Genomic DNA, 57,671 nt, shown 5'->3' on the forward strand with positions numbered 1-57,671 from the left:
GAGACCGTTCGACTTGCATGTGTTAAGCATACCGCCAGCGTTCATCCTGAGCCAGGATCAAACTCTCCATAGTATATAGAGTAAGCTTGTAGCTCAATTCAGTAATTTATCCGGTTACCTTTCCGGTCTCTAACAAAAGAGACATTTTCTTGACGAAGGCTTTCCTTTCTCTGGCTTCTAAACTATTCTGTTTTATAGGTTCAGTTTCTCGCAAATGAAGCTGAGTCCGCTTTCGCTCGCTCTTCCCTCACCCGCGCTTTGATAATATAGCGGGATAACCTACAGGGTGTCAACTCCTTTTTTTGAGTTTCGTCTAGTTCGTTCTCAAATCGCCTCGGTAAAAGCTTTTGAGCGACATCAATTCTTGAAATCCACGCTGTTTAGGACTGGGTGAATGGGAATTCTCATCTTAAGCACTGTGGAGAGAACATTTGTGGGTGAGAGAAAACTTAGAGACGATCGCTTAGCCGTTTTAATTGATGCTGATAACGCAACGGCAAGTTTAATCGAGCCTTTGATGGAAGAAATTGCTAAATACGGCACTGCAAATGTCAAAAGAATTTATGGCGACTGGACAAAGCCAAATCTTGGAGGTTGGAAAGAAAAGCTGCACATATACGCAATCCAACCGATTCAACAGTACAGTTACACGTCGGGAAAGAATGCAACGGACAGCGCACTAATTATTGATGCGATGGATTTGCTGTATACAGGCCATTTTGATGGTTTCTGTTTGGTGTCAAGCGACAGTGACTTTACAAGATTGGCTTGCAGGTTGAGGGAATCAGGATTGTTTGTCTATGGGTTTGGACGGAAACAAACTCCAATACCATTTCAGAAAGCCTGTGATAAGTTCACTTACACCGAGATTTTAGTAGGGCATGAAGTTTCGGAAGCGATCGCTGAATCCAAAAATGGGCAGGTTCAATCAAGCAAAAATGAACATTTCAAGAAGGCTGCGGACTTAGAGAAAGAAAATCCTTCTTCGCGCACTGCTAAACTTCAACAAGATAAAAAGTTAATCAATCTATTGCAACGTGCTTATGAGGCGGCAGCAGGAGAAGATGGATTAGCAAATTTGGGAGCCTTTGGATCACAAATCAATAAGATCTCTCCCTCTTTTGACTCTAGAAACTATGAATATAGCAAGTTGGGTGCATTGATCAGGGATGTAGGATTATTTGAAATTCAGGAAGTGCCGAGTGAGCATAATCCTGTTGTTAAAGTGGTATACGTCAAGCTGAAAGGTTAAAACACTTTGAACAGAACTGCTACTCTGCCATCACAATTCATCTTAGATAAGCTGCTTCAAGAATGGCTTCTTGAAGATATTGGGCGGGGCGATCGCACAACTCAATCTCTCATCTCTGGAACTCGTCAAGCGGTTTGGATCGCCAAAGAGAATGGAGTGATTGCTGGATTGCCGATCGCTGAACGGGTTTTTCAACTTCTTAACGCCTCTACTGTATTCACTCCAATCGTTCAAGAGGGGGAGGCCGTTCAGAAAGGGCAAACAATCGCTGAAATTCAAGGTGCTTATGATGCGCTTCTGACTGGAGAAAGGGTTGCACTCAATTTGGCGATGCGGTTGAGTGGAATTGCAACTTTGACTCGTCGATATGTCGAGAAGATTGAAGATTTACCAACTCGATTAACGGATACACGCAAGACGACTCCGGGATTGCGGGTGTTGGAGAAGTATGCGACACGAGTGGGGGGAGCGGTCAATCATCGAATGGGATTAGATGATGCAGCGATGATCAAAGACAATCATATTGTTGCAGCCGGAGGAATTGGAGCGGCGATCGCGCAAGTTTGCGCCAATATTCCTTATCCTTTGACAATCGAGGTCGAAACTGAAAATTTGGACATGGTTGAACAGGCACTGGAGCATGGAGCAGACATTATCATGCTGGACAATATGCCTCTGGAAATGATGCGTCAAGCCGTAGAGATGATTCGCCGGAAGAATGACCGAATTCGGGTTGAGGCTTCTGGGAATGTGACTCTCGAAACGTTGAGATCGATCGCGGAAACCGGAGTAGATTTCATTTCGAGTAGCGCTCCGATTACGCGATCGACTTGGTTGGATCTGAGTATGCGGTTTAAGGCTTAGAAATGAAATGAACCCAGAAATGACCATCTGGAATGCAGAGCCGCTCGATCATAGTGTAGGAGTAATGGATATATTCGCCTTTGCGATTGTTTCTGCCAGGCTCATTTAGATCGTAGCCCCACCAGAACCATTCTCCATAGGGATCGTGGACAAAAAAGCCGCGCTCGTCGTAGCCTGCAACCGCAACAATGTGACCGAAATCGGTGAAATAGCCGTGGATAACAATCGGGTTGCCATCAGCGAGCCAAGCGCGGACTTGTTCGATCGTGGCATTGGTTCTGAAATCGTCACGGAAGCCGTAGTCCTGAACAATTTTGGCAAGATCGTAGGGGCTATGGCGGCTGTAGCCTTTCTGAATGGCGTAGTTATAGAGTTCGTCTTCAAATTGAACATCAGAGCGTCGGGGAGTTGCACCGAGATAGCGGAGACACATTGCGATCGAAGTGACATTGCACGCGCCATCAGGATTGAGAACATTGTCGCGCTGAGATTTATAAGGAATATTGAGCTTGATTGTGGCTGGAAGAGTACGGGGATAGACTTGTGACTCGCGGAAGATTTTGACGTGTTTCCCGAAGGCGTACCAAACATTTGTGTCTTTAATCGTTTCTTCGCTGAGAAAACAGCGAACGTGGTCTCGTTCGATCGTATAAGAATCAATCTTAAATACCCTGCCTGCTTGAACTGCGTGTTTTTGTTCTTCAGGCAGTTCAGCCGACTGAATCGGTTTTCTCTTTAGAACTGTATTGGTGTCAATTTTGAGGGTCAGTGACATCAGGCTTGCCCCTTAAGTGGTAAGTGAACACATATCAATTGCTTCTATAGCGTTCCCGATTTTTCGGATGAGCAACTTCGCAATTTTGCAGGGGCAAGCCTTGGAAAAACCAATGGATTCTGATGTTCGCGATGAATTCGGCTCAATTATTCAACTTCCGCAAGTCTTTCAGCTTTGCTAGAAGTTGAGGAGGGGAGTTCACGCGGGAGCAACGCGCTGAGAAGGATTGCTGTCAAGCCTCCGGTCGAAATAGCAGAGCCGAACAAGTTGCTAAACAAAGGAGGTTTATTCGCAAAGATTTGCGGCATGAAGACAACGCCTAGTCCTAGCCCTAAAGAAACTGCAACAATAATCATTGAGCGTCGATCAAGTTCTACCGAAGTCACAATATTCAATCCTGCAACTGCGATCGAGCCAAACATCACTAAAGTCGCACCCCCTAAAACAGGTTGAGGAATTGCTTGGAATACACCTCCTACAATCGGCACTAATCCAAGAAGCGAGAAAATTGCGGCAACATAAAAGCCAACATAGCGGCTGCCAACGCCAGTCATTTGGATTACGCCATTGTTTTGGCTGAAGGTTGTGTTGGGGAACGTGTTGAGCACCGCAGCGATTAGAGAGTTGACTCCATCTCCCAAAACACCACCTTTGATGCGACGAATGTAGAGCGATCCTTTCACGGGTTCCCCTGAAACTGCAGAAGTCGCAGTCAAGTCGCCGACTGTTTCGATAGCAGTGAGGACATAGAGCAAAATAAACGGCAAAAAAGCTCCCCAATCGAAGCTCATTCCATATCGAAAAGGAATCGGCAGGCTAAAGAGTGGAAGCGCACTAAGCCCGCTGAAATTCACAATTCCCATAAATAGCGAAGCGATATAGCCGACAGCTAGTCCGATTGCGATCGCACCCATTCGTAAGAAGCGATTTTTAGACAGGGTAAGCAGCACTACAATCAACAATACAGTGCCGCCTAAAGCTAGATTCTGCCAACTGCCAAATGAACCGTCATTTTTAGCCAGTGCTGCGGCTCCTCCTGCCAAACTGGTTACTCCAGTCTTGATTAAACCTAACCCGATGATCATGACAACCGTTCCAGATACGACGGGGGTAATGATCTTGTTCATTAGGTGCAAAAATCGGCTCAGAATGATTTCGACAAAAGAGCCAAAGAAGCAAACTCCAAAAATTAGAGCGAGTGCCTGTTCTGGGGTTTTTCCACCTTGTAATGCGATCGACCCTACTCCTAAAATGGGTCCAAGGAATGCAAAACTCGTTCCCTGCAAGCTCAAGAGTCCTGAACCAACTGGTCCTATCTTCTTGCACTGAATGAAGGTACAAAGCCCGGAAGCAAACAGCGACATGCTAATGAGATAGCTAGTATTTGCAGCATCTAATCCTAAGCTACTGCAAATGATGATTGGGGGGGTGATAATTCCAACAAAAGCAGCAAGAACATGCTGAAACGCGACAAAGATTGCTTCCACAACGGGAGGCCTATCCGTCAGACCGTAGAGTAATTGCGATCGATTAACTAACTCTTCTTCCTCTTCTTGAACATCCAAGGCGGCGAGTTCTGCATTTGCCTCTGTCATAAGATGATGTGTCAGGGTGGTGTAGATTACATACTGTATACAACCAGATAAAAATCTAAGAAGTTGTTAGTGCTACTACAGAATTCAGAAATCTTCAGAGGTCAAGCCAGCTAATTTTCATAATGCATTTTGGAAGTATTATGTCTTCTGCCTACAGATATGTTTTCTAGATAATTTTCTAGATTTTCAGTTGGAGCATTTTCTTGAAGATTCATCGCCGTTAAACGAGTAGAGTCTGTATCCTAGGATAGGTTTGCGCTATTTTCGGACTAGGAATTTATATGAATGCGACGATCGCTGAATTAAAAAATCGCTTGGAAGCCGCGTTGGTATCAGCGTTTGGAGCGGATTTGGCTGGGACTGATCCGATGCTGGTTCCGACGAGTAATCCAAAGTTTGGGGATTATCAAGCGAATGTAGCGATGTCATTGGCAAAGCGCTTGGGGAAAGCGCCGAGAGCGATCGCGCAAGAAATTTCTCAGCAGTTGCAGATTGATGACCTTTGTGAACCGCCTGAGATTGCAGGGCCGGGATTCATCAACTTGACGCTGAAACCTGCTTACCTTCAAACGCAATTAACGGCAATGGCAGGGGATTCACGCTTGGGAATTGCAGCGGTGAAAGAGCCGAAAAAAGTTGTTGTCGATTTTTCGAGTCCGAACATTGCGAAGGAGATGCACGTTGGACATTTACGATCGACAATTATTGGAGATTCGATCGCACGAATTTTAGAGTTTCAAGGTCATGATGTCTTGCGGCTCAATCATGTGGGCGATTGGGGAACACAGTTTGGCATGTTGATCACTTATCTAAGAGAGGTTGCGCCGGAAGCTTTGACCACGGCGGATGCTTTAGATTTAGGTGATTTGGTTGCGTTTTACAAGAAAGCAAAACAGCGATTTGATGAAGATTCTGAGTTTCAAGAGCGATCGCGTCAAGAAGTGGTGAGATTACAATCCGGTGCAGAAGATACGTTGAGAGCTTGGAGATTGTTGTGTGATCAGTCTCGTCGAGAGTTTCAAGTCATCTATGATTTGCTGGATATTCAATTGACTGAGCGGGGAGAGTCTTTTTACAATTCGCGATTGGGGCAAGTTGTCGAAGATTTAGATCAGTTGGGTTTGCTCGTTGAAGATCAAGGTGCGAAGTGTGTGTTCCTAGAAGGGTTTACGAATCGTGAAGGCAATCCATTACCTCTGATTATTCAAAAGTCAGATGGGGGTTATAACTATGCAACAACGGATTTAGCAGCTATTCGATATCGAGTGCAGCAGGATCAGAGCGATCGCTTAATTTACGTGACAGATGCAGGTCAAGCGAATCATTTTGCTCAAGTGTTTCAGGTTGCACGGCGAGCGGGTTGGATTCCTGAATCCGTTGAGATTGTGCATGTTCCATTTGGATTAGTACAAGGCGAAGATGGCAAGAAACTGAAAACGCGATCGGGTGATACAGTTCGGTTGAGAGATTTACTGGATGAGGCAGTTGAACGAGCGCGTGCTGATATCGAAGCTCGGCTTGTGGCTGAAGAACGCCAAGAATCTGAGGACTTTATTGATCAAGTTGCTAAAACTGTAGGACTGAGTGCGGTCAAGTATGCTGACCTGAGCCAAAATCGCACCAGCAACTATATTTTCAGTTACGACAAGATGCTAGATCTGAAGGGCAATACTGCACCGTATATGTTGTATGCCTATGCTCGAATTCAAGGCATTAGCCGGAAAGGGGACATTGATTTCACTCAACTTGGTTCTGATGTACAAATGGTACTAGAGCATGAAACTGAATTAGCTCTCGCTAAGTATTTACTTCAGTTTAGTACTGCTTTATCCGAAGTCGAGCAAGATCTATTTCCGAATCGATTGTGTGATTATCTGTTCCAACTGAGTCAGAAGTTTAATGTGTTCTACGATCGCGAACAAGGGGTTCCAGTTCTGAATGCACCAGAACCCGCACGGACTTCTCGATTGGTGCTTTGTGATTTGACAGCGAGAACGTTGAAGCTTGGGTTATCGCTGTTAGGAATTCAAGTTTTAGAGCGAATGTAACAATACAGATCAGCTATCGACGATAGCTGATCTTCGGTTCATTTGAGGGCAATACAGTTTTTGTGATGCTAATTCGTCGCGCGATCAAGTCCGATTTTCACTCGATTTGGAACATCTTCAAAGTAGTTATTGAGCCAGGAGATACATACGTTTTTGACTCAAATACAAGTCGTGACGATGCGTTTTTATACTGGTTTGGAGCAGGAGTCCTCTCTTACGTTGCAGAAGAAGAGGGTCAAATTATCGGAATGTATAAGCTCGTTGCAAATCAACGCGATCGCGGTTCTCATGTTGCAAATGCTAGCTTCATGGTCGATCCAACTTGTCATGGTCGAGGAATTGGTCGAGCCATGGGATTACATTGTCTGCAAGAAGCTAAGAATTTGGGCTACTTGGCGATACAGTTCAATTTTGTGGTGAGTACGAATTACGCCGCGATCGCACTTTGGCAAAAGCTCGGATTCTCGATCGTTGGAACACTCCCAAAAGCCTTCAATCACAAAACACTTGGATATGTTGATGCTTATGTGATGTATCGCCTTTTGGATGGTGAATGTAAGCCTGAAGACAGATTTGAACAAATCAGATGAGCGTATCCTGTACTATCCAGACAGGTTATCGAGGACTTCAGATTATGTCGATCGTATGGGTTCAGCTTTTGCTGATTGGCTTAGCTGCGGGGGTTGCTGGCGGAATGTTCGGAATCGGAGGCGGGGCAATTATGGTTCCGGCGATGGTTCTACTGATGGGAATGGAGCAGAAATTCGCAACCGGGACATCCGTTGCTGCACAAATTTTACCGATCGGGATTCTAGCGGCTTATGTCTATTACCAAAAGGGCAACGTTAATATTAAATATTCAATTTTGATTGCAGTTGGCTTAGTCATTGGCAATTACTTTGGGGCTTTGTTTGCCAATCAGCCTTTTATTAGTGGAGAAACAATGAAAAAGTTGTACGGAGTGTTTCTCCTCGCGATCGGATTTCGGTATCTCTTATTTCGTTAAGAGCTTCTGATATTCCTTCTCGGTGATCAGATCTGCGGTGCTTTCAACACGATCGACAAACACAATCCCGTTAAAGTGATCGAATTCATGTTGAAAAATCCGGGCAACGAAGTCGGTCATTTCCATTTTTTGAGTCTTGCCAAAGCGATCGAGAAATTCGATCTCGATCGCTTGATATCTCGGAACATTGCCTCGAATCCCTGGAACACTCAAACATCCTTCCCACCCTTTCACCATCTCAGTCGAATGTGAGAGAATGCGCGGGTTAATGATTGGGGTCGGCTCCATTGATGGCGCAGTCGGATATCGCAAATTTGGGCGCGAGGCGATGATCATGAGTTGATAAGACTCCGCAACTTGAGGCGCAGCAATGCCAACCCCATTTGCATGTTTAACCGTGACGAGTAAGTTATCAATGAGCGTTTGAATGCGATCGTCTTGAATATTGTCGATGTCTTGGGCTTTCTGTCTCAGGATCGGATGACCCAATTCAATAATACCTAAGAGTTCAGCCATAGAAAATTCCTTCCTAAAACCAGCTTTCAAGTTCAAAGTTCCTCTCGCTTCGTTGCTCACCCGCCCCGGAATGAATTCGGGGCTAACGCTGCGAAGTCCACTAAACTGGACTGACAAGCCAATCGTAACGTCTTCTTCAGTGGGTTTCAACCCACTTCGCACAGTTAGACCCGTATTTTCAATGCGGGGCGAGACGCAAACGCAGCAACTATCTTCAAGTTAATTGCGCCTATCCACATTAATCAAGAACACAGATTACAGAATCTTCAATGTCCTGAAATAGTAATGAGGGCGAGATTCTTGCCCTCATTCAATCTATGCTACTAAGCTAGCAATTCACCCGTCTCCTGAAGTGAGTGCAAACGTTGATACAATCCGCCTTGCTGAAGCAGTTCCTCATGGCTACCAACCTCGACAATATTACCTTGGTCGAGCACCACAATTTTGTCTGCTTCCCGTACCGTACTCAGTCGGTGAGCAATGATAATCAACGTTCTCGTACCGAGAATCGATCGCATGGCTAGCTGAATCGATCGCTCAGATTCATAGTCCAAACTCGATGTTGCTTCGTCAAAGATCAGCACATCTGGATCAACAATCAGCGCCCGTGCAATCCCAATGCGCTGTCGTTGTCCCCCTGAAAGTCGAACGCCTCGTTCTCCCACGATCGTAGAATATCCCGCAGGCATCTGTTTGATAAAGTCCTCAGCCTGAGCAATTCTACAGGCTTCGCGGACTTGCTCGATCGTGGCATTGGGATTGCCATACATTAGGTTATCGAGCAACGTGCCATTGAAAATATCGACTTCTTGGTGAACGATCGCTAATCGTTTCCGGTAACCGCTCACATCTAACCGTCGGATATCTTGACCATCAATCAGAATCTTGCCCTGATTCGGTTCAAAGTAACGGAACAAGAGTTTTACTAGCGTTGATTTCCCTGAACCTGATCGACCGACTAATGCCACCGTCTGATACGGTTCAATGAGTAGATTGATATCTTTGAGTACAGGGCGATCGGCACTGTACCCGAACTTCAGATGAGAGAATTCAACTTTTCCAGTAAATTGATACTGCGGAACGGCTTCTGGAGTCTCAGCAAGACTACTCGCATCCACACCGACCGGGAGCTTCATAAACTCATGGAAGCGAATCATGGAGCCATATCGACGAGCAAAGAACTCAGCAAATTGGCTAATCGGTTCAACCTCAGCATACGCCATACTCGCGACTGTAAAGGTCGTAATGAAATGACCGAGCGAGATTGTACCTTGAGCCGTTGCAAATACAGTCAGTGCAAAGACCAAGAAAACACAGGATTGTACGATCGTGCGTTCATAGGTTCCAAGAATCACATACCCTTTGTGAATCCGGTAATCGAGGACTTTGAATTCTCGATCGAGTCTTTGTTGCTGCCGTTTGAGTTCTGATGTTTCAGTCGCAAACGCTTTAACGGTCTTAATGTTGGTAATAATCTCAGAAGTCCGGCTTTCGGTATCTTCCATATATTTATCTAAGCGTTCTTCTTGTTGGGATAATCGCTTTAATCCCGATAAGTTAAACGCTAAGATGCCGATGAAAGAGACTAATAAGAGAAGCGCAATTCGCCACTCAATAAACCAGATAACTGCGAAAATCCCAATGACTCGGAAAAACTTCGGTAATAGATGAGATGTGAGATCAGGAAAAGTCCAGGTGTGGTTTGATAAACCTTTAGCAACACGAGCCGCAATTCTACCCGCATTATTTTCGTCGTAAAATTCTAACGGCAACGTCAATACTTTTCTCAACGCTGCTTCAGCATTATCTCGGCGTGCTCGAAATGCTGTATCCCAGGCAAACCAAGGTCCTAACCAAGGTTGAATCGGGGCACGTCCAACCGAAATTAGCCCGACCAAAATTAACAGCGAGGTCAGTGTAAACGTTTGCGTCATCTCGAAATTGCCAAGTTGAGCGATCGCATTTACGCCACCTTGTACAAATCGATCTAACGGTTGTCCAGATAACACGTTCAAAATTTGCCCGATCGCATACGGCACAGATAAGTCAATAATCTCGAACAAACTCATCATCGCAATACTAAAAAGCGAAATCTTCCAGTAGTTGCGAAAATATTTGAGAATGTCTAAAAATTTAGCCATACATCCTCCGGCGATGGTCGATCGTCCCTAATCGAAATTTGGCTGAAATGATGAACCTTCCAGCCCGTAAGATCGACTAGCATACTACATGTAATACAGATATTACAAGATCTATTTTTGTGCGAGTACGCAAACGGCATCGACAACCGTTGTGCCTGAAATGGTAGTTATCGCACATCTGGGTATGACTCGATAGAGCGCCGGAACCTTTCCAGAAGTTAGAACTGCGATCGCTTGTTTCTTCTCTTGCTGAAATACGTTAAACCAACGATAGCTATCCAAATAGCCTGGTGTAAACGCATTCGCATCAATTAACCAATGCGTGACTTGATACTGCCGAATCATTTTTTTTGCAGGCTCTAATGATTCACTATACTGTGCATTGATCAGATCGACTGCTTTCTGCCGCATCGGCAAATAATAGCCTAGATGAAATGGCACAGCATATTCTTGAGCAACTAAAGTCGATCGCTGAGACAGTAAAGGTAGATTATTCGCATCTTCGCCAAGATAAGCGGTTAATGTCGTCTTTGGCAGTACTTTCAAGAATTCATACAGTTCTGGATTTTTACCCCCTGCATACCCGGTATACGGGAAATCTTTCCAAACAAAATGCGGAAATACAACAATCCCGATGACGAGCATTGCACAGAGCCAACGCTGTGGTTTTAACTTTTCAAGTGCGATCGCAATGACAATTCCCGCACTGACTGCCATTGCAATCCGCCAACTATGAGTGATGTATCGGCTAGGAAAGTGTAATTTCACAAACAAAGCATGAGCGAGAAAAAAGCCAACAATTCCGGCTCCAGCTAATTGTGGCAATACAACCCATTCAGGCTTCAACTGTTCAGGCATCCGAAACTTAGCAAGCCCTGGTAACAACAATCCCAAGCCAATCACAGCCGGATTGAATGAAACTTGAAACCCGCTATCTGTTCCCTCAAACCAAAACCGCATTGGATTGGGAAAGAAAAATGGCAAGCGTCCCCCTGGCTGAAATTCCGGCATCAACCGGGCTTGAGCCGCATTCACCGTTGGCGCAAACTCCGATTGACTGAAGACATAAGGCAGTAACATGGCGATCGTAATTCCCAAAATGATCCATTCTGCTCGTTGAATCGATCGGCGCTTTAGTCCCCAAAGTCCTCGCAATCCTAACCAGATGCAAATCAGCACAGCAGCTAACGGACACAATAACGCCATCGCAATCACAACTAGCGCGATCGCAATCCAAGCCCGTTTTACAAAATAGTAAAGGAATGCAGCTAACAACAATGCCCAAAATGCTCGCGGAGATCCTGAAGCCAGATCATCCCGCTGCCAGCAACTTTGCAGCAGAATGACGCTGCTCAGAAATCCAGCCATTGGCACAGGAAACAAGACCAAAGTCAAGCGATAGCCATACCAGCCTAGAAGCAGTGTGACCAGTATAGGTAGAATTTTGCTGAATACGATCGGCGTAATTCCAAGCTGTGATGCGAGCCAATACAGCGTGCCCAACCCCCAAGGGGTAACCGAATGAAAATATTGCGCCATTGGATCATTGAGAAACAGCGACGGATCGAGAAATCGCTGCATCCAGATCAAATACACTCGCGCATCATCCTGAATTACGGTTGCGTCTGAGAACGCATCTTTCAGTGCCAACCCGGCGTAGACCGTTGCGATCGCCAGAGTCAGAATTAACCAGACCGAAATTTTGGGAATTGAACGAGTATTCATCTCACACAATGGTATGGATTGCCTAATCACAATACTGGTTCTTGGCGACCCCGTTTGATCGAAGACATTCACGCGCAAAATTTAAACATCGCGCAGGGATACAAGGATTCAATGAAGATATCCGTAGAATTGCTAGACAGAAGACCAATAATTGACGATAAGAGTGAGTGGAGACTCTGAATCCTTAATTACTTTTTGACCTCCACTTTATCCTATTCACTTTCACATCTAAAGCTCATGGTTTCACCCCCTCCTTCTGTTACTCAACTGCAAAAACCGAAATATGTTTACTTTGGCGGCAAGATTTGCCTTTGGGAAGAAGCCAATTTTCATATTTCGAGTGAAGCTATACTTCGAGGACTTAACGTTTTTGAAGGTCTCAAAGGATACTGGCAACCGGACGGAAGTTTCGGTATTGTGGCAATGCGAAGACACTACGATCGCTTAATTCGCTCTGCCAAAGTGCTCTATATCCCTTTCGAGATGAGTTACGAGGAATTCGAGCAGGCGCATCATGATTTGGTCAAACTGCTGTGGCGACCCGATCGCAATATGTGGGTCAGAGCCACTCTATACGGCGATGAAGGCTTCTGGGGCGAAGGCAGTACGAGCAATCTCGTTCTCACCGCATATCAAACTCCCATGACCCGCCCTGCTCCTATGAATTTGGGGGTTACGCCTTGGAAGCGCGGGTCAGATTTAGCGCTGCCTGCACGCGTGAAAACCAGCACAAATTATCAGATCGCTCGCTTCGTCAAGATCGAAGGACGCGATCGCGGATATTCCGACATGATTATCCTCAACGAAGCAGGACGGGTCGCCGAAACCCTACAAACTTGTGTTCTGGTCGTGCGAGATGGCAAAGTTTTCACGCCTCCAGCGTGGGAAGGTGCGCTAGAGAGCATCACTGTTGATATCATTGAAAGCCTATGTCAATCGATGGGCATCCCGTTTGAGCGTCGCCCAATCGAGCGTACCGAGTTGATCATCGCTGATGAAGTCGGAATCGTTGGAACCTTGAGCGAGGTTACACCTGTGAAATCGGTTGAGAAAACCGTGTATGGGGATTCTCCGATTATCAATGCGATCGCGGAACGGTATCACAATGCTGTGACTGGACTTGATCCGCATCCGGCTGTTGATTTCTCTCTGATTCCGGCTCCTAGTAAGGTTGCATCAGCTCCCGAGCTAACTACAGTTGGCTAATTGATCAAACAAAATCCAACCCTTGCCATTGCTGAAGAGATTCCAGCAATGGCTTTTTTCTTTTCTAGACACCATTTTTTCACAGCGCATCAGAAGAGAGTTGTTTGCTTTGCCTGAGCGAATCCATCCATCAGACCGGATCTGAAGGCGAATGAGATAGAACTTCGGGCGATTGTGATTTTCATTCCTCCAATCCCCTTTTTGATTTCTGTAAACTGAAGGAATGGGACAGCAGATTCAACCGCTACCGATCGACGTAATTCACCTCATCGCCGCTGGAGAAGTGATCGACTCTCTTGCCGCAGTTGTTCGTGAACTCGTGGAAAATGCTATTGATGCTGGAGCGACTCGCATTACTGTTTCCATTTGGGCAGACCAGTGGCGAGTACGAGTTGCAGACAATGGGGCAGGCATGACTTTGGAGAACTTGCGCCAAGCTGCACAGCCGCATAGCACCAGTAAAATTCGCGATCGCGCCGATCTCTGGCAAATTCATAGTCTAGGATTTCGAGGCGAAGCATTACACAGTCTGGCTCAACTCTCTAATCTAGAAATCCTCAGCCGCACTGCTTCAGAACCGGGATGGCGTGTGATCTATAGCGCTGAGGGAGAAGCGAATCAAATCGAATCGGTTGCGATCGCACCCGGAACGATTGTCATAGTCGATCGCTTATTTGAAATCTGGGAAGCGAGACGGGAAGGACTGCCATCTATTTCACAGCAGTTAAAAGCAATTCAACAAACGATTTATCAAATTGCTTTAGCTCATCCGCTTATCACTTGGCAGGTTTATCAAAACGATCGCGTATGGTTTAATCTCTGGGGCGGTCACTCTGCGAAAGATCTACTTCCGCAATTGTTGAAAGATGTGCGAATCGAGGATTTAACAGAACTGCAATCGCCTGGAATTTCTGTAGTCTTGGGATTGCCCGACCGCGCTCATCGACATCGCCCAGACTGGGTAAGAGTTGCGATCAATGGGCGATTTGTAAAATTTTCAGATCTGGAACAAACGATTTTAGGCGCATTTCGGCGAACGTTACCTCGCGATCGGCATCCGATTTGCTTAGTTCATCTGCACCTTAATCCTGAACATATCGATTGGAATCGCCACCCTGCGAAAGCTGAAGTATATGTACACAACCTGGATGAGTGGAAGGAGCGGGTAAAAAACGCGATCGCTCAAGCGCTCCGCATTCATCCTGATACGGTTCCCGATAGTCTTTATACGGCTCAAGCGAGCCAGTTGATCAAAGCGGCTGAATCTGAGGCGGGCTATCATGTATCACGTGAAATCCGTCCCGAACCCGCTCCCCTTTCTCCGCTGAAAGCACTGACTCAAGTTCACAATCGATATATTTTGGCAGAACATGCTTCAGGCATGTGGTTGATTGAGCAGCATATTGCCCATGAGCGGGTGTTGTTTGAAGAAATTAGCGATCGCTGGCAACTCATTCCACTCGACCCTGCAATTGTTCTAAATCAGCTTTCTAGCTCTCAAATCGAACAGCTTGAGCGGATTGGGATTGAAGTTGATCCGTTTGGAGAACAATTGTGGGCAGTCCGATCGGCTCCTGAGTTACTCGCTCAACGCGAGGATTGTGCCGATGCATTGATTGAATTGAGTTTGGGAGGAGATTTGCAGGCGGCACAGGTGGCAGTTGCTTGTCGAAGTGCGATTCGGAATGGAGTGCCATTGTCGCTTGAGGAAATGCAGAGTTTAATCGATCGCTGGCAGCGCACTCGAAATCCACGGACTTGCCCACATGGTCGTCCGATTTATCTATCGTTGGAAGAGTCGAGTTTGGCGCGATTTTTCCGCCGCAGTTGGGTGATTGGCAAAAGTCATGGACTTGAGTAATTGTCCAACTTGCTCAAATCCAATGCTTCTGAATGCATTAACTGGCTATTCAATAAATCCAATCACACGGACTTTTGCATTAGGAATCTGAGCATACTGTTTTGATTTTTCCTCAATTTCTTGCAGTTGCCCAAGCGCAAGCCCACAGGGTCTTCCGTATTTTGCTTTGACGCGATCGCTGGCAATATTCAAGGCAGTGCGCGATCGCTCAACAAAATCGTCTAGCGCGTAATCTGTGTTGGGACTAAAGTACTCTTTAACAATCAGCGAGGGAGAATAGCAAGAATCTTGTGTTCCGTCAGACCAACGGATTTGAAACCGGATTTCAGGCATAAAGTAAAGTTTGGTAGTGGTGAATATGTTGCTGAGCGGAAATTTCCCAAGTGTATTGGGAGAGAACCGATTGGCTCTGAGCGACTAGAGAATCGGCAGAATCAAACACGGAACACATTGCTGAGGCAATCGCATCAACTGAGTAAGGATCAACGAGTAGCGCTTGCGTTTCGTTGAGAAATTCAGTAAACGGCGGCTGTTTGGAAGTAATTACAGGAATTTTACTAGCGATCGCTTCTAAAATGACTAAGCCCCAACCTTCTTTTACAGATGGAAATACAAAAACATCGGCGCTCTGGTAGAGCTTGGGTAGGTCAGAATCAGCAACTACGCCAAGTAGTACCAGTGAGTCTTTTAGATTGAGAGATTCGGCGATCGCAAAGAATTCATCTCGATACTCTTGATAGTCAAATAAAGTCGCTCCCCCTGCAATCACCAATTGCGCTTGAGGAAATTGAATCAGAACTTTCTGAAAAGCTTGCAAGAGACGGATAGAGTTTTTTCGAGGTTCAATGCCGCCAACGGTCAGATAGATGGGATGACCTGAAAAATCAAAGAAATGATTTTGAGCCGAAAATCGTTTGAGGTTTACGCCATTGATCACACGTGGAGCATCGATTTGATACTGTTCTTGAAGTTCAGACTTCCAGCGATCGCTGACACAAAAGCACAGAGAAGCTTCTCGAATCGATCGATCCTGACAGTGTTGCAAATAAATACTTTGATAGTCTTCAATATGATGCACTGTGCGAACAAAATGCAGGATATGTCCTTGTTCTCGCAAAATTGCTAGCGCATTTGCACTCAAACAATCTTGAGCATGGTAGCAGTCAAACTGCTGCGGAAACTGATTGAAGTAATTGACAAATTCTTGAATCCGTTGAGCAATCAGTTGGTCAATTTCCGATGGAGCAGGATGGGCTGGAATCAATTTCACCTGGCAAGAGAGCGGATAATCAAATCCCTTGCCATCTTTATCCAGCGCAAACACACAAACAGAATGTCCTAAATCATGCAAAGCTTCTGCAAGCTCTAAGGTATGAATGACACTTCCTCGCGGTTTGGTTGAGTAAGTCAGGAGTGCGATTTTCATGGTGCAAACCCTGTCAGTCCCTGCTTAGAGAGATCCCAGAATTCGATCGATTCACCATACGATCGTAGAATCAACTGCGGATTCGCCTGAATCTCTCCAACAACTTCACAGACTAAATCCTGTTCTCGAAATAAAGCTTGCACCTGCTGAACGAGAGGAGGCGCAATACTCAATAAAAAGCCATAGCTTGGGAAATGCACTAACCACTCGTGCAATGCAAGCTCATTCGGGCAGGGAACTTGTTCAAGATTGAGAATCGCTCCACAGTTAGAAGTCTCTAACAACATAATCAGCGTTCCAATAATGCCGCCCATACTGATATCTTTGCCTGCCTTGCAAAGCCCAGTTTCAGCTAGTTTTGGCAAAATCGACAAGTTCTTTCGCAGTTGAGCTGGATCAGCATTAGTTGCAGCATTCCAGAAGGGATAGTTGGGATAAGGTTGACCCCGAAGATCAGTAGCAACTAATAATAAATCTCCAGGTTGAGCATCAAAGCTAGTAATCACACGATTTGCGCGTCCCAGAATTGCGACAGATAATGCTGTATAAGAACTATGGCAGTTTGTGTGTCCGCCAACAATGGGGACATTGTAAGCCGCAGATGCAGCTCTCATTCCTTCCCAGATTGCATCCGTATTCTGCCCAGTTTTGCTCCAAATCGTATCGACAACCGCGATCGGGGTTCCTCCCATGGCATAGATATCACTCACATTCACCATGACTGCCGACCAGCCCGCAAACCAAGGCTCCTGCTCGACAAATTGCGGCAACATTCCCTCAGCTGCAAAGAGAAGATAGCCATCGCCATCGCGAATTGCTGCGCAATCATCCCCTAATCGAATTTTTGCATTGCTCCAGTCAGATTTCAACGCATTCGCCGCAGTTTGAATATCTTGCTTTTGCAGCAACCCCAAAGAGCGATGAAGTTGGTCAGCCAGAGATGACAGCATCAAGATGCCTCCCGAACCTCAAGAATTGGGCGCGGTTCAGTTCCGGGCGGATAGAAATCGAGGTCAGCTTCCATCAAATGGTGAGGTCGATCGCAGATCATCAGTTCTTTTTGCGATCGCCAATGTAATCTTTGAAAGAATCGCACATTTTGAAGCTGAACGGTGGCTAAGAATTGCTGACAGCCCCAAGTATTTGCAGTGGTAACTGCTTTGTAGATGAGACCTTTGCCAATCTGCCAGCCTTTTCGATAGTCTGGATGCGTGCCTAATCTGCCACCGTACCAGATGCCAGGTTCGATTTCGTAGATTCTCACAACACCGACAACTTGAGCCTGATCAACGGCAATAATCGGATAGGAAATTCGATCAAGTTCGTCTACATCATCTTCAAATAGCTGTTGTTCTTCTGTAAAAATTAATCGACGCAGATCGAAGTAAGCTTGAACTTCTCTCGCTGATTGAGCAAGTTTAAACTGATAGGACATAGGTTAGGATTCAAAATTCGACAGCTAAGACTCAAAATTTGATAGCTAGGAACTTGCGATTAATAAAGTCCTAAGCTCCGATTCTGCCTCGCCCTCGATTAAAATCGGGGCTAATAGAGAAAAGTCCACTGAAGGGACTGGAACACTCTCAGGCTGGCTGTTTTAGTCCCTTTAGTGGACTTCGTTTTGTTAGCCCCGATTTTAATCGAGGGCGGAATCGCAACGCAGCGAAAAAATGTTTTCTGGTACACGATTAACAAACTATTCCCCTAAGACTCAAAATTGGATAAAGCAGAGCAAGCTCCACATTTTGCACAGCCTGCTTTCATCTCAGTTGCAGAGAAGTCTGATTGCTGGATCATTGCTCCAACTTGCTGATACAAAGCCAGCATAAAGTCACGATCTGGAGCAGCATGTCCTTCTAAAGGCGTGCCTGTAATCGGAACAAACGGCACAACAAACGGATAAACACCGAGACGAATTAAGCGATCGCACATTTCAATCAAAGTCTCTAAGCTATCACCGAGTCCTGCAAGCAAGTAAGTGCTAACTTGACCCCGACCAAACACTTTGACGGATGCCTCAAAAGCTTTGTAATAGTAATCTAGTGGCACAGAAGCTTTGCCCGGCATGATTTTTGCTCGCACTTCTGGATCAGCCGCTTCTAAGTGCATTCCTAAGCTATCCACTCCAGCCGTTTTCATCCGATCGAACCAAGCAAAATCATCCGGTGGCTCACATTGAGCTTGAATGGGAAGATTTACTTTTGCTTTGATGGCGGCTGCACATTCTGTCAGGTAAGCTGAACCGCGATCGCTCGTATTTGGTGTTCCGGTCGTCATCACCATGTGTTTCACGTGATCGAGCCGAACTGCCGCTTCTGCAACTTCTGCAAGTTGCGCTGGCGTTTTACGAGCAATAGTTTTCCCTGCCGCTAAAGATTGCCCGATCGCGCAAAACTGACAAGCTGTAGCCGCATCGCTGTATCGCATACAGGTCTGCAAAACTGTGGTTGCAAGGACATCGTGACTATGAAGTAACGCAATCTTCCAGTAAGGAATCCCGTCTTCTGTGGTGAGGTTGTAGAACTTGGGTTGCTTAGGAAAACTAATCGGGGCGATCGCTTCTCCATTTAGTTCTAAAACTTGAGCCGTTTGATTAGTGCTATAGGGAGAACTTGCAGCAGGTGTATTGTAAATCGGAACCATAATGGTTGTTCCTTCGATCGTCACTGCTTTGTGATCTGAAGGTCCTGCTCCACCTTGTCGCCCTGATGCACCGATTTGAGAGTCAATCAGCTTCAATCCATGTGATTGTAAGTCCGTAATGAGTTGTTGCTTATTCATTGAGGTTAGGGATTAAAAACTGTTCTGCTGGCTGCACTTCGAGCGACTCCTTTAGCACCGTTTGAGTATCAAAATTTGCCTGCAACTGAAGGAGATCAGGACGAGCATAATGCCCCACAGAATCCATCATGCGCTTGCGCTTCGTAATCAGCGAGAAATCGAGATCCGCGATCGCAATTCCTTCTCCTTCTAAAATCGGTGGACAAAGATGACTACCTTCGGGACTAATAATTGCGGTATTACAACCACCTGTTAGAACCTTCTGAAGCTTCTCATCGCTCGTAATTTGTGCAACTTGCTCAGGCGAGAGCCAACCTGTCGCATTCACAACAAAGCAGCCTGCTTCTAAAGCATGATGGCGAATGGTAACTTCGATTTGATCCGTAAAAATTTGCCCAACCATTGAGCCTGGAAACTGTGAACAGTGAATTTGCTCATGCTGTGCCATCAGGGCATAGCGCGCGAGTGGATTGTAATGCTCCCAACAGGCAAGCACTCCAAGCTTCCCGATCGCAGTGTCGATCGCTTTTAGTCCCGCACCGTCTCCCTGTCCCCAAACCATGCGCTCATGGTAAGTTGGCGTAATTTTGCGGCGTTTCAAAACCAAGGTTCCATTCGCATCAAAAACAAGCTGAGTGTTATAGAGCGATCCGTTGTCTCGCTCGTTCACTCCCACAACGACAACGACACCATAGGATCGAGCAGCACGAGCGATCGCATCTGTAACTGGACTAGGAACAATCACAGCTTCTTCGTACAACCGCATGTGTTCTTTGCCCATTAGCACTGGAGGCTGAATGAACGAGAAGTAAGGATAGTACGGAATAAAGGTTTCTGGAAAGACAACGAGCTGCGCGCCTGATTTGGCAGCGGACGCGATCGCGTCTAAAACCTTCTCGGTTGTCCCATCACGGCTAAACAGGACTGGACTAATTTGTACGGCTGCCGCTCGAACAATGTGAGCATCTGTCATTGTGGGAGAGGTAAGTGAAAATTAGACTTGCAATCGGAGATTTTCGGAGCTTTTAAAGTGTCCAGGTATCGAGGATAAATGCACCATCTTTGCGATGCATCAGAACGAGATCCAAGACATCCAATGGATTAATTGGTCGAATTCCAGGAATTAAAGAAGGTTCACCATGACCATAGAGCGCTTGCAATGCAAAGCGACATGCATAAACTTTGCCACCTTCTGCCATGAATTTGCTCAGTTGATCATTGAAGTTCTGGTGTCCCGGAAAAGCAGAATCTCCGAGTTTCGGGAAGCCGCGTTGTACCCCCAAAGTTACACCAGGCCCATAGAGCAAAATCGAAGTTTCAAAGCCTTTTCTGAGTAATCGAGTAGCTTGAAGCAAGTTCACAAACCCGATCGAGCCTTCAAAAGCAACGGTGTGAAACGTGACTAAAGCTTTCTCGCCAGGTTCCGCTTTGACATCTGGAAAAACTTTTTCTTCGTAGTCTACAAAGAAATCGCCAGTTTGATGTGCGGGAGCTGTAACCTCTGGCATAGCGATCTCCTTAAATTTGATAGATGAGCTTGCTGCAAGATTAGTGGGGATTGGTTACTAACTTTTGTAGTGCTGGCTACTAGAACTAGAACACTGATCATAAAACTAGGGAGCTTGATCGAAGGGTTACACAGCTAGCAAAACCCAAAAACTGACCTATCTAAATCAACAGGTCATGATCCGAGTAAAAACTCATTCACAACACTCCAAGCACTATCTTGTGAGACTTTCTTTCTTGCAGCAATATAATCTGCAAGATACTGAGCATCTCTTGCAATGCCTGAAAATCGTCCAGAACCCCAGGTATAGAGCCAAGGTAAGCCGAGGAAGTACAAGCCCCAAATCTGCGTTACGCCGCGCTCATGTCCTGGATAGCCTTTGCCATCAAACACTGGAACTTCCACCCAGCGAAAATCAGATTGATATCCGGTACACCACACGATCGCTTCAATGTCAGCAGCATTCAGCGTTAACTCTTCTGAGTCTGGCTCCCATACAGGTTGGTAAGGTGGCTCGATTGGAGCATCAATCTGGTTCTTTTCAATGAATTGATCGACGGTTCGCTTAATACTTTCGGCAACTGCATCGGCATGATCTAGGTTCTGTTTGAGATTGTTCTCAAACTCGATCGTGCTGCCATTGACATCTTTCAATCTGCCATAGAGCTTCATTCCTTCTCGCGCAAAGTGCCGCAAGTCAATTTCTCGTCCGCCATCGCGACCTGTAACATAGTGATTTGCTTTACTTCTGACCGATTCTTTTTGAGGATGATCGTCGATCGAGAGATCGTAGTACCCCATCTGATCTAACCAATCCACGATATCTTTACCGCGATACAGCCGAGGCGATCGCGGAGCACTTCCGACAGCAAGATGGACTTTTTTACCTGCAAGATGCAAATCTTCAGCAATTTGACAGCCGGATTGTCCAGTTCCTACGACTAGAATTCGATCAGGCAAAAAGTCTGGACTTTTGTATTCAGATGCATGGATCTGGACGATCTCTGATGGAAATCGTTCAGAGAGACGTGGAATTTTAGGTCGATGGTAGCTTCCCGCGGCGATGACAACTTGATCGGCTGTGTAATCGCCAATTGAAGTTGTTAGCTCAAATCGATCGTCATTTTTGATAATCTTCAAGACTTCAACGCCTTCTCGAATCGGTGGATCGAATGAAGCAGCATAGCTCTTGATGTAATCGACGATCGCATCTTTTTGCATAAATCCGCGCGGATCGTCGCCTGCATAAGGAAAGCCTGGGAGCCGACATTGCCAGTTTGGAGTCACTAAGCAGAAAGTATCCCAGCGTTTGGCTTGCCACGCATGAGCGATCTTATGTTTCTCGAAAATCAGATGCTCAATATTCTTCTGCTTCAGGCAATAGCTCATCGATAAGCCTGATTGCCCTCCGCCAACAATAATGACTGGATAATGGCTTTGCATTGAAAACTCCACGAGCGCATTTTTAGGCAGCGTAAAGCGCGATGTAGAGGAGCGTTGTAGTTTTCACTACCGGAAGGATGAGTCTAGCTGTAAAGAGAGTCAGCGCGATCGCACATCACGTCTCCCTCTCACTATCGATAGCTCATCAGATTTTACGCATCGGATTCATGAACTTGAGCATCAACGATTCTCGATTCACCGCTAAACCGCGTAGTCAAAATCATCGGCTAAAGTCGCCGCTTCTAAAAATTCAACTAGCCACTCTTTCACCTGATAGGTCGCTCGACAGTCGTCTTCGTTGTACATCACGATCGAGTCTAAATAACTGCGATCGCCCGTTGCTAACCACTGAGCATACCAATAGATCGACTGTGCCCCATTTGCCGTCGAATCGCGCCAATCAAACCCAACCCATCGCGCAATATGTTTCAGCGCATAGCTCTCAACCGGAAGCGTCACGGTCTGTGTGACGTAATCATGCAAATCGATGAATCGCGTCAGCAACGGTTTCACCAACTCATCAGGCGTCTCAAAGACTTTACCCAATCGCTCCATCGTCTGTACTTCATAGGGGCAAAAATGAAAAATGGGCGCATTCGGATACGCCCACATTAAATCCAACAATTTTTGCCACACTATCGCTTCTTCTTCTGGTTTCTCTGCAAGCAGGGGATGGAACGTTTCCGTCTGCTGGAGACGATCGACGACCAACACGCCATGCAAGTACACCAGATTCAAACTTGGCTCAGCTTCGATATCAAAATAAAGCTCGATCGCAGCCGTGGGAATCGTTGGCATCACAAACGGTCGTTTTCCTACCGTATGTGCGGCTAAACTTTCACCTAAGAGCGCCACATTCTGCAAAGTTGCTCGCGCTTGTCTGACCAACTTGCGCGCCGTCTCGCTGCCAAATCCAGGTAACGGTTCTAACTGATTTGCAGGAATTTCAGCTAGAGCTTCTAAGGTCGTAATATTTAACGCTTGTAATTGTGCATAACGCGATTGAGTCACACCGGGAAGCAGCGATAAATGATTGTCGGATTTGGCGATCGCATAACAATGACTGAACCAATGGCATAAACTACATCGACTGCGAGAAATAAACACTTCCGGTTCTTCTTCGCCTGTCACCGCTTCAATACAACTGGTCAGAATCGTTTCCATTCGCGGAATGATTTCCCACAAATCCACCGCAAACGCGCCCCGTTCTTTCAAAATCAACCAAGCTTCCTCGACCCAAGCTCCTTGCACCGCAGCCAGCACCTTCACAAAGTACGCCACGATAATTTGATATTCCTGCTTCGGACGCTTGCTGAGTTTGATCTCAGTCGGAACATAAATCCAATCGCCAAAAATGGATTGTCCCGGTCGTTTGACTAATAAATCTGGATTCGCAACCAGCGTTACATTTCCTTCTTCTGCTAGCAGAATCGGCTGATAAATTCTTTCTACACCCGCCCGCATCAACTTCAAGGTTTCTTCCGCACCTTTTTGCCAATCTCCACTTTTATAAGTCGGTTGGCGATGTTCTTGATCTTCGGTTGCGAGGACTTGTCGGCGATTTTCTGCACTGTCTTGAATCAGTTTCAGCAGATAATCATTGGGCGGATCTTTTTGCTCAGCATCTCCATATCGATCGAGGAATGCTCGACGACTACAGCGTTGATAATTGAGCAGGAGATCAGCAGTAATAAACATGCCTATAAATTAACAAAAATTAGGCGGTCTGCGGGATCGTGTCTTCATCGTCAGATTACGCTCGATCGTCTTTCTCAATCACAATTTCTTAACAATTAGACATAGATCTAACTTATTCTAACAATCTGACTTTAAGCGGAAACTAAATGTAAATTAAGCTACGTTTTTTCAAAATGTCGGTTTTTCGTAAAAAAGAGATGCCCAGCTCAGGCATCTCTTGATCAAGTTGAAGTGAAAATTAAGAGCGACTATGCACGGTCAACAACATCTTTCGCTGCGTCTTTCACATCTTCTTTAGCGTTGCGCGCGCCAGCTTCGGCTTGTTTCGCTTTGCCTTCCATCTTGTCGGCTGGGTCGTTGGTGATGTTGCCTACAGCTTCTTGAACTTTACCTTCAACGTTCTTCGCAGCTGCCTTCGCTCTTTCTTCTAAACTCATGATCATTCTCCTTAGAAATTTGTTGATAAATCAGTCGATAGCGCTATCGATATGTATCGAATTTAACGATTTTTCTTAATTTTTGAGTCTGGCTAGAGTTGGATTGTTGCGTGATCAATTTCTCCCTCGATCGATAGAGAAGTGCCGCCACTGCCGGAAAAGAAACCGCTAAAATTGAATAGAACCCCAGTGAATTCACAATGCCAGAATTTAACATTCACACTCCCTTTGAGCCGACTGGCGACCAGCCCAAAGCGATCGCACAACTGGTCAAAAGTATTCAGGCAGGCAATCGTTATCAAACCCTGCTCGGCGCGACTGGAACCGGAAAAACGCACACGATCGCGAGAACGATCGAGAAAATTGGCAAACCGACCTTACTCCTAGCTCACAACAAAACGCTGGCAGCCCAACTGTGTAATGAATTGCGCGAATTCTTTCCAAATAATGCAGTTGAGTATTTCATCAGCTATTACGATTACTATCAGCCTGAAGCTTATATTCCGGTCAGCGATACTTACATTGAGAAAACCGCTTCGATTAACGAAGAAATTGATATGTTGCGGCACTCGGCAACGCGATCGCTGTTTGAACGTCGCGATGTGATTGTAGTAGCTTCAATTAGCTGTATTTACGGGTTAGGGATTGCTTCGGAATACTTGAATGCGTCGATTCCATTGCGAGTCGGAGAAGAGATCAATCAACGGCAAGTCTTACGGGATCTCGCGTCTGTGCAATATTCTCGCAATGATCTCGATCTGGGTCGGGGCAAATTCCGAGTCAAAGGGGATGTTCTAGAAATTGGACCAGCTTACGAAGATCGCATTATTCGAGTCGAGTTTTTCGGCGATGAAATCGATGCGATTCGCTATATCGATCCGGTAACAGGTGCGACTTTGCAAAGTATGGACGCAGTGAGTATTTATCCGGCGCGTCACTTTGTCACACCCGAAGACCGATTACAACAAGCTTGCGATGACATTGAGCTAGAGCTAAAACAGCGTTTAGTTGAGCTTGAGACTGAAGGAAAATTACTAGAAGCTCAACGCTTAGAACAACGCACGCGCTACGATTTGGAAGTTTTGCGAGAGGTGGGATTTTGCAATGGCGTTGAAAACTATTCGAGACATCTAGCAGGACGCAATCCTGGCGATCCGCCGGAATGTTTGCTGAACTACTTTCCGGATGATTGGTTACTTGCGATCGATGAATCTCACGTGACCATTCCGCAAATTCGAGGCATGTACAACGGTGACCAAGCGCGGAAGAAAGTGCTAATCGATCACGGATTCCGACTGCCGAGTGCGGCAGATAATCGCCCATTGAAAGCAGAGGAGTTTTGGGCAAAGGTGAATCAGTGTGTGTTCATTTCTGCGACTCCGGGCGATTGGGAACTCGAAATTTCAGAAGATCGTGTGGTTGAACAAGTGATTCGACCGACGGGCGTGCTTGATCCTGAAGTCTTTGTTCGCCCGACTCAAGGGCAGGTCGATGATCTGCTGCATGAGATCAAAATTCGAGTTGAGAAACGAGAACGCACGCTCATCACAACGCTGACGAAGCGAATGGCAGAAGATTTGACCGAGTATTTTCAAGAGCGCGGCATTCGAGTTAGATATTTGCATTCGGAGATTACGTCGATCGAGCGCATCGAAATTCTGCAAGACCTGCGAGAAGGCACATTTGATGTGCTGATTGGGGTGAACTTACTGCGGGAAGGATTAGATTTACCAGAAGTTTCGCTGGTTGCGATTCTAGATGCGGATAAGGAAGGGTTCTTGCGAGCGAAGCGATCGCTGATTCAAACGATGGGACGTGCTGCTCGACATGTAGAAGGAAAAGCCATTCTGTATGCGGATAATTTAACCGATAGCATGGCAGGTGCGATTAGCGAAACGGAGCGACGACGAGCTATCCAGATGGAATACAACGAAAAACATGGCATTGTTCCGAAGCCGATTATCAAGAAATCGAACAATGCGATTTTGGCATTCCTGGAAGTGTCGCGCCGTTTGAATGCTCAAGAGTTGGATCAAGTCTACGAGCAAGCAGATGAGATTCCTTTAGAAGATATTCCGACGCTGATTACTCAGCTTGAGGTGCAGATGAAGGAAGCAGCGAAAAAGATGGAGTTTGAGGAAGCAGCAAAATATCGCGACAAGATCAAACACTTGCGAGACAAGCTGTTGGGCAATCGAGCGTAATCGAGTAGAAGTCGGATTTTTCTCAAAGAATCCGACTTTTTGAGATTGAATTCACCCACTCATTCGGCAAAATCTACGACTTCAATCAAAAGATGGTAGGCTATTTGAACTACTTCTCAACGATAGTCTGTGGTCAAAAAAGCTGATATTGGTAGTAAACGTCTCATTAGTCTGGCACCGACTGCCTGGGTGCAATGGGTAACTAGCAACCCGATGTGATTGCTCAAGGAATCCTCGGATCTGACTTTCAGTGGGTCAGTCGAGAAAACGATGTTTTGGTAAAAGCTTACAGTCCCACGCAGGGAGAGTTTCTAATTCTCAATGAGTTGCAGTTGCGCTACAACGACAAGTTGCCCGTGCGAATGCGAGCGTATGCAGCTCTAGCTGAAGAGAAGTACAGCCTCCCGACCTATCCAGTCTTAATCAACATCTTGCCCCCTGCATCTACAGTCACGATTCTCAATCGCTACGAATCAAATTTCATGGGGCTAGCGGTGCGGCAAGATTACCACGTGATTAACCTATGGGAAGTCGAAGCGACGATCGTATTTGAGCAATCGTTGAACGCACTTTTGCCGTTTGTCCCCGTGCTGAAGAATGGTGGAGAGACGACTGTGGTACAACGTGCCTTAAATCAATTGCGCAGGGACGAGCAATTAGTAGAATTGGAATCACTGCTGGCATTTTTTGCTAGTTTTGTGATGAGTAGTGAAGTTGTGCGGCAAATCATGAGGTGGGATATGGCAGTACTGCGAGAGTCACCCTGGTATCAGGAGATTTTACGAGAAGGAGAACAGCGGGAGCGATCGCTGATCTTAAAACAACTCACTCGTCGAGTTGGTGCTCCTTCACCAGAACTCACTGCTCAAGTTGAAGCATTGTCGATCGAGCAATTGGAAGCGTTAGGCGAAGCCTTGTTAGACTTCACCCAGAGCGAGGATTTGACAGCTTGGTTAGACCATAACGTCTAAGAGGATATTTTGAAGGTATAAAAAGATCCTTTTAGAGATGGCTAGAATTCTCATAATTTCTAGCCATCTCCGGATTGCTCTTACTTACGATAGCTTCTCGTTAGCGCATCCAATTTCGTTAACTCTTCCGGTTCCATCGTCCAGCCCATTGCTCCTGCATTTTGTTCTGCCTGACTTGCCGTTTTTGCACCCGGAATTGGAATCACATTGCCCTGAGCAATTAACCAATTCAACGCCACCTGAGCCGGAGTGCGATCGTACTTTTTCCCAATCTCCGTTAACTGCTCAATCACGGGCATCAGTTTCTCTAACCCCTGCCGACTAAATTTTGGATCAAGCTTTCTCGCGCCTGTCACTGTATCTGAATTCTCCGGCTTATATTTGCCAGTCAGTAACCCTTGAGCAAGTGGACTATACGCCAAAATTGTTACGCCTAACTCTTTCGCCGTCTCAAAAATCCCATTTGCCTCAATCTCGCGATTCAGCAGCGAATATCGGACTTGATTCACAGCAAGCGGCACTCCCTTCGCTGCAAGATACCCCTGTGCCTCTCGCATCTGATCTGCTGAATAATTGCTCACGCCGATCGCTTGAATCCGTCCGCGATCGACTTCTGCGGCTAACGCTTCCATCAGCGTTTTTTTACTCATAAAAAAGTCAAACGGCATATGCACTTGATATAGCGCGATCGAATCTACGCCCAATCGCTGCAAACTTGCTGTCACCGCATCATGCACCGCATCCGCACTGAATCGCCACGGCAGCGGCATATACTTGGTCGCAATTTGAATCGGCTGCGGATTTTGCCGCATAAACTGACCGATAAACTGCTCAGACTTTCCCAATCCGTAAATTTCAGCCGTATCAAAAAACGTCGCACCCGCAGCGATCGCTTGATCAAATGCCTGTTTTAGATCTGCTTCTCCATACTCTTTGCCAAAGCTCCAGAACAACGAATCGCCCCACGCCCAAGTCCCAATACACAGGGGTGGAACCTTCAAATCCGTTTTGCCGAGCGTCATCAATGTTTCCATGCAGATCTCACTTCGCGTTTGTAACGTTATTTTAAGTTTAATAATTGATTTCAATTCTGACATTCGCCTTTAGAACGACCTATCGACTTGCCGTAAGCTAATGAATATCAATTCACAGCGTTAGATATTGTTATGGAAGCGGTAAAAACACCTCCTAAAATCAAGCTTTTCACGATGTTTCAACTTGGGTTGTACCAGATGGGACTCGGCATGATGTCCGTGCTGACCTTGGGGGTTTTGAACCGCATCATGATTAAAGAACTGGCAATTCCAGCAACCCTCGCAGCCAGCGCGATCGCAGTTCATCAATTCATGGCTCCGGCGCGATTATGGTTTGGGCAATTGTCTGATGCGAAGCCGATCGCAGGCTATCACCGCACAGGCTACGTTTGGATTGCTTCAGGACTGTTTGCGATCGCTGCCTTTCTCGCGGTTCAAGTCATGTGGCAATTGGGTGCAAGTTTGCAAGCGGTCGGATGGGCAACCCCGACTTACATTTGGCTTGTCGTGTTGGGATTAGTGTTTGCACTGTATGGATTGACGTTGAGTGCAGGCTCCACGCCTTTTGCCGCCTTGCTGGTCGATGTGTCCGAGGAAGACAATCGATCGAGACTCGTCGGGGTCGTTTGGTCAATGTTGATGGTTGGAATTGTCTTGGGTGCAATTCTGAGTTCTCGATTGTTACCGACTGAAGGCAGTATTCCACTCGAACAGTTGCGTCCAGCCGTCGATCGCTTATTTGTGATCATTCCAGGCATTGTTTGCGGGCTTTGTATCTTAGCAACGTTGGGAGTTGAGAAAAAGTATTCGCACTTTGCAACGCGATCGCAAGACAACGATCGCGAAGATCAAATTACATTGGGTCGTGCAGTCCGCGTGTTAACCGCTTCTCCACAAACAGGATTATTTTTCTCTTTCTTGCTCTTGATGACGATTAGCTTATTCATGCAAGACGCAGTGATGGAATCGTATGGTGGGCAAGTGTTCAAGATGTCGGTGTCCGAGACGACTCGATTAAATGCGTTTTGGGGTACGGGAACCTTGGTTGGCATTAGTAGTGCTGGCTTTGCGATCGTGCCACGGTTAGGGAAAACCAGAACTGCAAAGCTCGGCTGTGTGCTCGTTGCGGCTTGTATGACGTTGCTCATCTTTGCGGGCTTTATGGCAAATCCAAAGCTTTTGCAAAGCGGATTGTTCTTATTTGGGCTAGCTTCCGGCGTGACCACAACTGGGGCATTGAGTTTGATGCTTGATCTCACAGCAGTTGAAACGGCGGGAACATTCATTGGTGCTTGGGGTTTGGCGCAGGCGTTGGCGAGAGCGTTAGCAACGGTTATGGGTGGGGGTGCTTTGGATTTAGGAAAAGCCATTTTCCCGAATTTGACCTTGGCTTATGCGCTTGTGTTTGGGCTGCAAGCGATCGGCATGTTGATCGCCGTGACCTTACTCAATCGTGTCGATGTGAAAGCGTTTCATTTGAAGACGAAAGCCGCAATCTCGACAATTTTGCAAGGAGAGTTAGATTAGAAGATGTATTTTTATTAAGTTTTGTTGCTTATGACCCGTCGAACTCTCATCCTTGGATTTTTCAGTAGTGTGCTGGCGATCGTTGCCAGCCTGAGCTTCACTTTTCCAGCGTTTGCCATGGGGGGAGTGCTCCCTGAGATTAATAAACCTGCACCCGAATTTACCTTGCCGAGCAATTCTGACGCAGGCATGGTTTCGCTCTCAGACTACCGTGGTCAATGGGTTGTGGCATATTTTTACCCGGCTGACTTTACACCGGGCTGTACATTAGAGGCGCGAAAATTTCAGGAAGATTTGCCGAAATATCGCGATCGCAATACGCAAGTGTTGGGGATTAGTGCAGATGATGTGAATTCTCACAGTGACTTTTGTGATTCTGAAGGGTTGAAATTCCCGTTATTGGCAGATGAGAAAGGCACAATCAGCAAGGCGTATGGGTCTTGGATCGGAGTTCGATCGGCGCGGCACACCTTCATTATTGACCCTGAAGGAATTTTGCGGGCGACGTTTACAGGGGTGAATCCGATCGTCCATAGTCGTGAAGTACTGGCGACATTGGCAGAGCTTCAGTAGTTTGTTCAAAACGATCACATAGAGCTTAGACCTCCGAGGTTTCCAAATCTTTGGAGGTCTAATTTTGTCTGAGCGATCGCCCAAATAAAACTCAATCTCATCCTTGCTAAAATGAAGCCGAGTTACACCTCATTCCATACAATGAACTCCCAAACTACACCGCGCCAACAACTGATTGAAGCGATTTCTGATCTGAGCGATCGTCAAGTGATTCTTCTGCTCCAGTGGGTCGAAACTCTACAGAAAACCCCCCCTCTTCCGCTGAACGATCCCACAACAGTTGACCCTCTAATTGAATTTGTCGGCTCAAATACCCACGGTCATCTTGCAAGCTCGATCGATGACACACTCTATGGTTAATTCCATTTTGATCGATACTTGGGGATGGTTAACCTCAAACGATGCTGGAGAACGGCGACACCAACAAGTTGCAACTCTCTATCGCACTCTACTTAAACAAAAAACACTGATCTACACAACAACGTTCGTCCTAGACGAAACCTTTACCTTATTTTTTAAGCGCCTCAATGCCTATCAAGCACAGAAAGCAATGCTTCAACTTTCTGCCGCATTCTCTACCGACCAATTTCAACTGATTCAGATAGATGAAACGCGCTTTTCCCAAGCCCAAACCCTACGCCTGAAGTATCTCGATAAACCACAGATTTCTTTCACGGATCTCACTTCAATGGCAGTGATGCAGGAGTTTGGCATTCTTCACGTCCTCACTGAAGATGCACATTTTATTCAAGTCGGGCTGGAATTTCAACGATTACCAGCACAATCATAAGTAGTGATAGAACATTTATCAGCGTTTCTGAGAATCGCTCCGAGGCGACAGAACCGTTTTATCCCAGAGTGAGAAATCGATTAAGAAATTCAGATCAATTAAAATGAGACTCATTCTCACTGTATGATGAAATTCGTCTTTTCATCGGTTGGAGTGTCTCTCATGAGAAGGAAATCGACGATCGCTTGTGCTACCTCTCTACTCATCTTTGGACTGCTCACAAGTTGTACACAGTCCGCCCCGCCTCCCCAAACGACTGGAGATGTCCAGTCTTCCCCTGCTGCGAATTCTGAGAAGAAATTGCGCGTCGTCGCCACTTTTCTCCCGGTTTATCTCTTCACCAAAGCCGTTGCAGGCGATGCGGCACAAGTTGATATCCTGCTCAAACCTGGAACCGAGGTGCATGAATATCAATCTACTCCGGCTGATGTCAAAGCCTTGAGCGAAACCGATGTCGTCGTCAAAAACGGCTTAGGCATGGAAGAATTTCTCGACGACACCATCAAAAGCGCACAAAACACTAAACTCAAAGTGATCGATGCCAGCAAAGGGATTACCCCGATCGGCGAAACCTCGCAAGTCGTCAAAACAGGGCAAGAAGCGGGACATGATCACGACCATAGCGACGGCAATCCGCACGTCTGGCTCGATCCCGTACTTGCCAAACAGCAAGTCACCACGATTCGAGACGGGCTGATCGCCGCCGATCCTAAAAATAAATCGAAATACGAAGCCAATGCAGCCGCTTATCTGCAACAATTAGCAGCACTCAATACTGAATTTGAACAAACATTAAAACCCTTTCAAGACCGTACCTTTATCACGTTTCACGATGCCTTTCCCTACTTGGCAAAACGGTATGACCTCAAACAAGTTGCGGTGGTTGAAATTCCTGAAGATCAACTCTCTCCAGCCGATGTGCAAGCAACAGTCGATGCAGTCAAACAATTTCAGGCGAAAGCCTTATTCAGTGAACCAGGGGTCGATAACAAATTATTGAATAGTCTTTCTAATGATCTCAAAGTGACGTTACGCCCTCTAGATTCTCTAGAAGCGGGAGAAACTGACCCTCAGTACTATCTCACAGCAATGCGATCGAATTTGCAAACTCTCACACAAGCCTTCAAGTGATTGATTCTATTTTGAAAGTCGAAGGACTGACGGTACAACGGGGACGATACACTGCGATCGAAAATATTTCGTTTGAAATTCCGGCGGGCAGTCTCAGTGCGATCGTGGGTCCGAACGGCTCTGGAAAAAGTACGTTAGTCCAAGCCATTCTGGACTTACTTCCCAAATCCACGGGCACGGTCGAAATTTTCGGTCGTCCGATTCGACGCTTGGGAAATTTGCGATCGCAGATTGGCTATATGCCTCAAAATTTCATCTTCGATCGCAGCTTTCCGATTTCTGTTGAAGAATTAGTCGCATTGGGATACACGGGAAAAGGGCAGAAACGCACTGCCGTAGCAACTGCATTACGTCGAGTGAATGCATTGCATTTACATCATCAAGCGATCGGAACGCTGAGCGGCGGCGAATTGAAGCGGGTTTTACTGGCATATTGTTTAGTCAGTCCTCGAAAATTGCTGATTCTGGATGAAGCTTTTGCAGAAGTGGATGTGCAGGGCGAGGCGGAATTTTATCAATTTCTGCACGAGCTTCAGCAAGAAGAACGTTGGACAGTGCTGCAAGTGTCGCATGATCTAGACATGGTGAATCGGCACTGCGATTATGTTCTGTGTCTGAATCGATCGCTCGTTTGCACAGGCAAGCCAGAGGTCGCTCTATCCCGCGATAATTTGCTACAAACTTATGGATCTGCCTTTAGCCGTTACCGACATCAGCACTAATTTGATCAATCTCGTGCAATATCCCTTTATGCAGCGCGCGATCGTTGCCGGGGTACTGATGGGATTGTTGTGTGGTTTTTTAGGCAGCTTTGTGGCACTGCGGCAGTTGTCTTTCTTTTCTCATGCGGTGGGTCATGCAGCACTCGTTGGAATCGCGATCGGCGTTTTGTTGCAAATTGATCCAAACTGGACGCTGTTACCATTCACGTTACTGTTTGGGGTAGCAGTGCTGTATTTGATTGATCAAACCAATCTTTGGAGCGATAGTGTTCTGAATATTGTACTGTCGGGAGCTTTAGCGATCGGGGTGATTCTGACGACGTTTATTCAAGGCTATCGGGGCAATCTGATGGGCGTGCTGTTCGGAGATATTCTGGCAGTCAATTGGGCAGATATCACACTGACAGGATTGCTACTGATTGTGAGTGTGACGATCTTGATGGCGACGTTGAAACAGCAGATTCTTTTAACGTTGAATCAGGCAGTTGCTAAGGTACAAGGTGTTTCGGTACAGTTTCATCGTTATTTATTTGTGGTGCTGTTGTCGTTGACGGTAGCAGTAGCGATTAAAGCGATCGGGATTTTGCTAGTCAATGCGTTTCTTGTCATTCCAGCTTCGACTGCGAAATTGATCAGCCATCGATTTAACCCCTATTTGGCAGGGTCAGTTGCGATCGGAGCACTGAGCAGCATTGCCGGAATGCTAGTATCAGGCGCTTTCAATTTTCCTTCAGGTCCAAGCATTGTTCTGGTTCAGTTTTGTTTATTTATCGTAGTGTTTGTCGCTACGAAATCATTGGAACTCTGGCGGAGCAGAACTAAATTCAATAAGGCTTAAAGCTGCACGAGAGAGCCGCACGAGCGCGAGCGCGCCGCACGAGGTTGAAACCCCGTGCTCGTCGGACAAAGTCTCTGAAGAGACTGCATTTCCAAGCCAATGGCTGAGTTCGGGAGTCCCTTCAGGGAGTTCGCACGATTAGCACCGGGTTTTGAATCCGGTGCGGGATAGAAACGCAGTCTAGATAACCCTCACAAGTTCCTCAACTTCTTTGCCTACAACTAAGAAGAATATCGGTTCTGCATCGCTCACCCCTCACCTCCTATGAACATCTCCCTCGCTCAACCAACCACTCGGCAATCTGCTCCTGCGATTTTTCATGTCGAAGGGATTAGCAAGGTGTATCGCATGGGAGAAGTTGAAGTACATGCTTTACGATCGCTGAATCTTGATCTCTATGAAAGTGAATTTGTAGTCCTGCTTGGCCCTTCTGGCAGTGGTAAATCCACGTTACTGAATATTTTAGGCGGCTTAGATATTCCCTCGGGTGGGCATTTTTACTTTCGCAATCAGGATTTAACCAATGCGAATGATGCAGTTTTAACTCGATTTCGCCGAAATTCGGTCGGGTTTATCTTTCAGTTTTACAATCTGATTCCGAGCCTGACCGCACGCGAAAATGTAGCACTCGTGACTGAGATTGCTCGACATCCGATGAAACCGGAACAAGCATTGGAATTAGTCGGACTCAGCGATCGACTCGATCATTTCCCGGCTCAGCTATCCGGCGGAGAGCAACAACGCGTTGCCATTGCTAGAGCGATCGCTAAACGTCCTGAAGTTTTACTCTGCGATGAGCCGACGGGTGCATTGGATTTCCAAACTGGAAAGATTGTTTTAGAAGCATTAGCGCAAGTCAATCAAGAGCTAGGCACAACTACGGCTGTGATTACTCACAATGCTGGAATTGCAGGCATGGCAGATCGAGTGATTACGATGCGCAGCGGCGAAATTACAAACATTCAGCACAACGAACACAAGTTAGCCCCCTCGGCATTGGAGTGGTGATGAAAGCACTCAATTACAAACTGGTGCGAGATTTGTGGAAACTGCGCGGGCAGGTGATTGCGATCGCATTAGTCGTCGCCTGTGGGATTGCAATTTTTATTGCCATGATTAGTGCTTATCAATCACTCGCATCATCGCAATCTGCTTACTATCAGCAATATCGACTTGCCCAAGTTTTTGCTCAACTCAAACGTGCGCCAGAGCCTCTCATCGAGCAAATTCAAGCAATTCCAGGAGTTGCCCAGGTTCAATCTAGAGTCGTGGTGGATGTCACGCTGGATGTGCCCGGACAGAAAGAACCAGCAATTGGGCGACTCGTGTCTGTACCAGAGCAACCGATACCCATGCTCAATGATTTATTTATTCGTCAAGGACGGTATCTAGAACCTGGACGAGCCGAAGAAGTCTTAGTCAGTGAGGCATTTGCTAACGCAAATCACCTGAAAATGGGCGATCGTGTTGGAGCAATTATCAATGGTCGATGGCAACAGCTTAGCATTGTCGGAATTGCACTTTCACCCGAATATGTGTACGAAATTCGAGCGGGGGATGTGCTGCCTGACAATCAACGGTTCGGCGTATTTTGGATGGGCAGAAAAGCTTTAGGCACTGCGTTTAACCTTGATGGCGCATTTAATGATCTAGCCCTCTCTCTGAGTCCTCAGACGAATCCAGAAGCTGTGATTTTTCAGCTCGATCAATTGCTCAAGCCTTATGGAGGATTTGGAGCGTATGAGCAAGCAGATCAGATCTCGACTAAGTTTGTGACTGACGAGATCACTCAACTCAGATCTCACGCGATGATTGTTCCAAGTATTTTCTTGGCGATCGCTGCTTTTTTACTCCACATTCTGCTATCTCGGTTGATTGGAACACAGCGCGATCAAATTGCGATTCTCAAAGCTTTTGGATATAGCAACTGGAGTGTGGGATGGCATTTTCTAAAATTAGTCTTAGTCATTGTGTTTTTAGGTGGCGCGATCGGCACAGGGGTTGGACTCTGGATGGGTTCAGGAATGCTGAAAATGTACACGCAGTACTATCATTTTCCGAATTTGAACTATCAGATTAGTCTAGGATTAGTGTTAGGTGCGATCGCGATTAGTGCGAGTGCGGCGATCATTGGGGCATTTGTTGCAGTTCGACATGCCGTTTCGCTGCCGCCAGCCGAAGCTATGCGTCCAGAGCCTCCGGCTCATTTCCGGCGAACATTGATGGAAAGATTGGGATTACAGAGCTTTCTCTCGCCTGTAGGACGGATTATTCTACGGAATTTAGAGCGGAAGCCGATTCAAGCACTGTTGTCGATCGTAGGAATTGCTTTAGCGATCGCCATGTTAATTGTTGGGCGCTATTCTCAAGATGCGATTAGCTATCTGATCGATGTGCAATTCCGCTTAATGCAGCGTGAAGATGTCACGATTATTTTCAATGAGCCACGTTCTGCATCCGTGCGGTATGAAGTCGATCATTTACCAGGTGTGCTTTACTCTGAACCGTTTCGCATCGTTGCTGTTCGATTTCGTAATCAGCAATATACGCACCAGCTCGGTATTCAAGGATTAGTCGAAAACGGGCAATTGCACCAACTTGTGGATCAACAACTCAATCCCATTCCATTACCGATAGACGGAATTTTACTAACAGCCAAACTCGGAGAAAAGCTGCATATCCGAACCGGAGAAACGCTAACTGTCGAAGTGCTAGAAGGCGATCGCCCGACTCGGTATGTCAAAGTTGCAGGGCTGGTTGATGATTTAGTCGGCTTATCTGCCTATATGGAACGACGGGCATTGAATCGATTGATGCAGGAAGGGGAGACGAGTTCTGGCGCGTATCTCGCAGTCGATGCGGCTCAACTGGATCGATTGTACGCATTACTCAAGCAAACGCCCGCGATCGCGTCAGTGAACCTTCGCAAAACCACGATTGAGCGATTTCAGAAAACGATCGCGGATACGCGACAGATCATGAATGCCGTTGAAATCGTCTTTGCTTGCATTATTGCGTTTGGTGTCGTTTACAATGCGGCTCGAATTGCCTTATCCGAACGCAGTCGAGAACTTGCAACTCTGCGCATTATTGGCTTCTCACGCGTTCAAATTGCGGTCGTTCTACTCGGAGAACAGGCAGCATTAACGATCGCAGCAATTCCCGTTGGCTTTTTAGTTGGCTATGGATTAGTTGTCCTGCTGTCGATCGCCTACAACACCGAACTTTATCGACTTCCGCCAATTGTAACGAGTGCGAGCTATGCCTTTGCCGTGATTGTTGTGACCAGCGCGGCATTCATTTCAGGATTAATCGTGCGGCGGAAGCTAGATCATCTGGATTTAGTTGCAGTGCTGAAAACGCGCGAGTAGTCCTCACAACTTCCTCAAACTTCTTCTTTACTCTGGAAACGTCAGTGTTGGTAGATTGCCATGAAGCTGCTCCCTCGGACAACTCAGCCTGCGTCAGACCTGAGAGAAGACTTATCTCCGCATTCTCCAAAGAAAAAATCCCGGTGGCTCATTTACGGGGGAGCCGCGATCGCAACTTTCACGGCAATCGTTTGGGCATTTCGTCCCACTCCGATCGCGGTTGAAACCAGTGCAGTCACACGCGGCGAATTACACGTGAGCGTCGCTGCTGAAGGGAAAACTCGGATTCGCGATCGCTTTGTCATTTCTGCACCTGTTAGTGGTCGCTTAACCCGGATTCAGCTTAAAGCTGGCGATGCTGTTCAACCTGGCGAAATTGTTGCTCAGATTGAACCTTTAACCTTAACTGCACCCGTTCAGGAAGCGTTGGGACGACTCGCAGAAGCGCGTGCTCAGCAAGAAGGAGTTGCAACGCAAAGACCGAAATCTGCAACACTCGCCCAAGCACAAACACGGATTCAAGCCGCGATCGCGACTCAACGCCAAGCTGAAGCCAGTGTGGCTCAAGCACAAGCAGCCTTCAATCAAGCTCAGCGCGATCGCCAACGTGCCCAAGAAATGGCAGCGTCCGGGGTGATTTCTCGACGCGATCGCGAAAATGCAGAACTCGTTGAAATTACAAGAGCCAAAGAGCTAGAGAGTGCGACACTCGCCGCAAAAGCAGCATCGGCTGAGGTCGATGTTGCACGAGCAGCACTCACCGTTTTACAAGCCGAACAGCGAGATCCAGACTATTTGCTGAAAGTATATGATGCGAGGATTGCTAGCATCGAAGCAGATCTTGCAAAACTGCAAGATGAAGCGAATCGCACATCCGTTCGTTCTCCAAGCGGTGGTCAAGTCTTACGACTCTTGCAGCAAAGCGCCCAATCCGTCACGGCTGGAACCCCATTGCTCGAAATTGGAGATATCTCAAAATTAGAGATTGTGATTGATGTCTTATCAACCGATGCTTTGAGGATCAAACCTGAAAATGTGATCTTAGTCCAAGCGGGAGCGGGAATGCCAATGCTCAAAGCGAAAGTTCGTCAGGTTGAGCCTTCAGCATTTACTAAAATTTCTGCCTTGGGTGTGGAAGAACAGCGCGTCAATGTTATTGGTGATTTTATCAATGCGCCTGCATCGCTCGGTGATGGCTATCGTTCAGATGTGCAAATTGTCGTTTGGCAGAATCCAAATGTTTTGAAAGTGCCATTGAGTGCTTTGTTTCGCTGTGACCAAGCTTGGTGTGTTTTTAGTGTTCAAGATAGCAAAGCCCAAGAACGATCGATTGAGATTGGTCAGCGCAGCACCTTTGAAGCAGAAGTTCAAAAAGGTTTACAAGCTGGAGAAACAGTGATCCTGCATCCGAATGAACAAATCACAACAGGAACACTGGTGAAGTCACGTTAGCGATCGATAAAGCACCGGATGAGCACAAAATTGATCAGATCGTTGAGATTCCAAAGCGTTCCAGGGAGAAACCGAACCCAAACTGAGCAGCAATGACAATTGTTCAAGCCGCACGAAAGTTGACGCAATTTTGCACAACGTTCATTTTCTTGTTTCTGTGTTTTAATTGTGGGGTTTTCTCAGTATTGATTCACGGAGCTTGGTCTTAAATGTGGCTTCCTCTATTCGCTATTCTAAGTATTGGCATCGCTTTTTCTCCTTCAGTTCTAGCCGCACCAATTGAGCAGCCGTCGGAAGATAGTGTAAATGAAGACATGTCTTCATCCCTGAATTCGATCACTGCCGTATCAGAACTTTCCCAGGTTCAGCCTACTGATTGGGCATTTCAAGCGGTACAATCTCTGGCGGAACGCTACAAGTGCATAGAGGGTTATCCCGATCGCAATTTTCAAGGCAATCGAGCACTGACTCGTTACGAATTTGCTGCGGGATTGAACGCCTGCATCAATCGATTGAATCAGATACTTGAAACAGCAGCGGCTGACTTAGTACGGGCAGAGGATCTAACTGTACTCCAACGACTTCAGCAAGATTTTGCAGCAGAGCTTGCAATGCTTCGTGAAAAGGTAGGTCAACTAGAAGAACGGACTCTAGCACTCGAAAAGCAACAATTTTCGACAACGACCAAACTCACGGGTGAAGTCATCTTCGCACTGACGGATGTGTTGACGGGCGACGATAATCAAACGCGCGTCACTCAAGCGACATCAGATACCACTCCAACTCAAAATGCTGTTCTTGCGAATCGGGTACGCTTAAACTTTGACACCAGTTTTTCAGGCACAGATCTACTCAGACTCCGGTTTCAATCCGGTAACTTTGATATTCCTGGCTTTACGATCGCAGCTCAACCTGGCTTTCCAAATCGGGAAGGCATCCAAACGTTTAATGTCATCCGTCCTTTCCCCAACACTCAAAGCTGCTGTGTTCCCTCTATCTCTCCAAACCCAACAGCGACCCCTGGAGCCATTTATCTCAGTTCTCTTCTCTATCGCTTTCCCGTTGGAAAGACAACGAAAGTGGCTGTGATTGCGAATGGAGGGGAACATGCAGATTATGTACCTACTTTAAATCCTTACTTTGAAGACTTTGATGGGGGCAATGGCTCTCTCTCTACTTTTGGGCAACGTAGTCCAATCTACCGAATGGGCAGTAGTTTTGGTTCGGGCGTTGGCATTACGACTCAACTCAATCGAGTCTTAGAATTCTCTCTCGGCTACTTAGCAAACGGAACAGGTAATTTCCCAGGTCAGTATGGAGGCTTTCTAGATGGAAGCTTTTCAGCACTGGCACAATTGACGATAACGCCTAGCGATCGCTTCTCATTGGGATTGACCTACAATTACACCTACCTCACAGCAATTTCTAACACGAATTTCGCTGAGGTTGCAGGAACAAAACTGACGACTGCCAATACTTTTGTTCCTGAGGACACTTACAATAATTCTTTTGGAGTCGCGGCAACCTTTCGGGTGAGTCCCAGACTTGTGATCAATGGATGGGTGACGACAACAAATGGTCGCGATTTTACGATTCCTAGAGGATCATCGGATTACTATTACACCTGGTCTTATGCACTAGCATTCGCATTTCCAGACCTAGGGAAAAAAGGAAATCTGGGCGGGATCGTACTAGGAGTTGAGCCTTATCTTACAGGATTTTATCTGGATGGAGCACGTGTTCCTTTCCAGCAAGCCTTCCCATTCCGTGTTGAAGGCTTTTACAAGCACCAGTTGACGGATAATCTTTCTATTACAGGGGGCTTAATTTGGTTAACTGCACCGAATCAATCTAATGAAAATCCTGACGTTGTGATTGGAACTTTACGGGGAACATTTCTGTTTTAGTACCATTTCAATTCATCCGTGCTAGTAGTTCAGTAGGTTGATTGTGGGGAGTGGGGAAATGAATGCGATCGCTGTTGCATCAAGATCATTCAACTTAGCAAGATTTCAATCGTGCTAGTATTGCCACAATTTCACTGATTGCAGTTCGTTGGGCTGTAAAATCTTGTGCGTTATTGATGATGATGCTAAATGCGATCGGGGAATAACGGGGCGGAGTAATATACCCAGATAGCGCTGTTGCTCCGGTTAAAGTTCCAGTTTTGGCTTGGGTGATGCCTCTTGCTGGATGATCTTGAAATCGACCTGCTAATGTCCCGGTTTCTCCACCGATCGCTAAAGATTCTCGAAAATATTTTGCTTCTGGTTGCTGGAGCATGACTTGGAGTAACTTCACAAAAGCCGCAGGTGTACTCCAATTTTTTCTCGACAATCCGGCTGCGTCTTCGAGTTCAATCTCGTTCGATTCAATACCCAAACGGCTTAATCGCACAGCGACAGTTGCTAGCCCTTTCTCTAAAACCGTGCGACCCTCTGCCTGTGGGTTCTTTGCTCCAATCGTCCTCAGCAGTGCTTCTGCAAAGAGGTTATTACTATTCGTATTCGTTTCTTTCACCAATTCACTCAAAGGCGGCGAATCAATTCCTGCAACCTCAATTCCAAACGGTCGCATTGCTTGATCGCTAATCTGCGATCGCGCGACTGAGATCTTCTCTTCCTGAAGAAATCGCACCAACTGCCGCAGAAAATACTGGTTCGGGTTCGGAACCGCGATCGCCCAGAGATCGGGCTTCGCTCCAACTTGCAACTGCCCCTCGACTTTCAAAATCGGCTGGCTCAAATCTCGCTGAATTTGCAAAAATTCTTTGGTCTTTGTCTCGACCGTTCGAGAGCGATTATCGACTTGCCAGTACTGCGCCTGCGTTGGATCGTCCCATTTTAATTGCAACGGTTGTCCGACTGCTTGCGGTATCACCTGAAAGCCTAAACTGTTCTGATTCAAAATCAAACTATTGACAGGCACCGCGTAAGGCGCTTGGATATCTCCGACTGCCCAACTGGAAATCAAACTATCCTGTCCAAAATAACTATCCTCGATCGTCAATTCTGCAATTCGCTGAATCCCGCGCCGCTTCAACTGCTGCACCATTTCTTTCAACTGTTGATCGCTCAAACTCGGATCGCCTCGCCCGACTAATCGTAACCGCCATCCATTTGCAGTCGGCGTACCATACACCGAAGTGCGAATCCGAAAATTAGGACTGAACTCTTTCAGCGCGATCGCCGTCGTGAACAGCTTCATATTAGAAGCCGGAATAAAAAAGCGATCGGCATCTCGGCGATAAAGCGTCTGGCGACTGTCCAGCGTCTGAATCATCACCCCAAATCTGGATCGGGCAAACTCTGGACGATTGACGATCGCATCAATTTGCGGAGTTAATTGTTGCGAGCAAATTGCCCCCGATTCGGCACGCAAACTTGTCGTGAACCCTGTCAGACCCAGAAAAAACCATCCTAGTAGACTAATAATCAATCGCTGAGAGAACACGGTCATGACGATTTTGCAACAACAATTCACGGTAGATATCGGTGAAATCTCCCCTTAGTACAGTGCGGAAGTTTATCTTTCACCAATAGAATTGAAGCACAATCTTCAAAGAGTGATCATTATGGTGCAAGAACGTGATCTTCGACCCCGGAAAATGCAGGAGTCAGATCTCGATCGTCCACTTGGCGATCGCCCGAGCCCGCCGATGCGGCATGAAAATTCCGGCACCCCTTTGAGCGATATTCTCTCAGGGTTAGCGTTACTCATATCGCTGATTGCATTTTTTCTCAGTGCCTACGCGGTGATTCAAGTCAGACGGCAATCTTCTGTTCAACCGCAATCGTCGAATCCGTCTGTAAGCCGTCCATTGTTGCCTTTTCTGTCCCAACCGCAGCAGGTTACACAGGGTCAATTTATCCAACCGACTGAAGACCGTTCCGCTCAGGTTGAACTGTTATCTGCAACGCGCGGCTCGTCGAATTCAGCCACGATTCAACTGCAAGTGCGTCGGCTTGATCGCCCAGTCACTGCGGCTCCGACTATCAATCTTGCCAATGCGATCGCGCTCAATTCCCGCACAAATGAGCAGTATCCAGTCATTCAGACACCCGCCTCTAATAATCAATTCATCAGTCTAAGCAACTTGCGTCCTGGATCGAGCCTGAACACTTCGGTGACGCTCCGAGTTCCTGATACGCTCGATCGCATTGATCTTGATATTCCGAATGTCCGTGTATTTCGCAATGTACCGATTTCGATTAGCTAATCTCCCAGGTGCAAAGATTTCAACCTGGGATAGAAATTTCTGTTTCTAGGGCGGTTTATCATTCTGAAAGATTTTAGACTGGGGACGCATTGATTATGAGTTCATGGCGCGATCGCTTCAATCAATTCACAGGCAGAAGTCGCTTTGTCGTCTGCCGTATTTTTATCCATTTGGCGGGGGATGAAGTCGCGCCATTGTTAGGCGTGTTGAACCAAGCAGGTCGAGATGCGATCGCGTCAGAGGGCGATTTACATACCCTCGGCGAAGGGTTAGTTGAAATTTGTCAAAGTTTATTGCAGTACCAAACCTACTGGCGATCTGCCGCCAATGAAGGCGATGCAATTCGGGATGAAGGCGAAGCAGGCGACTACGTGAACGAATTATTTACCGATTCGGCTCAACGCTATCTCAGTGCCCCTGAGCTTGAAAGTGCGGAAACCTCACCTGACGAATTGACGTTACCCGTCACGCAGAATTTGGTCGTGATGATTACGATCGCAGCAGAAGGAGAAGCTCCTGAACTCGAAACGGATTTAGCGGATTTGCGGGCACTGCAAGCTGGACTGAAAGCGATCATCAATTTGCACTACCAAGAACGTCTCCGAGCCGTTCAAGTTCATTTCTCTCCCTCTCGTTTGGGTGACGAACTTAGCACCGATCAGCTTATAGAATTTTTTCCAGAACTGATTCCCCTTTAGAATCGGAAGGTAAAGAACGGGGGAATAGGGGCACGGGGCAAAAGGTAATTTCTCCCCACTCCCCCACTCCCCACTCCCCCACCTCTGAGACTCTAGAACGGTACTGAAACACCCATGTTTATCTCCATTAACCTCGCTCGATCGATGATGCGAAAATTTCTTGCCCTCTCTATGTCGGTAGCTTTATGTTGGACTGCAGTTGGCTGTAGCAGTTCTTCTTTAGGCGATCCTCAACGTCCGCAAGATCGCCCCGCTGCAACCACTCGTGCGGATCAAAAATTGCCCAATGGTCAGTTTGGGGTTCAGCAAGCCACGTTTGATGATGGCACAGGCGAGTATACGGTTCTTCTCAGAGATACGCCTGCTGGAGTCAATTCGGCGTTTAGAACTGAGAATTTGAAGCTAGCTCAATTGACTCCAGACGAGGTAAAAGCAGGTCAAAAAGCTTACCTCAAGTCTGAAAATGGGGAAGTGTCGCTGCATATTCCTGAAGAGTTCAAAATTGAGTACGTCCATAACGTTACCGAGAATGTCACTGATCCCCAAACGGGTCGGACTGAAACGGTGGTTGTGCGCCAAGAGCCGAGTTTCTGGTCGCCGTTTGCAGGGGCTTTAGCAGGTCAAGCGATCGGGAGTTTACTGTTCCGTCCTCAGTACTATGTGCCGCCCTTCTATCAGCCAGGTGTGCCTTTGACAGGATTTGGTGGTTATGGTTCTTCTTACGGTCAAGCGGTGAATCGCTACCAAGAACGCTATCGCTCTGCGCCTGTGGTTGAACGAAATCGACAAGTCTTCCGTTCAACGGGTCGAATCGGTTCTCCAGGATTGAATAATCCGCGCGTGCGCCGTCCGTCGATTAACCGCGATCGCCCAACCGGATCAGGATACGGAACCAGCACCCTTCGTCGATCGAATCGCTCCACTCCAAGCCGAGTCAATCGCCCAGGTGGATTTGGCAGCGGAACGCGATCTCGTTCGTCGTTCGGTAGCGGCAGAAGGCGTTAAAGATTTGGTAAGCCCTCGATTATCGGGGGCTTTTTCGTAATGCAATTCACGACCAACTTAAAACTCATACAACACCCGCAACGACCACTCTAAAATCGTCGGACTCGCCCGATTATTCGGATTCGATACGACCGTAACAGAAGGACTGATATTCAAGCGATCGTTGAGCAACAGACCAAAGAATGCTTCAAAATTCGTCTGAGTCTTATTGCCTAAGCGATCGCTAATAAATGGCTGTCCAACAGCAAGTCCAGCTTTCGATCCGGGAATTAAAAAGTTCTGAAACGAAACCCCTAACGCCCAAGTTTTTGGATTGAGGTCTAAATCTTGTTGGAGAATGGAGTTAAAGCCTTCATAGCTCCCAATTCCCAATCGCCCAAATATTCCAAACACTCCGAATCGCCTTTGAATCGCCCATTCTGCGCTTAAACCAGCCGCATTGATCTGCGTGCCATTAATATCAGCATGAGTGTACTGGGCGCGAACGGTGATCGGTTGATTTGGAATCGTATATTCAGCTTCGAGACTGGCTTGATAGCGGTCTTGAAACAATCCTGTGGTTGCAGAATCGGCAGCAGCGTACAGTCCTCGAATCACCAATGCTCGATTCGCATTCCAAGCAATTGCCGCACCAGCTCCCCCAAAGCGATCGATTTCATTCTGCACAATCAAAGGATTGTTCGCGAAAAAGCTCGATCCAAAGTTTTGCCCGGATTGATTGGCAAATTGATTGCGATCGATAAAATCGCTAGGTGGTAAATTTGATCCGACTGAAACTTGCAAATTCTCAGCAGGGCGAAATGAATAGTAGAGTTTACGAACCCTCAATTCACGCGGAACTCCGACAGCATCGAGTCCGCCACCGTCTGCCAAAATTCCATTCGTTCCTAGTAAGTTTTGCCGCGCGTCGTGTGCTTTGGAAATTGCATCTCGCCCATCATTTCCGGCTTGGAGTTGCGTCACTAACACATCGTTCCCTTGAAAGCTGGTGAGTAAGTTTAACCGCACGCGAGACAGCAATGTTGCCTGATCATTTGTACCATTCGTCACACCGTAATAAACTTGCCCGCTCAGCTTTGTCGTTGTCGAAAATTGCTGACGTTCGACTGTAGCTGTCCGATTGTCCAGGTCATCAACGCGCGATCGTAGCTGCGATAAGGCTTCTCCATAGGCGGCAACCACACGGCGAATCGTTTGCATATCTTCTGCGATCGTATTGGCTGAATTGCCTGCAATTAATTGTTCTTCGATTCGACCGATGACATTTGCGATCGCGGCTGCAAATTCATTCCGAGTCAGAGGACGATTGCCGCGAAAGGTGCGATCTGGATAGCCGGAGAGAATTCCATAACGCTCGACTAAGGATTTAACCGCTTGATATGCCCAATCGCTAGGACGAATATCGGTTAATTCTGAAACAGTCGTGACTTGCTCCATTGGCTCGCTCGGCTCATCGGAAACGGGCTGCGATCGCGCTGGCAAAGCAACGGTTGCAAGGATTATACCGATACAGATCCAATTCAACTCTTTCACAGACTCACTCCTCAGACGGGCTGCCAAACTTAGTTATAGCAGCCCTCTGAACCCAAGCGCGCTTTAAGCGTTCGCGGTTGCCTCTTTTCGCTCTGAAGCTGATCCTTGTGTTCCGAGCTGAATCAATTCGATCTTGTACCCATTTGGATCTTCGACAAACGCAATTACAGTGGAGCCATGTTTCATTGGACCAGGTTGCCGCGTTACTTTTCCACCACGCGCGGCGATCGCCTCACAGGTTGCATAAATATCATCGACCCCGATCGCAATATGACCGTAAGCATCACCTAAGTCATACTGCTCTTTTCCCCAGTTGTAGGTGAGTTCGATGACGGTGTGATCTGCTTCTTCGCCATAGCCGACAAACGCTAAAGTAAATTCGCCACCGGGATAATCTTTTTTGCGTAAGAGTTTCATTCCAAGCGTGTCGCAATAGAATTTCAGCGATTCGTCTAAGTTTCCAACTCGTAGCATCGTGTGTAATAAACGCATCAACTTTCTCCTAGTAGGCAGCGATCGACAAAATTTCTAAACGAAATGTTCCAGGATTAAATCTCGGATTCAACGTTCCGTCATATTCAAATTTACTCAGCATGAGTTGCAACGATCGAATATGTTTAGACGAAAGTTTCGCATTAGGAACCGTCTTGGCTCGAAAAACTGGAATCGTCTGAGCAAAAGGAATTTGTATTGTCATCCATTCGCCGCTTACAGTATCAAACGAATAGGAATAGCCTGTACTATCCCAACCGTCGCTGTCTCGAATCAGAAATTTGTATCGGTTGCCATCGCCTTTGATCCGCAACTCAATTCCGGATTGATTAGATAAGTCAAGAGGTGGATCAAAATTGCGTGTCCGAATCGAAGCAAATCCGCCAGAATTCTCGATCGAGACATTGCCTGTAAAAACAGCAACACCCCCCTCAAGACGGATGCCACTATTACTAACACCGCCCATCACGACATCATCAAGTGCCCCCCAAGTATTTTTCAAATCTGTTGCTGAATCGTTGAAGTCGAAGAGAACAGTTTCATTTGAGGTCAAAGGTTTGGGGCGTGGTTGAAACATGTTTTGTAGCCAGCTAACGACGGGTATCGCTTCAAAATATTCTAATGTTTGCACAAATCGACCAAGATCCCACTGAGCCATAATATTCACCAAATGAAGAGGCTTTCCCTACTCTAGCGACGAAATCTTGATCCTCGATCGAGGTCTCGATTCGTTCATTTGTTCCTGATGCTGCAAAAATTACGAGACTAAAGCAAAGAAGTCTCTGGATAGGTGCGTTGATTTTATCGATCGTGCTTTCGATCCAATGCTTGTGAATTCTGAGGATGTTGAAGTTCACGTTGCGGTATTGGATTTATGCAGGCATTGAGAATTGCGTTAATTGGTGCGTTCTGCGATCCAATTTTCTAAATCTGCCAGGTTGGTGAAGTCGAATAGTGCTTCGCTGAGGTCTTCGAGAATTGGAAGAGATAAGGTGGTGAGTTGCGATCGTACGCTTTCAGGAATTTCTTGCTGAAAATGGCGGCTTAAGAATCGAGTCAGTAGGATAACAGCTTCTTCTTCCCGCCCTTCTTCTTTAGCTTCTCGAATTGCGCGGGGTTCTTCAGACAAATTCAGTCCGATCATGGCTCTGACCTCTGCTCGACTTAGGTTTGCAAATTTATACACCAGAATGGAGGTGACGATATCTATTATGTCGTCTCTTTGCTTGGGTGTTAATGGCGTTTGTTCGATACGGGACAGTAAGGTTTTTGCAGCTTGGGGGGCTTCGGTTTCTTTTGTAATGGTCAAAACGAGTGCGGCGACTGGAAGCGGAAGCGATTCGATGTCTCCGATTTCGTCGAGAAAAATGCGGTGGACTTGTTCGCCATTGAGGAGCGATCGATGGGGGTGTAGTTTGGTTTGCTCGGTGTTGCGGTTGGGATAGATGACGACGGCTTGCCAGTCTGAGAAGCGGGCAGTGTTGCGGTAGAAGTAAAGGGCGGATTCGCTGAAGAGACGTTCGTAGAGTTCTTCGTCTTTTTGGAATTGGACTTCGCAGAAGTAGACGATGCCGGGTTCGTCGGATTCGGGAGGTAGGAATACGCCGTCGATTTCAAATTTGGGTTCTTTGACGGCAACGGAATCGAAGCGATAGTTGGCGGCGTTGGCAGGACGATCTCGAATGAGGGCAAAAAGGAGATCTGGCGACTACTGGAAGATTTTATAGAAGAGGGGATCTCGGCGCATAGCTTGGATAGCATTCGGTCAATGTACTATCGCATGAATTGATGAAGCACGATCGCTAAATTTATCCGATTCCAATTGCTCAAAGTCCCCCAGAATGGGGGATTTAGGGGGCTGAAGCCGAATAAAACGCAGCAACAATTCCACATTCACGATCGCCATTTCTAATTGCCATTTCTGATCGCATTTCACAATCCAATCGATCGCATAATCCATCGAATTGCGCGTCTGAGAGAGTCGATCGCATTTCCAAAGTCTCGAGGTTACGTCTTTGGCTTGGGTCAGGTGCTGCTGCCGGAGCGATTGTAGGGCAACAGTAAGGTCGCTTCGATTTCCTCGCGGACTTTGCGGCTGACGTAGCAATCGCTGCTGAGGCAGGCGACGAGGAGACGGTTAGCATTGTGGTACTCCTGGAGGAGGTCTTTCTGTACGTCAGTGAATTGCCAATCGTGTCCAATATTGAAATGCTGAAGCATGATAATCCTAAGCTGCTTCGTCCAAGTTGATCCATTGGTTTTCCACCATTGCTTGTATTTTTCGGGATTATTGACTGAGGGAATTTCCTCTTTAAGTCGCTGAAGCCTTTGCTGAAAGTCCCGATCAAGATCTGAGTCACGGGCAAGAGAAAGAACAATGACGCGGGCAAGAGCACGATCGTCATCTAAGGCATGGTTGAGGTTATAGAGTCTACGGTCGAAGCTGAGAATACGATCAAGTTTAGCGATAGCATCATCAAGAGCACATGCAAGGCTATGTTCACGGTTGAGTACGTAGCCTTGTTTACGGTTGAAACCAAGGGCATATTCAAAATAAAAAGCTCGAACTGCATTTAGCTTGTAGAGCGCCTTAGCAGAACAGGATTTTTGTGCAACCGAGTCGAGAAATTGTTGGAGTTTCTCATCTTTCAACAGAAGGCTGTCGATTTCTTGTTTCATTGCTAATAGGAGCTTATCTGCATTTCTTAGCATCCCGACTGTAAGCAGAAAGACTTCTCTCCAGCGCTTTTCGATGATATGACAAACAATATTTGTGAAATCTCCATCAGATTTTTCAATTTGTCGAGCGGTAAAGTATTCCTGAAAAGTAAGGTGGGAAAATGAATAGATTCCGCGTGCTCGTTCAACGAGTAAGCCATGTTGCGCCTGAATCGATTTCAATACCGCTTCGCTATCAAGTTGCAACGCTTCAGGGTCAAGATTTGCATCAGGTAAGTTACGAATGTAGTCTTGAATCTCCATCTCAACAAATCTCTGTTTGAAAAAGTACTCGCTTCGCATAAACGCATTAAAAGCAATTTGGCTCAGTAAGTCTTCTTTTCGATTAAATGATAGCTGTTTGTACACGACATCTCGCGTGATGTTTCGCTTCCCATCCCACTTTTTCAGCAAGACATCTAAGCCTTCTTTGTAGAGTTCTGCCCGGTTCGCTGGGAATCCAGCTTGTTCTTCATAGACTAAGCACAGTAGGGTAAGCAAGAGGGGATTCGTTGCAAGTTCTTGTAAACCTGGGTGTGCTCCTAATGCTTTTGGAAACTCTGTTGCTTTAGTTGGATCTTTGTGCTGAAACCACTTGAAAGCAAAGTCAGCAATTTGCTCTGTGTCAAAATCAGCAACTTCGACCTCTGTAAATTTCTCAAACGTGTATTCTTTGGCTGCAATCCGACAGGTCATGACAAATTGATTGCCATCAAACTGTCGAGAAGTCTGCTGAATTGTCTTTAAGATGTGGTTCTGATCTTCCGCCCTCACTTCGTCTAATCCATCGAGCAAAATTAGCGATCGACCCTCTAGTAAAATCTGGGTGACGACTTCAGCCTTCTCAATTCCGCATTCAGTAAATTGTCTTGCAATAAATTTGGTTAGGTTAGGTCGCCCTGCTGTTTCCGCAAATTCCTTCAATGTGACAAAGATTGGAACGCGGTTTTCATACAGGTGTCCCGCCTGACATTGCAGTGCTAACCACTTGAGAAATGTCGTTTTTCCTGCCCCTGGCTTGCCTAAAATTAGGAGCTTGTCATGTTTCTGAACCGCTGCTAATCCGGGGATCCGTTTTTGCTGAATTCTCCCGAAACTAAAGCGATCGAAGTCTTCAGAATTAAAGCCTTCGAGCAATTGCTCAATACTGCGCCGTCGATTCCCCGTGAGCTTTTCTAGAATATTGACAGTTGTGTAAATCGAGTTGATCGTAATCGGTTGCTCCATATCCAACACGCGCATCGTGCCGCAGCGTTTTTGAATATCACGGCTAATCTTTTGGCGAACTTCTTGAACGATCTCATTAACATCTGAATGCGGAAATGTGATCGCATAACGAATCCCCGTCACCACATTCTGAAACGCCTCATCCTGATTTTCCCATGTATTAATCGGTTTCTCATTCTGCGGCAATGCTTGTAATTTACTAAATGGCGCACCTTGCCAATCTACCGGACGCAGTAACACCGGAATAACGATCACTTCTTTTGCCTTATGTCGCTCCATTGCCCGTCTGAGTTCAACTTCATAGCACTTCCTAGAAGCCAGAAAATCCGGGCTAATCAGCAGCAGGATAATTTGAGCTGATTCGAGATAATGATCAATCTGTTCAGCCCATTTAGCCCCCGCCGGAATCTGTTGATTATGCCAACCTCGAATGATGCCTTGGTTTTTCAGATTGCTGAGATGCTTCTCCAACTCTTTCATCAGCAATTCATCTTCACGGGCGTAGGAAATGAAAATCTCGATCGGCTGCATCGTCTGTCAGAGCAAAGAGTCGTTTAATGTCTCACACTCTAGCGAGAAAAATCAAAAAATTCTATCCGCGACCGGGTTTTGGTTTTACGATCGCACATTTCACTATTCCCCTTGAGCGCGCTTCCGCTCATGCAACTGCAATCGAATCTGAGTATGCACGTCTTTTGTAATCGGATAGAAATACGTCAACACCATGCCAATCAGCAAAGCGACTGTCGGCACAGGTCCGATCGACGATCGAATCGCCAACAACACACTCTCCGGCTGCACAGGCAAAGGAACTGCATCAGTCGGCGGAACATATCCCGCATTCCCCAATTGCTGCAATACCACTGCTACTGCAACTCCCAAACAAACCTTCTGCAAAAACGTCACAAAGCTATAAAAAATGCCTTCGCGCCGCTGTCCCGTCCGCAACTCATCGAGTTCGATCACATCCGGCAACATCGACCACGGAATCAAATACGCCACCGACACCCCAAACCCCGACATCACCGCCAAGGTATACATCAAAGTCATTTGTCCCGGTTGCAAAAAGAACAAGCCACCTTGAGCAATAATCCAAAGCACCATGCCTGCAAAATAAACGCCTCGCTTCCCAATCCGATGACTCAATTGATTCCAAACAGGAAGCATGAGCATCGCCGTTAATTGCACAGCTAAAACGACACTCGGTACTGCCCAAGCATCATTCAACCGCATCACACTTGCAACAAAGTAAGGAATAATCGCTGCTGTCAGTTGAAAACTCAGCCACGAACAGAGATAAATTCCCACCACAAACAGAAAAGGCCCATTACTAAACGCGATTTTAAGCTGTTGCACGATCGGAATCGACACAGGCATCTCCGCCTCTGGATGCTGCAATCCGACCGCTTTCATGCGATCGAATGTCCCCCAAACGCACCAAAACAAGGGCAACACCGACAAAACACCGCACACAATCCCGATCGCAACATAGCGGTCACTCAAATTTGGAAATCTAGAGCTAATCAAGCCGACTAAAATCAGCGACAGAATACTGCCCCCAATTGAAAATGCAAATCGAAAACTATTCAAGCTGGTGCGCTCGTCATAGTCTTGCGTCATTTCAGGAGTCATCGCCGTATACGGCAAATTCACCACTGTATACAGCCAGCCAAGCACGATCGAAATAAACGTGTAATACCAAAACAATCCCCACTGCTGCGAACCTGCGTTATCGCTAAACTTCGGCACAATCCACTGCAAGAAGAAGAAAAACCCAAACGGAACCGCACCCGCCAAAATCCAAGGATAGCGACGACCCAGGCGCGATCGCGTTTTATCGCTCATCACCCCGACCATCGGATCGTTCACCGCATCCCAAACTTTTCCGATTAACTGCGTTTGCCCTGCCAAACTTGGATTGAGTCCTGCGACATCGGTTAAAAAAGGCGACAGATAAAAAATTAAAATATTTGCCGTAATTGCAGGTCCTAAATCCCCTGCTCCATACGCCACCTTCGTCTTTAAGTTAAGCTTTTCAGAGACCGATTCATTAGCAGAATTGTTCATAACAGATCGCACAAGCCGGGTTAACAAGTTGTATTATTTTCTTCGGCTTCGGCTGCGATCGCACAAGTCGCAGAAAAACTTAATTCATCCTCAACTCTATAATTCATCCTCAACTCTATGTCGGATCTCTATGTCAGTTGGTCAGACTATCATCGCTTGATCGAGAAACTTGCCCTTCAGGTCTACAAATCTGAATGGGAATTTAATCAGATTGTCTGTTTAGCTAGAGGCGGATTACGGATTGGAGATCTCCTCTCTCGCATGTTTGATGTGCCTTTGGCAGTGTTGTCTACTTCTTCCTATCGGAGTGGATCGCGATCGCGCAGTGCGTTAGTCTTTTCCAAAGATCTCAGTATGACGACTCTGAATCTGGGTAGCCACGTTTTAATTGTGGATGATCTCGTTGATTCGGGTGTGACGCTGCAAAAAACGATTCCTTGGCTCAAACAGCATTACGGCTTCTATATCGAAGAAATGCGCACCGGGGTTCTCTGGTATAAAGATTGCTCGGTGATCAAGCCTGACTATTACGTCGATTATTTGGCGGATAATCCCTGGATTCACCAGCCGTTTGAAAAATACGAGGATATGAAGCCCTCTGATCTGCTGGAACTGGAGAAAGTGGAATGACGCTGCGATCGCAATCCCGGATTATTGCTATTCTGTAATACTGTGAGCCGTGGAGTTGAGGAGCGCCCCTCTTGAGTAATGCCAGTCAGCCGGGAAAACCTCCGCAAGATCAAGCACCGTCTTTTGATGACATTCCGATTGCTGAGCGCGAATCTCCGATTGCGCCTCCGGTTCAGTCTGGCTCGAAGTTTTGGCTATGGCTAGGCGGACTGGTGACGATCGCGCTACTGTCCGGAGGCGGTTGGCTTGCCTATCAATGGTGGCTGAGTCGCAGCATTGCCAGTCCGACTCCTGTCGCGGAAAGCCCACAGCCGAGTGACGCAAAATCTCCGGATGATGGGAGACTTCTCAATCATTTTGCCTATCCCGAAGCACCGCTAAACGACCTCGAAGCCGTTTCTGCTGATGGCGGAATAAAAATGCGAACTCCTGCTGCTAGAGCCTTCAAAGAGATGGTGGCAGCAGCGAATGCCGAAGGTGTAATTCTCAATCCGCTTTCTGGATTTCGATCGCTTCAAGAACAGCAGCAAGTTTATTTTGATGTCAAAGCAGAACGGGCACAGACCCCAGAACAGCGTGCTTTAGTCAGTGCGCCGCCTGGATATAGTGAACATCACACTGGATACGCGATCGATATTGGCGATGGCACGGTTCCAGCGGTAAATCTCAGTCCAGATTTCGATAAGACTCCTGCCTACCGCTGGTTGGCTGCCAATGCAACAAGATTTAATTTTGAACTCTCTTTTCCCCAGGGAAACAAGCAAGGCGTGACTTATGAGCCTTGGCATTGGCGATTTGTAGGGGATAAGCAAAGCTTAGAAACCTTCTACAGAGCGAAAGAATTCAAGCAAGAAAATCCGCCTACCCCAAATCCATGAATCAAACTGCATTGAATCTCGTTGCGATCGGCATTTTCACGATGACGATGAGCACCTTGCTCAGTCCGTTGCTGAATTTCTCGCCTGCGATTCCTGCGATCGCAACCTTTAGCATTCTTGGACTTGCAACGCTGGATTCATTTCAGTGGCAAGGGAAGTTTGGCACACTCTGCCTCGATTGGCTTGCTCGGTTTTCTCCGGCTCATCGCGATCGCGTTCTGCGGCATGAAGCGGGACATTTTCTTGTTGCTCAACAACTGCAAATTCCGGTCGTGGGCTATACCTTAAATGCGTGGCAAGCGTTTCGCCAAGGGCAAGCCGGACTGGGCGGTGTGCAGTTTGACACTCAGGAATTAGAAGCGGAACTTCAGCAAGGCAAGCTCTCATCCCAATTGCTTGAGCGTTACTGTACGGTCTGGATGGCAGGAATTGCGGCAGAGCAATTAGCGTATGGCAATTCAGAAGGGGGCGCAGACGATCGCCAGAAATTCCGTGAGACTTTAACGAAATTACGTATTCCTGCGTCAGAATTGCCTCAGCGGGAGCGTTTATCTATTTTGAGAGCGAAAGATCTCTTGAAAAATCATCAATCCGCCTACGATGCGTTAGTCGTTGCTTTGCAGGAGAATCAATCGATCGAACAATGTTATTCAGCGATTCAAGACCAAGCTTAATTGCCGTGTTTAGGCTCTACATACCGCAATCGCTCTGCATACAAGGCAGAAAAGCTGAACCTGTCTCAATCTGAATCGTACTGTGTTCGATTCCAAAACGATCGTGCAGGTCGTGAGAAATCCGAGCCAGAAAATCCGATCCAGGCACGCCTGCCAGCATGACGAGATGTGCTGTTAAAGCGGGTTCTGTTGAACTCAGTGCCCACACATGTAAATCATGAATTGAGCCGACTCCGGGTAAGTCTAGTAAATAGTTTTGAATCGCTCGTAAATCTACATTTGCAGGCACACCATCTAATGCCAAACTGAGCGACTCTTGCAGCAAATTCCATGCACCGATTCCAATCACGACTGCAATTCCCATACTTGCGATCGCATCAATTGACTGCCACCCAGTCAAAGTGATGATCAACCCACTCAAGACCACACCCACCGAAACTAAAGCATCTGCAACCATGTGCAGAAATGCGCCTTTCACATTCACATCATGCTGATGGTCTTTCCGAAACATCAAAGCCGTTGCACCATTCACCAAAATCCCGATCGCAGCGACAATTATCACGGTCAGACTTTCGACAGGCTTCGGATCAATCAAGCGTTGAATCGCTTCGATCGCAATAAAGACCGTCACACTGAGCAGCAAACTAGAATTAATCAGTGGTGAGAGAATCGAAGCTCTCCGCAGTCCGTAAGTATGACGTTTCGTGGGACGACGACGTGCCAGTGTATATGCGCCCCAAGCGATCGCAAGTCCCAAAACATCGCCTAAATTATGTCCCGCATCCGCGAGTAAAGCGAGAGAATTCGTCAACCAACCAAACGTCGCTTGAGCCATTACAAAGCCTAAATTGAGAACGATACCGATGAGAAAAGCGCGATCGTATCGAACGGTTGAATGATCGTGATGGTGATGATGATGCATTAGAATGCTGCGGCTCAACCTTCAAAGACTGCTTTCAGAATATCTGAACGTTTATTCAGATGTCCAGCCTGCAATGAAGAGATGCTGATTGTGTGAGTGGAAAGCGCGATCGCTCTTTTTAGACTAGCTTGAAACGCAATTGTACAGTATATTTGTATTGCTTTATAGACCGGAAAAATGTACGACGATGCTTGTCGCTTTTTAGCTGAAAACTTCTCAGCGGACTTTGCGAGTTGGTTACTTGGAGAACCCGTTATCTTAACTGAGATTCAACCCTCAGAACTTTCACTTGACCCAATTCGCGCTGATGCTCTGATTCTACTAGAGTCAGACAACGTGATTTTGCACCTAGAATTTCAAACCCGTCCTGACCCAGATATTCCATTCAGAATGTTCGATTATCGCGGGCGAGGATACAGACGAGATAAAACAAAAACGATGCGTCAAGTCGTGATTTATCTCAAGCAAACCGCATCTGACCTCGTTCACAAAACGGACTTTACCTTGGAACGTACGCGCCACGAATTTGATGTCATCCGTTTGTGGGAGCAGCCGAATGATCTATTCTTGCAATATCCTGGTCTAATTCCTTTTGCGGTTCTAGGACAGACACTAAATCCAGAATCAACATTACGGCAAGCAGCACAAGCGATCGAGCAGATTCCAGACCTTGCTACACAAGCGAACCTAATTGCCACCTCAGCTATTCTCGCCGGGTTAAAATTAGAGGATGGCATTATTTATCGCATATTACGGAGAGACATTATGCAGGAATCCTCTGTTTATCGTTCAATCTTGGCAGAAGGAAAAGAGCAAAATCGACGAGAAATTGCGATGAATTTCCTGCGTGAAGGGTTTCCAATTGAAGCAATTGCACGTGGAACAGGTTTGTCGATCGAAGAAGTCCAACACCTTCAACAACAAATGAATGATGCTCCGCAGAACTAGCGATCGTGCTCTGTGCTCTCGAAAATTGCTCAACTGACTTGATCTATTGTTCAATCGAGGGAAGAGATTGAACAAACCCCGTAGCTTGTAGCAATTTACGAAGAAATAAGAGAGCAGGAATTAGGAGACATGCAACGCGATATGAATTTAGTCAGAAACATACTTCTGAAGCTTGAAAAACAAGACACAGGTTACATAAATGGTGTTGTAGAAGGCTTAATAGAAGAATATCCGCGGAGTTTGATTATCTATCATATCCACATTATGATGCAGGGTCAGTTAGTTGAAGTCGTTCCACAAACAAATCAGGCAAGCATTATCCCTGTTGGATTTTCAGAGGTATGGATAACTTGGCAAGGACACGAATTCCTGGATGCTGCTCGTGATGAGACAAGATGGAATAAAGCAATGGCGACAGTTCAGCAGAATAGTGGCTCAGTTACTGTCGGTGTGCTCATTCAAGTTCTTTCTGGTTTAATGAAGAACTCTCTTGGCGTATTTTAGCTCCCATGTAACCTGAATTCGGATTAACATTTCCAGCACTCTGCGAATTGAATTCGCCACGGTACCTCCGGCAATTCCTATCCCGAACTCAGGTTATGCAAGGTAAACGCAAAGCCTTGATGTCGTCACATCTAGAGTCATTCTGCTACGGAACTGAAATCGCAAGCATTCCATTCTCTGGCAAATACTGTCGATAGCGCCCACCTTCTGAGAACACCACAACTAAGCGCAACCCATAATCCGGCTCCACCTGAAGATCTGC

The 57,671-nt window shown here is 46.6% G+C and carries 54 protein-coding genes, 1 rRNA gene and 1 pseudogene (1 of these 56 running past the window's edge); 28 read left to right on the forward strand and 28 right to left on the reverse strand.

Annotated elements, in window-relative coordinates:
• A 16S ribosomal RNA gene (locus J0L70_RS25735) occupies positions 1-73 on the reverse strand; the annotation flags it as partial.
• 321 nt (positions 74-394) lie between these two features.
• Here J0L70_RS25735 and J0L70_RS25740 point away from each other — a divergent pair.
• Both J0L70_RS25740 and nadC read left to right on the forward strand, forming a co-directional pair.
• Entirely contained in the window at positions 395-1,252 is an 858-nt protein-coding gene (locus J0L70_RS25740) for an NYN domain-containing protein (protein ID WP_017288337.1), read from the forward strand.
• Between the two features lie 6 nt (positions 1,253-1,258).
• On the forward strand, positions 1,259-2,116 hold the full coding sequence (nadC, locus tag J0L70_RS25745; RefSeq protein WP_190649247.1) for a carboxylating nicotinate-nucleotide diphosphorylase: 858 nt from the start codon (positions 1,259-1,261) through the stop codon (positions 2,114-2,116).
• Here nadC and J0L70_RS25750 read toward each other — a convergent pair.
• Both J0L70_RS25750 and J0L70_RS25755 read right to left on the reverse strand, forming a co-directional pair.
• Positions 2,106-2,891: a C39 family peptidase gene (locus J0L70_RS25750; protein ID WP_017288335.1), complete on the reverse strand. Its 786-nt coding sequence runs from the start codon at positions 2,889-2,891 to the stop codon at positions 2,106-2,108. The two genes, nadC and J0L70_RS25750, sit on opposite strands and share 11 nt — an antisense overlap.
• Before the next feature lie 146 nt (positions 2,892-3,037).
• Positions 3,038-4,486, reverse strand: a complete 1,449-nt coding sequence (locus tag J0L70_RS25755) for a uracil-xanthine permease family protein (RefSeq protein WP_242044296.1) — start codon at positions 4,484-4,486, stop codon at positions 3,038-3,040.
• Between the two features lie 281 nt (positions 4,487-4,767).
• On the opposite strand from J0L70_RS25755, the gene argS reads away from it, so the two are divergent.
• From argS to J0L70_RS25770, 3 genes are all read left to right on the forward strand, one after another.
• Entirely contained in the window at positions 4,768-6,534 is a 1,767-nt protein-coding gene (argS, locus tag J0L70_RS25760) for an arginine--tRNA ligase (protein WP_287456395.1), read from the forward strand.
• Between the two features lie 65 nt (positions 6,535-6,599).
• Positions 6,600-7,124 carry a GNAT family N-acetyltransferase gene (locus J0L70_RS25765; RefSeq protein WP_287456396.1) on the forward strand — a complete coding sequence of 175 codons (525 nt, stop codon included), beginning with the start codon at positions 6,600-6,602 and terminating at the stop codon, positions 7,122-7,124.
• Positions 7,121-7,540 carry a sulfite exporter TauE/SafE family protein gene (locus J0L70_RS25770; RefSeq protein WP_197693263.1) on the forward strand — a complete coding sequence of 140 codons (420 nt, stop codon included), beginning with the start codon at positions 7,121-7,123 and terminating at the stop codon, positions 7,538-7,540. The genes J0L70_RS25765 and J0L70_RS25770 overlap by 4 nt, the downstream gene beginning before the upstream one ends.
• Here J0L70_RS25770 and def read toward each other — a convergent pair.
• From def to J0L70_RS25785, 3 genes are all read right to left on the reverse strand, one after another.
• Entirely contained in the window at positions 7,529-8,056 is a 528-nt protein-coding gene (def, locus tag J0L70_RS25775; RefSeq protein WP_287456397.1) for a peptide deformylase, read from the reverse strand. The genes J0L70_RS25770 and def overlap by 12 nt on opposite strands.
• A gap of 323 nt (positions 8,057-8,379) precedes the next feature.
• A complete protein-coding gene (locus J0L70_RS25780; protein ID WP_268184726.1) occupies positions 8,380-10,197 on the reverse strand; it encodes an ABC transporter ATP-binding protein in 1,818 nt (605 codons plus the stop codon).
• Positions 10,198-10,308: 111 nt separating this feature from the next.
• Positions 10,309-11,922 (reverse strand): hypothetical protein, encoded by a 1,614-nt coding sequence (locus tag J0L70_RS25785; RefSeq protein ID WP_287456398.1) that lies wholly within the window; start codon positions 11,920-11,922, stop codon positions 10,309-10,311.
• A gap of 237 nt (positions 11,923-12,159) precedes the next feature.
• Here J0L70_RS25785 and J0L70_RS25790 point away from each other — a divergent pair, with 237 nt between their 5' ends.
• Positions 12,160-13,128: an aminotransferase class IV gene (locus J0L70_RS25790; RefSeq protein ID WP_287456399.1), complete on the forward strand. Its 969-nt coding sequence runs from the start codon at positions 12,160-12,162 to the stop codon at positions 13,126-13,128.
• A gap of 223 nt (positions 13,129-13,351) precedes the next feature.
• A complete protein-coding gene (mutL, locus tag J0L70_RS25795) occupies positions 13,352-14,989 on the forward strand; it encodes a DNA mismatch repair endonuclease MutL (protein WP_287456400.1) in 1,638 nt (545 codons plus the stop codon).
• A 45-nt stretch (positions 14,990-15,034) separates the two neighbouring features.
• Here mutL and J0L70_RS25800 read toward each other — a convergent pair whose 3' ends face one another.
• The 10 genes from J0L70_RS25800 to J0L70_RS25845 form a co-directional block, all read right to left on the reverse strand.
• On the reverse strand, positions 15,035-15,322 hold the full coding sequence (locus J0L70_RS25800) for an MSMEG_0570 family nitrogen starvation response protein (protein WP_017288325.1): 288 nt from the start codon (positions 15,320-15,322) through the stop codon (positions 15,035-15,037).
• On the reverse strand, positions 15,315-16,415 hold the full coding sequence (locus J0L70_RS25805) for an MSMEG_0565 family glycosyltransferase (protein ID WP_287456401.1): 1,101 nt from the start codon (positions 16,413-16,415) through the stop codon (positions 15,315-15,317). The genes J0L70_RS25800 and J0L70_RS25805 overlap by 8 nt, the downstream gene beginning before the upstream one ends.
• Positions 16,412-17,365: a sll0787 family AIR synthase-like protein gene (locus J0L70_RS25810; RefSeq protein ID WP_287456402.1), complete on the reverse strand. Its 954-nt coding sequence runs from the start codon at positions 17,363-17,365 to the stop codon at positions 16,412-16,414. Before J0L70_RS25810 ends, J0L70_RS25805 begins: the two co-directional genes overlap by 4 nt.
• Positions 17,365-17,850 (reverse strand): MSMEG_0567/Sll0786 family nitrogen starvation N-acetyltransferase, encoded by a 486-nt coding sequence (locus tag J0L70_RS25815; RefSeq protein WP_190649264.1) that lies wholly within the window; start codon positions 17,848-17,850, stop codon positions 17,365-17,367. Before J0L70_RS25815 ends, J0L70_RS25810 begins: the two co-directional genes overlap by 1 nt.
• 269 nt (positions 17,851-18,119) lie before the next feature.
• Positions 18,120-19,196, reverse strand: coding sequence for an MSMEG_0568 family radical SAM protein (locus J0L70_RS25820; RefSeq protein WP_017288321.1), 1,077 nt, complete (start codon positions 19,194-19,196; stop codon positions 18,120-18,122).
• Positions 19,189-20,169 (reverse strand): Nit6803 family nitrilase, encoded by a 981-nt coding sequence (locus J0L70_RS25825; RefSeq protein WP_287456403.1) that lies wholly within the window; start codon positions 20,167-20,169, stop codon positions 19,189-19,191. The genes J0L70_RS25820 and J0L70_RS25825 overlap by 8 nt, the downstream gene beginning before the upstream one ends.
• Positions 20,170-20,221: 52 nt before the next feature.
• The gene (locus J0L70_RS25830) at positions 20,222-20,704 is read right to left on the reverse strand and encodes an MSMEG_0572/Sll0783 family nitrogen starvation response protein (RefSeq protein WP_017288319.1); all 483 of its coding nucleotides are present in this window, start codon (positions 20,702-20,704) and stop codon (positions 20,222-20,224) included.
• Positions 20,705-20,877: 173 nt separating this feature from the next.
• Positions 20,878-22,146 carry an MSMEG_0569 family flavin-dependent oxidoreductase gene (locus J0L70_RS25835; RefSeq protein WP_287456404.1) on the reverse strand — a complete coding sequence of 423 codons (1,269 nt, stop codon included), beginning with the start codon at positions 22,144-22,146 and terminating at the stop codon, positions 20,878-20,880.
• A gap of 201 nt (positions 22,147-22,347) precedes the next feature.
• Positions 22,348-23,844, reverse strand: coding sequence for a TM0106 family RecB-like putative nuclease (locus J0L70_RS25840; protein WP_287456405.1), 1,497 nt, complete (start codon positions 23,842-23,844; stop codon positions 22,348-22,350).
• A 248-nt stretch (positions 23,845-24,092) separates the two neighbouring features.
• The gene (locus tag J0L70_RS25845; RefSeq protein ID WP_026148649.1) at positions 24,093-24,281 is read right to left on the reverse strand and encodes a CsbD family protein; all 189 of its coding nucleotides are present in this window, start codon (positions 24,279-24,281) and stop codon (positions 24,093-24,095) included.
• Positions 24,282-24,481: 200 nt separating this feature from the next.
• Here J0L70_RS25845 and uvrB point away from each other — a divergent pair, with 200 nt between their 5' ends.
• Together uvrB and J0L70_RS25855 are read left to right on the forward strand one after the other, a co-directional pair.
• Positions 24,482-26,485, forward strand: a complete 2,004-nt coding sequence (uvrB, locus tag J0L70_RS25850) for an excinuclease ABC subunit UvrB (RefSeq protein ID WP_287456406.1) — start codon at positions 24,482-24,484, stop codon at positions 26,483-26,485.
• Positions 26,486-26,700: 215 nt separating this feature from the next.
• Positions 26,701-27,456, forward strand: a complete 756-nt coding sequence (locus J0L70_RS25855) for a DUF4351 domain-containing protein (RefSeq protein ID WP_287456407.1) — start codon at positions 26,701-26,703, stop codon at positions 27,454-27,456.
• Positions 27,457-27,536: 80 nt separating this feature from the next.
• Here J0L70_RS25855 and J0L70_RS25860 read toward each other — a convergent pair whose 3' ends face one another.
• Complete coding sequence (locus J0L70_RS25860; RefSeq protein ID WP_287456408.1) at positions 27,537-28,490, reverse strand: aldo/keto reductase; 954 nt, start codon at positions 28,488-28,490, stop codon at positions 27,537-27,539.
• A gap of 132 nt (positions 28,491-28,622) precedes the next feature.
• Between J0L70_RS25860 and J0L70_RS25865 the strand changes: the two genes are divergently transcribed.
• The 11 genes from J0L70_RS25865 (at position 28,623) to J0L70_RS25915 (ending at position 40,801) form a co-directional block, all read left to right on the forward strand.
• Positions 28,623-30,017, forward strand: coding sequence for a BCD family MFS transporter (locus J0L70_RS25865; protein ID WP_287456409.1), 1,395 nt, complete (start codon positions 28,623-28,625; stop codon positions 30,015-30,017).
• Positions 30,018-30,047: 30 nt separating this feature from the next.
• Positions 30,048-30,590, forward strand: a complete 543-nt coding sequence (locus tag J0L70_RS25870) for a peroxiredoxin (RefSeq protein ID WP_017288311.1) — start codon at positions 30,048-30,050, stop codon at positions 30,588-30,590.
• 141 nt (positions 30,591-30,731) lie between these two features.
• On the forward strand, positions 30,732-30,950 hold the full coding sequence (locus J0L70_RS25875; RefSeq protein WP_017288310.1) for a hypothetical protein: 219 nt from the start codon (positions 30,732-30,734) through the stop codon (positions 30,948-30,950).
• The gene (locus tag J0L70_RS25880) at positions 30,943-31,380 is read left to right on the forward strand and encodes a type II toxin-antitoxin system VapC family toxin (RefSeq protein WP_287456410.1); all 438 of its coding nucleotides are present in this window, start codon (positions 30,943-30,945) and stop codon (positions 31,378-31,380) included. The genes J0L70_RS25875 and J0L70_RS25880 overlap by 8 nt, the downstream gene beginning before the upstream one ends.
• Positions 31,381-31,542: 162 nt before the next feature.
• A complete protein-coding gene (locus J0L70_RS25885) occupies positions 31,543-32,511 on the forward strand; it encodes a metal ABC transporter solute-binding protein, Zn/Mn family (RefSeq protein WP_036045906.1) in 969 nt (322 codons plus the stop codon).
• Positions 32,508-33,233, forward strand: coding sequence for a metal ABC transporter ATP-binding protein (locus tag J0L70_RS25890; protein ID WP_017288307.1), 726 nt, complete (start codon positions 32,508-32,510; stop codon positions 33,231-33,233). The genes J0L70_RS25885 and J0L70_RS25890 overlap by 4 nt, the downstream gene beginning before the upstream one ends.
• Entirely contained in the window at positions 33,196-34,071 is an 876-nt protein-coding gene (locus tag J0L70_RS25895) for a metal ABC transporter permease (protein WP_017288306.1), read from the forward strand. The genes J0L70_RS25890 and J0L70_RS25895 overlap by 38 nt, the downstream gene beginning before the upstream one ends.
• A 264-nt stretch (positions 34,072-34,335) precedes the next feature.
• Positions 34,336-35,079 carry an ABC transporter ATP-binding protein gene (locus J0L70_RS25900; RefSeq protein ID WP_287456411.1) on the forward strand — a complete coding sequence of 248 codons (744 nt, stop codon included), beginning with the start codon at positions 34,336-34,338 and terminating at the stop codon, positions 35,077-35,079.
• Positions 35,079-37,442, forward strand: coding sequence for an ABC transporter permease (locus tag J0L70_RS25905; protein ID WP_287456412.1), 2,364 nt, complete (start codon positions 35,079-35,081; stop codon positions 37,440-37,442). Before J0L70_RS25900 ends, J0L70_RS25905 begins: the two co-directional genes overlap by 1 nt.
• A 60-nt stretch (positions 37,443-37,502) precedes the next feature.
• Positions 37,503-38,894, forward strand: a complete 1,392-nt coding sequence (locus J0L70_RS25910) for an efflux RND transporter periplasmic adaptor subunit (protein ID WP_287456413.1) — start codon at positions 37,503-37,505, stop codon at positions 38,892-38,894.
• A 314-nt stretch (positions 38,895-39,208) separates the two neighbouring features.
• Positions 39,209-40,801 carry an iron uptake porin gene (locus tag J0L70_RS25915; RefSeq protein ID WP_190652473.1) on the forward strand — a complete coding sequence of 531 codons (1,593 nt, stop codon included), beginning with the start codon at positions 39,209-39,211 and terminating at the stop codon, positions 40,799-40,801.
• A 94-nt stretch (positions 40,802-40,895) separates the two neighbouring features.
• Here the strand turns inward: J0L70_RS25915 and dacB are convergent, their stop codons facing one another.
• On the reverse strand, positions 40,896-42,353 hold the full coding sequence (dacB, locus tag J0L70_RS25920) for a D-alanyl-D-alanine carboxypeptidase/D-alanyl-D-alanine endopeptidase (protein ID WP_287456414.1): 1,458 nt from the start codon (positions 42,351-42,353) through the stop codon (positions 40,896-40,898).
• 115 nt (positions 42,354-42,468) lie between these two features.
• On the opposite strand from dacB, the gene J0L70_RS25925 reads away from it, so the two are divergent.
• The 3 genes from J0L70_RS25925 to J0L70_RS25935 all read left to right on the forward strand — a co-directional run bounded on the left by J0L70_RS25925 (position 42,469) and on the right by J0L70_RS25935 (position 44,816).
• Entirely contained in the window at positions 42,469-43,113 is a 645-nt protein-coding gene (locus J0L70_RS25925) for a hypothetical protein (RefSeq protein ID WP_287456415.1), read from the forward strand.
• A 95-nt stretch (positions 43,114-43,208) separates the two neighbouring features.
• On the forward strand, positions 43,209-43,811 hold the full coding sequence (locus J0L70_RS25930) for a DUF1517 domain-containing protein (RefSeq protein WP_017288298.1): 603 nt from the start codon (positions 43,209-43,211) through the stop codon (positions 43,809-43,811).
• 114 nt (positions 43,812-43,925) lie between these two features.
• On the forward strand, positions 43,926-44,816 hold the full coding sequence (locus J0L70_RS25935) for a hypothetical protein (protein WP_287456416.1): 891 nt from the start codon (positions 43,926-43,928) through the stop codon (positions 44,814-44,816).
• A 57-nt stretch (positions 44,817-44,873) separates the two neighbouring features.
• Here J0L70_RS25935 and J0L70_RS25940 read toward each other — a convergent pair whose 3' ends face one another.
• From J0L70_RS25940 to J0L70_RS25975, 8 genes and pseudogenes are all read right to left on the reverse strand, one after another.
• Positions 44,874-46,349, reverse strand: coding sequence for an iron uptake porin (locus J0L70_RS25940; protein ID WP_287456417.1), 1,476 nt, complete (start codon positions 46,347-46,349; stop codon positions 44,874-44,876).
• A 63-nt stretch (positions 46,350-46,412) separates the two neighbouring features.
• Positions 46,413-46,841, reverse strand: a complete 429-nt coding sequence (gene gloA, locus J0L70_RS25945; protein ID WP_287456418.1) for a lactoylglutathione lyase — start codon at positions 46,839-46,841, stop codon at positions 46,413-46,415.
• Between the two features lie 10 nt (positions 46,842-46,851).
• On the reverse strand, positions 46,852-47,499 hold the full coding sequence (locus J0L70_RS25950) for a CIA30 family protein (RefSeq protein WP_287456419.1): 648 nt from the start codon (positions 47,497-47,499) through the stop codon (positions 46,852-46,854).
• A 237-nt stretch (positions 47,500-47,736) separates the two neighbouring features.
• Complete coding sequence (locus J0L70_RS25955; RefSeq protein WP_287456435.1) at positions 47,737-47,985, reverse strand: DUF4351 domain-containing protein; 249 nt, start codon at positions 47,983-47,985, stop codon at positions 47,737-47,739.
• A 6-nt stretch (positions 47,986-47,991) separates the two neighbouring features.
• Positions 47,992-48,534 (reverse strand): annotated as a pseudogene (locus J0L70_RS25960) (Rpn family recombination-promoting nuclease/putative transposase); the annotation flags it as partial.
• Positions 48,535-48,606: 72 nt separating this feature from the next.
• Positions 48,607-48,801, reverse strand: a complete 195-nt coding sequence (locus J0L70_RS25965) for a hypothetical protein (RefSeq protein WP_287456420.1) — start codon at positions 48,799-48,801, stop codon at positions 48,607-48,609.
• 65 nt (positions 48,802-48,866) lie between these two features.
• Positions 48,867-51,317, reverse strand: a complete 2,451-nt coding sequence (locus tag J0L70_RS25970) for an NACHT C-terminal helical domain 2-containing protein (protein ID WP_287456421.1) — start codon at positions 51,315-51,317, stop codon at positions 48,867-48,869.
• 102 nt (positions 51,318-51,419) lie between these two features.
• Entirely contained in the window at positions 51,420-52,853 is a 1,434-nt protein-coding gene (locus J0L70_RS25975) for an MFS transporter (RefSeq protein WP_287456422.1), read from the reverse strand.
• A 117-nt stretch (positions 52,854-52,970) separates the two neighbouring features.
• Here J0L70_RS25975 and J0L70_RS25980 point away from each other — a divergent pair, with 117 nt between their 5' ends.
• The 3 genes from J0L70_RS25980 (at position 52,971) to J0L70_RS25990 (ending at position 55,035) form a co-directional block, all read left to right on the forward strand.
• Positions 52,971-53,483, forward strand: coding sequence for a phosphoribosyltransferase (locus J0L70_RS25980; RefSeq protein ID WP_017288278.1), 513 nt, complete (start codon positions 52,971-52,973; stop codon positions 53,481-53,483).
• Between the two features lie 71 nt (positions 53,484-53,554).
• Positions 53,555-54,361 (forward strand): D-alanyl-D-alanine carboxypeptidase family protein, encoded by an 807-nt coding sequence (locus J0L70_RS25985; protein WP_190652466.1) that lies wholly within the window; start codon positions 53,555-53,557, stop codon positions 54,359-54,361.
• Entirely contained in the window at positions 54,358-55,035 is a 678-nt protein-coding gene (locus J0L70_RS25990) for an ATP-dependent Zn protease (RefSeq protein WP_190652465.1), read from the forward strand. Before J0L70_RS25985 ends, J0L70_RS25990 begins: the two co-directional genes overlap by 4 nt.
• A gap of 16 nt (positions 55,036-55,051) precedes the next feature.
• On the opposite strand, the gene J0L70_RS25995 is transcribed toward J0L70_RS25990, so the two are convergent.
• Complete coding sequence (locus J0L70_RS25995) at positions 55,052-55,957, reverse strand: cation diffusion facilitator family transporter (protein WP_190652464.1); 906 nt, start codon at positions 55,955-55,957, stop codon at positions 55,052-55,054.
• Between the two features lie 177 nt (positions 55,958-56,134).
• On the opposite strand from J0L70_RS25995, the gene J0L70_RS26000 reads away from it, so the two are divergent.
• Positions 56,135-56,905, forward strand: coding sequence for an Rpn family recombination-promoting nuclease/putative transposase (locus J0L70_RS26000; protein ID WP_287456423.1), 771 nt, complete (start codon positions 56,135-56,137; stop codon positions 56,903-56,905).
• A 129-nt stretch (positions 56,906-57,034) separates the two neighbouring features.
• Complete coding sequence (locus J0L70_RS26005) at positions 57,035-57,409, forward strand: DUF2513 domain-containing protein (protein WP_287456424.1); 375 nt, start codon at positions 57,035-57,037, stop codon at positions 57,407-57,409.
• 145 nt (positions 57,410-57,554) lie between these two features.
• On the opposite strand, the gene J0L70_RS26010 is transcribed toward J0L70_RS26005, so the two are convergent.
• Positions 57,555-57,671, reverse strand: partial view of a glycoside hydrolase family 57 protein gene (locus J0L70_RS26010; protein WP_287456425.1) — the end only. The gene runs 2,118 nt beyond the window's last position; the window shows 117 of its 2,235 coding nt (coding positions 2,119-2,235); its start codon lies off the right edge, out of view; the stop codon is at positions 57,555-57,557.

The sequence above is a fragment of the Leptolyngbya sp. UWPOB_LEPTO1 genome (genome assembly GCF_017302695.1).
Taxonomy (GTDB): domain Bacteria; phylum Cyanobacteriota; class Cyanobacteriia; order Leptolyngbyales; family Leptolyngbyaceae; genus Leptolyngbya; species Leptolyngbya boryana.

Coding starts and splice junctions, on each gene's coding strand:
- J0L70_RS25740 (WP_017288337.1), top strand. CDS start 395: ATGGGAATTCTCATCTTAAGCACTGTGGAGAGAACATTTGTGGGTGAG.
- J0L70_RS25750 (WP_017288335.1), bottom strand. CDS start 2,891: ATGTCACTGACCCTCAAAATTGACACCAATACAGTTCTAAAGAGAAAA.
- J0L70_RS25755 (WP_242044296.1), bottom strand. CDS start 4,486: ATGACAGAGGCAAATGCAGAACTCGCCGCCTTGGATGTTCAAGAAGAG.
- argS (WP_287456395.1), top strand. CDS start 4,768: ATGAATGCGACGATCGCTGAATTAAAAAATCGCTTGGAAGCCGCGTTG.
- J0L70_RS25765 (WP_287456396.1), top strand. CDS start 6,600: ATGCTAATTCGTCGCGCGATCAAGTCCGATTTTCACTCGATTTGGAAC.
- J0L70_RS25770 (WP_197693263.1), top strand. CDS start 7,121: ATGAGCGTATCCTGTACTATCCAGACAGGTTATCGAGGACTTCAGATT.
- def (WP_287456397.1), bottom strand. CDS start 8,056: ATGGCTGAACTCTTAGGTATTATTGAATTGGGTCATCCGATCCTGAGA.
- J0L70_RS25780 (WP_268184726.1), bottom strand. CDS start 10,197: ATGGCTAAATTTTTAGACATTCTCAAATATTTTCGCAACTACTGGAAG.
- J0L70_RS25785 (WP_287456398.1), bottom strand. CDS start 11,922: ATGAATACTCGTTCAATTCCCAAAATTTCGGTCTGGTTAATTCTGACT.
- J0L70_RS25790 (WP_287456399.1), top strand. CDS start 12,160: ATGGTTTCACCCCCTCCTTCTGTTACTCAACTGCAAAAACCGAAATAT.
- mutL (WP_287456400.1), top strand. CDS start 13,352: ATGGGACAGCAGATTCAACCGCTACCGATCGACGTAATTCACCTCATC.
- J0L70_RS25800 (WP_017288325.1), bottom strand. CDS start 15,322: ATGCCTGAAATCCGGTTTCAAATCCGTTGGTCTGACGGAACACAAGAT.
- J0L70_RS25805 (WP_287456401.1), bottom strand. CDS start 16,415: ATGAAAATCGCACTCCTGACTTACTCAACCAAACCGCGAGGAAGTGTC.
- J0L70_RS25810 (WP_287456402.1), bottom strand. CDS start 17,365: ATGCTGTCATCTCTGGCTGACCAACTTCATCGCTCTTTGGGGTTGCTG.
- J0L70_RS25815 (WP_190649264.1), bottom strand. CDS start 17,850: ATGTCCTATCAGTTTAAACTTGCTCAATCAGCGAGAGAAGTTCAAGCT.
- J0L70_RS25820 (WP_017288321.1), bottom strand. CDS start 19,196: ATGAATAAGCAACAACTCATTACGGACTTACAATCACATGGATTGAAG.
- J0L70_RS25825 (WP_287456403.1), bottom strand. CDS start 20,169: ATGACAGATGCTCACATTGTTCGAGCGGCAGCCGTACAAATTAGTCCA.
- J0L70_RS25830 (WP_017288319.1), bottom strand. CDS start 20,704: ATGCCAGAGGTTACAGCTCCCGCACATCAAACTGGCGATTTCTTTGTA.
- J0L70_RS25835 (WP_287456404.1), bottom strand. CDS start 22,146: ATGCAAAGCCATTATCCAGTCATTATTGTTGGCGGAGGGCAATCAGGC.
- J0L70_RS25840 (WP_287456405.1), bottom strand. CDS start 23,844: ATGTTTATTACTGCTGATCTCCTGCTCAATTATCAACGCTGTAGTCGT.
- J0L70_RS25845 (WP_026148649.1), bottom strand. CDS start 24,281: ATGAGTTTAGAAGAAAGAGCGAAGGCAGCTGCGAAGAACGTTGAAGGT.
- uvrB (WP_287456406.1), top strand. CDS start 24,482: ATGCCAGAATTTAACATTCACACTCCCTTTGAGCCGACTGGCGACCAG.
- J0L70_RS25860 (WP_287456408.1), bottom strand. CDS start 28,490: ATGGAAACATTGATGACGCTCGGCAAAACGGATTTGAAGGTTCCACCC.
- J0L70_RS25865 (WP_287456409.1), top strand. CDS start 28,623: ATGGAAGCGGTAAAAACACCTCCTAAAATCAAGCTTTTCACGATGTTT.
- J0L70_RS25870 (WP_017288311.1), top strand. CDS start 30,048: ATGACCCGTCGAACTCTCATCCTTGGATTTTTCAGTAGTGTGCTGGCG.
- J0L70_RS25875 (WP_017288310.1), top strand. CDS start 30,732: ATGAACTCCCAAACTACACCGCGCCAACAACTGATTGAAGCGATTTCT.
- J0L70_RS25880 (WP_287456410.1), top strand. CDS start 30,943: ATGGTTAATTCCATTTTGATCGATACTTGGGGATGGTTAACCTCAAAC.
- J0L70_RS25885 (WP_036045906.1), top strand. CDS start 31,543: ATGAGAAGGAAATCGACGATCGCTTGTGCTACCTCTCTACTCATCTTT.
- J0L70_RS25895 (WP_017288306.1), top strand. CDS start 33,196: ATGGATCTGCCTTTAGCCGTTACCGACATCAGCACTAATTTGATCAAT.
- J0L70_RS25900 (WP_287456411.1), top strand. CDS start 34,336: ATGAACATCTCCCTCGCTCAACCAACCACTCGGCAATCTGCTCCTGCG.
- J0L70_RS25905 (WP_287456412.1), top strand. CDS start 35,079: ATGAAAGCACTCAATTACAAACTGGTGCGAGATTTGTGGAAACTGCGC.
- J0L70_RS25910 (WP_287456413.1), top strand. CDS start 37,503: ATGAAGCTGCTCCCTCGGACAACTCAGCCTGCGTCAGACCTGAGAGAA.
- J0L70_RS25915 (WP_190652473.1), top strand. CDS start 39,209: ATGTCTTCATCCCTGAATTCGATCACTGCCGTATCAGAACTTTCCCAG.
- dacB (WP_287456414.1), bottom strand. CDS start 42,353: ATGACCGTGTTCTCTCAGCGATTGATTATTAGTCTACTAGGATGGTTT.
- J0L70_RS25925 (WP_287456415.1), top strand. CDS start 42,469: ATGGTGCAAGAACGTGATCTTCGACCCCGGAAAATGCAGGAGTCAGAT.
- J0L70_RS25930 (WP_017288298.1), top strand. CDS start 43,209: ATGAGTTCATGGCGCGATCGCTTCAATCAATTCACAGGCAGAAGTCGC.
- J0L70_RS25935 (WP_287456416.1), top strand. CDS start 43,926: ATGTTTATCTCCATTAACCTCGCTCGATCGATGATGCGAAAATTTCTT.
- gloA (WP_287456418.1), bottom strand. CDS start 46,841: ATGCGTTTATTACACACGATGCTACGAGTTGGAAACTTAGACGAATCG.
- J0L70_RS25950 (WP_287456419.1), bottom strand. CDS start 47,499: ATGGCTCAGTGGGATCTTGGTCGATTTGTGCAAACATTAGAATATTTT.
- J0L70_RS25955 (WP_287456435.1), bottom strand. CDS start 47,985: ATGATCGGACTGAATTTGTCTGAAGAACCCCGCGCAATTCGAGAAGCT.
- J0L70_RS25965 (WP_287456420.1), bottom strand. CDS start 48,801: ATGGATTATGCGATCGATTGGATTGTGAAATGCGATCAGAAATGGCAA.
- J0L70_RS25970 (WP_287456421.1), bottom strand. CDS start 51,317: ATGCAGCCGATCGAGATTTTCATTTCCTACGCCCGTGAAGATGAATTG.
- J0L70_RS25975 (WP_287456422.1), bottom strand. CDS start 52,853: ATGAACAATTCTGCTAATGAATCGGTCTCTGAAAAGCTTAACTTAAAG.
- J0L70_RS25980 (WP_017288278.1), top strand. CDS start 52,971: ATGTCGGATCTCTATGTCAGTTGGTCAGACTATCATCGCTTGATCGAG.
- J0L70_RS25990 (WP_190652465.1), top strand. CDS start 54,358: ATGAATCAAACTGCATTGAATCTCGTTGCGATCGGCATTTTCACGATG.
- J0L70_RS25995 (WP_190652464.1), bottom strand. CDS start 55,957: ATGCATCATCATCACCATCACGATCATTCAACCGTTCGATACGATCGC.
- J0L70_RS26000 (WP_287456423.1), top strand. CDS start 56,135: ATGTACGACGATGCTTGTCGCTTTTTAGCTGAAAACTTCTCAGCGGAC.
- J0L70_RS26005 (WP_287456424.1), top strand. CDS start 57,035: ATGCAACGCGATATGAATTTAGTCAGAAACATACTTCTGAAGCTTGAA.